The sequence below is a fragment of the Wolbachia endosymbiont of Anurida maritima genome, assembly GCF_042182995.1.
Taxonomy (GTDB): Bacteria; Pseudomonadota; Alphaproteobacteria; order Rickettsiales; family Anaplasmataceae; genus Wolbachia.
The window spans coordinates 346,029-403,699 of the sequence record NZ_CP102058.1 but is presented as its reverse complement, the minus strand read 5'-3'; the positions used below and the strand labels follow the sequence as shown (position 1 = coordinate 403,699).

Annotated in this window: 41 protein-coding genes, 1 other RNA gene and 6 pseudogenes (2 of these 48 cut by a window edge); 29 read left to right on the top strand and 19 right to left on the bottom strand. The window is 35.2% G+C overall.

The features are described from left to right. Positions 1-336 carry the 3' portion of a hypothetical protein gene (locus tag NOX90_RS02250; RefSeq protein WP_375604372.1) on the top strand. 33 nt of this gene lie to the left of the window's left edge, so only the last 336 of its 369 coding nucleotides appear in the window; its start codon lies beyond the left edge, outside the window; its stop codon occupies positions 334-336. Here the strand turns inward: NOX90_RS02250 and NOX90_RS02245 are convergent. Further along, positions 320-799 (bottom strand): DNA polymerase ligase N-terminal domain-containing protein, encoded by a 480-nt coding sequence (locus NOX90_RS02245; RefSeq protein ID WP_375604371.1) that lies wholly within the window; start codon positions 797-799, stop codon positions 320-322. The two genes, NOX90_RS02250 and NOX90_RS02245, sit on opposite strands and share 17 nt — an antisense overlap. A 64-nt stretch (positions 800-863) precedes the next feature. Between NOX90_RS02245 and NOX90_RS02240 the strand changes: the two are divergent. The 3 genes and pseudogenes from NOX90_RS02240 (at position 864) to NOX90_RS02230 (ending at position 2,561) form a co-directional block, all read left to right on the top strand. Then, a pseudogene (locus NOX90_RS02240) lies at positions 864-1,610 on the top strand (DNA polymerase domain-containing protein). Between the two features lie 185 nt (positions 1,611-1,795). Further along, positions 1,796-2,038: a transposase gene (locus NOX90_RS02235; protein ID WP_375603621.1), complete on the top strand. Its 243-nt coding sequence runs from the start codon at positions 1,796-1,798 to the stop codon at positions 2,036-2,038. Positions 2,039-2,102: 64 nt separating this feature from the next. Continuing rightward, complete coding sequence (locus NOX90_RS02230; protein ID WP_375604575.1) at positions 2,103-2,561, top strand: transposase; 459 nt, start codon at positions 2,103-2,105, stop codon at positions 2,559-2,561. A gap of 263 nt (positions 2,562-2,824) precedes the next feature. Here NOX90_RS02230 and NOX90_RS02225 read toward each other — a convergent pair whose 3' ends face one another. Further along, positions 2,825-3,166, bottom strand: a complete 342-nt coding sequence (locus NOX90_RS02225; protein WP_375604370.1) for an outer membrane protein assembly factor BamE — start codon at positions 3,164-3,166, stop codon at positions 2,825-2,827. Positions 3,167-3,297: 131 nt separating this feature from the next. Here NOX90_RS02225 and NOX90_RS02220 point away from each other — a divergent pair, with 131 nt between their 5' ends. The 3 genes from NOX90_RS02220 (at position 3,298) to NOX90_RS02210 (ending at position 5,603) form a co-directional block, all read left to right on the top strand. Beyond that, positions 3,298-4,287, top strand: coding sequence for a ribonucleotide-diphosphate reductase subunit beta (locus tag NOX90_RS02220; protein WP_375604369.1), 990 nt, complete (start codon positions 3,298-3,300; stop codon positions 4,285-4,287). Between the two features lie 157 nt (positions 4,288-4,444). Next, a complete protein-coding gene (locus NOX90_RS02215; RefSeq protein ID WP_375604368.1) occupies positions 4,445-5,221 on the top strand; it encodes an ankyrin repeat domain-containing protein in 777 nt (258 codons plus the stop codon). Positions 5,222-5,378: 157 nt separating this feature from the next. Beyond that, on the top strand, positions 5,379-5,603 hold the full coding sequence (locus NOX90_RS02210; protein ID WP_375604367.1) for a hypothetical protein: 225 nt from the start codon (positions 5,379-5,381) through the stop codon (positions 5,601-5,603). Here the strand turns inward: NOX90_RS02210 and secA are convergent. The 4 genes from secA to NOX90_RS02190 form a co-directional block, all read right to left on the bottom strand. Then, on the bottom strand, positions 5,587-8,247 hold the full coding sequence (secA, locus tag NOX90_RS02205; RefSeq protein WP_375604366.1) for a preprotein translocase subunit SecA: 2,661 nt from the start codon (positions 8,245-8,247) through the stop codon (positions 5,587-5,589). The genes NOX90_RS02210 and secA overlap by 17 nt on opposite strands. A 106-nt stretch (positions 8,248-8,353) precedes the next feature. After that, positions 8,354-8,653, bottom strand: a complete 300-nt coding sequence (locus NOX90_RS02200; RefSeq protein WP_375604365.1) for a hypothetical protein — start codon at positions 8,651-8,653, stop codon at positions 8,354-8,356. Between the two features lie 772 nt (positions 8,654-9,425). After that, positions 9,426-10,598 carry a 2-oxoglutarate dehydrogenase complex dihydrolipoyllysine-residue succinyltransferase gene (odhB, locus tag NOX90_RS02195; RefSeq protein WP_375604364.1) on the bottom strand — a complete coding sequence of 391 codons (1,173 nt, stop codon included), beginning with the start codon at positions 10,596-10,598 and terminating at the stop codon, positions 9,426-9,428. A gap of 478 nt (positions 10,599-11,076) precedes the next feature. Beyond that, a complete protein-coding gene (locus tag NOX90_RS02190) occupies positions 11,077-12,246 on the bottom strand; it encodes an IS4 family transposase (protein ID WP_253303197.1) in 1,170 nt (389 codons plus the stop codon). Between the two features lie 189 nt (positions 12,247-12,435). Here NOX90_RS02190 and NOX90_RS02185 point away from each other — a divergent pair, with 189 nt between their 5' ends. The 9 genes from NOX90_RS02185 to NOX90_RS02145 all read left to right on the top strand — a co-directional run bounded on the left by NOX90_RS02185 (position 12,436) and on the right by NOX90_RS02145 (position 24,192). Continuing rightward, the gene (locus NOX90_RS02185) at positions 12,436-13,203 is read left to right on the top strand and encodes an IS5 family transposase (protein WP_375603768.1); all 768 of its coding nucleotides are present in this window, start codon (positions 12,436-12,438) and stop codon (positions 13,201-13,203) included. Positions 13,204-13,205: 2 nt separating this feature from the next. Then, positions 13,206-13,592, top strand: a complete 387-nt coding sequence (locus tag NOX90_RS02180) for a transposase (protein ID WP_375604363.1) — start codon at positions 13,206-13,208, stop codon at positions 13,590-13,592. Positions 13,593-13,759: 167 nt separating this feature from the next. Beyond that, the gene (locus tag NOX90_RS02175; protein WP_375604362.1) at positions 13,760-13,930 is read left to right on the top strand and encodes a hypothetical protein; all 171 of its coding nucleotides are present in this window, start codon (positions 13,760-13,762) and stop codon (positions 13,928-13,930) included. Positions 13,931-14,008: 78 nt separating this feature from the next. Further along, positions 14,009-14,284, top strand: coding sequence for a YggT family protein (locus tag NOX90_RS02170; RefSeq protein ID WP_264719255.1), 276 nt, complete (start codon positions 14,009-14,011; stop codon positions 14,282-14,284). 4 nt (positions 14,285-14,288) lie between these two features. Next, positions 14,289-16,394, top strand: a complete 2,106-nt coding sequence (locus tag NOX90_RS02165; protein ID WP_375604361.1) for an FtsK/SpoIIIE family DNA translocase — start codon at positions 14,289-14,291, stop codon at positions 16,392-16,394. Between the two features lie 397 nt (positions 16,395-16,791). Continuing rightward, positions 16,792-16,938, top strand: a complete 147-nt coding sequence (locus NOX90_RS02160; RefSeq protein WP_375604360.1) for a hypothetical protein — start codon at positions 16,792-16,794, stop codon at positions 16,936-16,938. A 759-nt stretch (positions 16,939-17,697) separates the two neighbouring features. Then, the gene (locus tag NOX90_RS02155; protein WP_375604359.1) at positions 17,698-17,871 is read left to right on the top strand and encodes a hypothetical protein; all 174 of its coding nucleotides are present in this window, start codon (positions 17,698-17,700) and stop codon (positions 17,869-17,871) included. A 113-nt stretch (positions 17,872-17,984) separates the two neighbouring features. Then, a complete protein-coding gene (locus NOX90_RS02150) occupies positions 17,985-18,632 on the top strand; it encodes a hypothetical protein (protein ID WP_375604358.1) in 648 nt (215 codons plus the stop codon). A gap of 82 nt (positions 18,633-18,714) precedes the next feature. Next, positions 18,715-24,192, top strand: coding sequence for a DEAD/DEAH box helicase family protein (locus tag NOX90_RS02145; protein WP_375604357.1), 5,478 nt, complete (start codon positions 18,715-18,717; stop codon positions 24,190-24,192). Positions 24,193-24,213: 21 nt separating this feature from the next. Here NOX90_RS02145 and lysS read toward each other — a convergent pair whose 3' ends face one another. After that, entirely contained in the window at positions 24,214-25,899 is a 1,686-nt protein-coding gene (gene lysS, locus NOX90_RS02140) for a lysine--tRNA ligase (RefSeq protein ID WP_375604356.1), read from the bottom strand. 100 nt (positions 25,900-25,999) lie between these two features. Between lysS and NOX90_RS02135 the strand changes: the two genes are divergently transcribed. From NOX90_RS02135 to NOX90_RS02090, 10 genes and pseudogenes are all read left to right on the top strand, one after another. Then, entirely contained in the window at positions 26,000-26,296 is a 297-nt protein-coding gene (locus NOX90_RS02135) for a type IV secretion system protein VirB3 (RefSeq protein WP_250296927.1), read from the top strand. Between the two features lie 9 nt (positions 26,297-26,305). Continuing rightward, positions 26,306-28,711: a VirB4 family type IV secretion/conjugal transfer ATPase gene (locus NOX90_RS02130; protein WP_375604355.1), complete on the top strand. Its 2,406-nt coding sequence runs from the start codon at positions 26,306-26,308 to the stop codon at positions 28,709-28,711. Next, positions 28,704-31,187, top strand: a complete 2,484-nt coding sequence (locus NOX90_RS02125; RefSeq protein ID WP_375604354.1) for a type IV secretion system protein — start codon at positions 28,704-28,706, stop codon at positions 31,185-31,187. The genes NOX90_RS02130 and NOX90_RS02125 overlap by 8 nt, the downstream gene beginning before the upstream one ends. Before the next feature lie 33 nt (positions 31,188-31,220). Beyond that, the gene (locus NOX90_RS02120) at positions 31,221-33,656 is read left to right on the top strand and encodes a type IV secretion system protein (protein ID WP_375604353.1); all 2,436 of its coding nucleotides are present in this window, start codon (positions 31,221-31,223) and stop codon (positions 33,654-33,656) included. Then, the gene (locus NOX90_RS02115; protein ID WP_375604352.1) at positions 33,656-36,646 is read left to right on the top strand and encodes a type IV secretion system protein; all 2,991 of its coding nucleotides are present in this window, start codon (positions 33,656-33,658) and stop codon (positions 36,644-36,646) included. The genes NOX90_RS02120 and NOX90_RS02115 overlap by 1 nt, the downstream gene beginning before the upstream one ends. 89 nt (positions 36,647-36,735) lie before the next feature. Continuing rightward, positions 36,736-39,873, top strand: a pseudogene (locus tag NOX90_RS02110) (type IV secretion system protein); the annotation flags it as partial. A gap of 102 nt (positions 39,874-39,975) precedes the next feature. Then, the gene (locus NOX90_RS02105) at positions 39,976-40,563 is read left to right on the top strand and encodes a hypothetical protein (RefSeq protein ID WP_375604583.1); all 588 of its coding nucleotides are present in this window, start codon (positions 39,976-39,978) and stop codon (positions 40,561-40,563) included. A 123-nt stretch (positions 40,564-40,686) separates the two neighbouring features. Then, the gene (gene rsmD / locus NOX90_RS02100) at positions 40,687-41,235 is read left to right on the top strand and encodes a 16S rRNA (guanine(966)-N(2))-methyltransferase RsmD (RefSeq protein WP_375604351.1); all 549 of its coding nucleotides are present in this window, start codon (positions 40,687-40,689) and stop codon (positions 41,233-41,235) included. A 150-nt stretch (positions 41,236-41,385) separates the two neighbouring features. Then, positions 41,386-41,628, top strand: a complete 243-nt coding sequence (locus tag NOX90_RS02095) for a transposase (protein ID WP_375603621.1) — start codon at positions 41,386-41,388, stop codon at positions 41,626-41,628. 64 nt (positions 41,629-41,692) lie between these two features. Continuing rightward, complete coding sequence (locus tag NOX90_RS02090; RefSeq protein WP_375604575.1) at positions 41,693-42,151, top strand: transposase; 459 nt, start codon at positions 41,693-41,695, stop codon at positions 42,149-42,151. Between the two features lie 108 nt (positions 42,152-42,259). On the opposite strand, the pseudogene NOX90_RS02085 reads toward NOX90_RS02090, so the two are convergent. Next, positions 42,260-42,481 (bottom strand): annotated as a pseudogene (locus tag NOX90_RS02085) (transposase); the annotation flags it as partial. 64 nt (positions 42,482-42,545) lie between these two features. Beyond that, the gene (locus NOX90_RS02080; RefSeq protein WP_375603621.1) at positions 42,546-42,788 is read right to left on the bottom strand and encodes a transposase; all 243 of its coding nucleotides are present in this window, start codon (positions 42,786-42,788) and stop codon (positions 42,546-42,548) included. A 46-nt stretch (positions 42,789-42,834) separates the two neighbouring features. Between NOX90_RS02080 and NOX90_RS02075 the strand changes: the two genes are divergently transcribed. Both NOX90_RS02075 and tnpC read left to right on the top strand, forming a co-directional pair. Further along, positions 42,835-42,996: a transposase gene (locus NOX90_RS02075; RefSeq protein ID WP_375604350.1), complete on the top strand. Its 162-nt coding sequence runs from the start codon at positions 42,835-42,837 to the stop codon at positions 42,994-42,996. 10 nt (positions 42,997-43,006) lie between these two features. Further along, a pseudogene (tnpC, locus tag NOX90_RS02070) lies at positions 43,007-44,317 on the top strand (IS66 family transposase). A 1,456-nt stretch (positions 44,318-45,773) separates the two neighbouring features. Here the strand turns inward: tnpC and NOX90_RS02065 are convergent. The 4 genes from NOX90_RS02065 to ssrA all read right to left on the bottom strand — a co-directional run bounded on the left by NOX90_RS02065 (position 45,774) and on the right by ssrA (position 48,773). Next, on the bottom strand, positions 45,774-46,364 hold the full coding sequence (locus tag NOX90_RS02065; protein WP_375604349.1) for a COQ9 family protein: 591 nt from the start codon (positions 46,362-46,364) through the stop codon (positions 45,774-45,776). A gap of 6 nt (positions 46,365-46,370) precedes the next feature. Next, positions 46,371-47,750, bottom strand: coding sequence for a UDP-N-acetylmuramoyl-L-alanine--D-glutamate ligase (murD, locus tag NOX90_RS02060; RefSeq protein ID WP_375604348.1), 1,380 nt, complete (start codon positions 47,748-47,750; stop codon positions 46,371-46,373). Positions 47,751-47,983: 233 nt separating this feature from the next. Beyond that, positions 47,984-48,412: a ClpXP protease specificity-enhancing factor SspB gene (locus NOX90_RS02055; RefSeq protein ID WP_375604347.1), complete on the bottom strand. Its 429-nt coding sequence runs from the start codon at positions 48,410-48,412 to the stop codon at positions 47,984-47,986. Positions 48,413-48,433: 21 nt separating this feature from the next. Next, positions 48,434-48,773, bottom strand: a transfer-messenger RNA (tmRNA) gene (gene ssrA / locus NOX90_RS02050). A gap of 133 nt (positions 48,774-48,906) precedes the next feature. On the opposite strand from ssrA, the pseudogene NOX90_RS02045 reads away from it, so the two are divergent. Beyond that, positions 48,907-49,188: pseudogene (locus tag NOX90_RS02045) on the top strand (IS256 family transposase); the annotation flags it as partial. 41 nt (positions 49,189-49,229) lie between these two features. Here the strand turns inward: NOX90_RS02045 and NOX90_RS02040 are convergent. The 6 genes and pseudogenes from NOX90_RS02040 to NOX90_RS02015 all read right to left on the bottom strand — a co-directional run. Then, positions 49,230-50,541: pseudogene (locus NOX90_RS02040) on the bottom strand (IS4 family transposase). Between the two features lie 143 nt (positions 50,542-50,684). After that, on the bottom strand, positions 50,685-52,397 hold the full coding sequence (locus NOX90_RS02035; RefSeq protein ID WP_375604346.1) for an ankyrin repeat domain-containing protein: 1,713 nt from the start codon (positions 52,395-52,397) through the stop codon (positions 50,685-50,687). Positions 52,398-52,454: 57 nt separating this feature from the next. Continuing rightward, positions 52,455-53,630: a multidrug effflux MFS transporter gene (locus tag NOX90_RS02030; protein ID WP_375604345.1), complete on the bottom strand. Its 1,176-nt coding sequence runs from the start codon at positions 53,628-53,630 to the stop codon at positions 52,455-52,457. Positions 53,631-53,878: 248 nt separating this feature from the next. Next, positions 53,879-54,262 (bottom strand): transposase, encoded by a 384-nt coding sequence (locus tag NOX90_RS02025; protein ID WP_375604573.1) that lies wholly within the window; start codon positions 54,260-54,262, stop codon positions 53,879-53,881. A gap of 17 nt (positions 54,263-54,279) precedes the next feature. Then, positions 54,280-54,645, bottom strand: coding sequence for a transposase (locus NOX90_RS02020; protein ID WP_375603639.1), 366 nt, complete (start codon positions 54,643-54,645; stop codon positions 54,280-54,282). 279 nt (positions 54,646-54,924) lie between these two features. Next, on the bottom strand, positions 54,925-57,671 hold the 3' portion of the coding sequence (locus tag NOX90_RS02015) for a glycoside hydrolase TIM-barrel-like domain-containing protein (RefSeq protein WP_375604344.1). The gene runs 469 nt beyond the window's last position; only the last 2,747 of its 3,216 coding nucleotides appear in the window; its start codon lies off the right edge, out of view — the gene reads right to left on this strand; its stop codon occupies positions 54,925-54,927.

The window sequence follows — 57,671 nt, the reverse complement described above, 5'->3', positions numbered from 1 at the left end:
TCAGAACATGTTTACCAAGACATTATTAACCAACCATTTAACCAAGAATTGATGAATGGGACATTATCAAGAGAAAGATTTTGTTACTATGTAGAGCAGGATTCCTTTTATTTAACAAATTATGCAAATGCACTTGCTATGATTGCAGCGCGATTACAGAACATTAAACGTGTTAAGTATTTTTTAGAAGCTTCATTAAGCATGATTGATGAACAACAAAACCTACATTCACTACTTAAAAAGGAGTTTGATTTTAAAGAAACAGGTACTCTTACGTTAGCAACTTTAGCTTATACAAGTTACCTGCGCTACATATCTGCTACTGATATTTTTTAATAAGCAACCACTGTTTACTATTTTTTTCTTTTTTAAAAAATATCAAAGTAAAGCCTCCTTTTAATTTATGACCATCCAGCCAAATATCTATATGGCCATCTTTCAAAGCTTGATCTACTGGAACTATTTCACCATTTTTCTTAGTTATGTTATCAAACGTTCCTTTGTCCCAAATTTCTACAGTGCCTGCACCATATTCTCCCTTTGGAATGACTCCTTCGAAATTAGCATACTCAAGTGGATGATCTTCTGTTTCAATAGCTAGTCTTTTATCATGAGTATCGCTTGAAGGACCCTTTGGAATAACCCAAGATTTTAGTACGCCATTAATTTCTAATCTAAAATCATAATGTAAATGTGAAGCAGAATGTGTTTGAACAACAAATATAGGCTTAGTTAATGCTTGATTATCACCTTTAGGCTCTTTAGTTTTAGTGAAATCTTGCTTTTGTTGCAGTGACATTAAACTTGCTTTGCTCCTAAAATTAGATTAATTATAATCCATTTTAAAGTTTCATAAGTTTTATATGGAAGAGTCGAATAATACAATAAATATAACTCACCCTGAGAAAGTATTATTTCCAGAAAGTAATATAACTAAAGGTGAATTTGTGAAGTATTATACAGCTATTGCTGGTCGTTTACTACCATATATAAAAGATCGTCCCTTGACTGTTCATTGTTTTCCACATGGTATCGCGCAAGAAGGGTTCTACCGACAACATGCGCAGGAAGACTTACCTAAATGGTTTAAAACATGCGAATTGAAAAGGAAAATGGGAGGGACAGTAAAACATATTTTATGTAATGATAAAGAGAGCTTAATTTATCTGGTAAATCATAACACAATTGAGTTTCATAGGTGGCTGAGTACAATTGAAAATCCAGAAAATCCAGATATTTTGATCATAGATATAGATTCACCTAGTACTCGTTTTGACCTAGCATGTAAGGCAGCTAAGTTACTAAAGGTGCAATTAGAAGATAGAAAATTTAAACCATATGTGATGACTACAGGGTAAGTTGGGCTACACGTAGTTAGCTATATAAAACAAAAAATGAATTTTGATCAAGTGCGAGATATGTTACATAAAATTACTGCTGCAATTGCTCAGGAATATCCAAACGAGTTTTCAGTTGATATAAGAAAAAAATCACGTGAAGGTTTAATTTATCTTGATATTTCCCGTAATTCTTATGGCCAAACGGCAAAGGCTGCAAGTAATAACAAAAGAATAAAGACATTAAAGACGGCAAGAAAATGGAGGCAATAATGGATCAAATAGAAAAGAGTACTAAATTTAATAAAAGATTAGGATTTAGAAATGGCTAGGAAAATTAAGTGAAGTAGATAAATGTAATACTAAATTGTTGGGCAAGATTATATTTAAAGGTCTAAGAGCATGTCTTCAAACTAAGTAGAAAGGAGTTAAGAAGTGTGTTATAAGATATATTTTAAATGTACCCAAGCGATATAAGTGACAAAGAATGGAAGATGATAGAGCAATATTTTGAACCTAAAAAGACCGGCAGACCAAGAAAACACAGTATCAGAACGATTATCGATGCAATAAGGTATGTGATGAGAACAGGCTGTCAATGGAGACAACTACCTAAGAATTTTCCACCATGGAAAACCGTGTATAGTTGTAATTCGCGTTTAAAAAAAGTGGAATATGGCAAGAAATTCATGATTTTCTAGTTAAAAAACTAAGAAAGATAATTGGTAAGAATGAAACTCCATCAGTAGGAATAATTGACAGTCAATCAGTAAAAACCACTCAAAAAGGGGATCCAGAGGATATGATGCTGGCAAGAAAGTAAAGGGTAGAAAACGCCACATCGTTGTAGATACTCTAGGTCTTGTAATTGCTGCTGAAGTACACAGTGCAAGCATTCAAGATCGTGATGGTGCACTAAATCTTTTTGTTCAAGCCAAATGCAAAGCTCCAACATTACGTAAGTTTTTTGCTGATCAAGGATATACAGGTAAATTGCAAAACCGCTGTTTATTGGAAACTGGATGTTTGTTGACGATTACCAAGAAAGTAGTTGATACAGGATTTCAGGTTATTCCTAAACGTTGGATTGTTGAGAGAACCTTTGCTTGGCTCTCCAATTTTAGACGTATGAGTAAGGATTATGAGCATTCTCCTCTCACTTCAAAAAATAACATCTTTTTTAATATGATCACTATTATGCTTCACAAATTAGCTCATTCTTGAGTTTGAAGACATGCTCTAAGGTGCAGATAGTGCAAAAAATTGAACATAAGACGCCGATACATTAAGTAATCCTTACCTTTTAATCTACAGATTGGCGAAAGCAAATACAATAGCTTCAGTTTCATGATAAGGGCGCTGGCGAAGGAATTTTTATGGCCTAGCGTCACGCGCTACCGGCGGTTAACATCCTACATTCATTCTACTACAACGCAAGAAATTCGTACAGTTGTGATGGTATGACGTGAAGAGATCTGAGCAGATTTTCAATCAGAAAAAACAGCCAAAGATCTCTCTGAGATGTCAGTTTCTTTTATATCTGCAATTTTACCATCTTGATCAAATGAAATTTGCAGAGACTTACTGCTATACTTCCTTTTTCCTAAGAAGTTAGCTTGTTTAATTTTATATGAGACATAGTACCAAACATTGTCATCAAACTTTGATACTAATGTTGGTGATCCTAAAGTGTGAACCACTTTTTCTTTATCGTCACCTACTTTTATCTTGTTCCACAATTCAAAATTAATGCCAGGAGCTCCGTGATTATGAATAGTGTGAGTGCAGCTTATTAAAAATAATAAAACAAAGGATATTAATACTCGCATTTTTGTTGATAAATTACTTGAAGCTATAATACACTAAGAAATTACCTGCCGTCAAATTTCAAAAAAGTTAAATTGACTGATCCTAAATATCATTTAATATAATATTTACTTTAGAAAATAATAGGTGTCTTATGTCATTGTTAAAAGCAGATCCAATATACAAACCTTTTAATTATCCTTGGGCTTATGATGCGTGGCTACAGCAACAAAGGATACATTGGATACCTGAGGAAGTTCCGCTTGCTGATGACGTAAAGGATTGGAAAACTAAACTTTCAAACGTAGAGAAAAATCTACTAACTCAGATTTTTAGATTTTTTACTCAGGCAGACATTGAAGTAAATAACTGTTACATGAGGCATTATTCAAATATATTTAAGCCAACAGAAATATGCATGATGCTTGCAAGCTTTTCCAATATGGAAACCATACACATTGCAGCTTATTCTTATCTTTTAGACACAATTGGCATGCCAGAAAGCGAGTATCAAGCATTCTTAAAGTATGATGCTATGAGAAAGAAGTATGAATACATGTTAGAATTCGAGGAAAGCAAAAAACATGATAAAAAACATGTAGCTAAAACTCTAGCAGTGTTTGGTGCATTTACCGAGGGGCTGCAGTTATTTGCATCATTTGCAATTTTGCTCAATTTTCAACGCTTTGGAAAAATGAAAGGCATGGGACAAATAATTGCCTGGTCAGCCCGTGATGAAACTTTGCACACCAATTCAATTATCATGTTGTTTAATACATTTATTAAAGAGAATAATGAAATTTGGGACGACGAGTTTAAAGAGGAATTATATTCTGCATGTCGCACTATTGTTGAACTTGAGGATGAGTTTATAAAGCTTGCTTTTGATTTCGGAGACGTTGAAGGACTATCCGCAGAAGAAGTGCGCAATTACATACGCTACGTAGCAAACAGACGGTTAATGCAATTAGGTCTTGAATCCATATATGATGTCAATGATAATCCTATTCCATGGCTTGATGAAATACTAAATGGCGTGGAACATACGAATTTCTTCGAAAATAGAGTAACAGAATATAGCCGCGCAGCAACTCAAGGTACGTGGGAGGAAGCTTTTGCTGAAAACGACACAAACAATAAATAAGTGCTAATTTCACTCTTCTTTGTCATTCCAGCACTCCTTTCTTGTCATTCCAGCGCGTGACGCTGGAACCTGAAAAAAAAGAACCAGTTTCTTAGTTCTTCATTGACATGATCCACTTCATATGCCATAATAAAGCTTTAAGATTTGGAGAGAAAAAATGCAGGAGTTAAGTAAAATACTAATGGCAGTCAATTTTAGCCAAGATCTGAATAAGGAAAATATAGCTGATAAAATAAAAGCTAAAATAGAGACTAAGCTCAATGAAGAAAATTTAGATGAGTGGATTAAGAAAGATTGGGAAGAACTTCTTAAGAGGTGGGAAAAAGATAATTTTGATTTAAAGAAATTTCCATATGGTAATTTACTACAATTAGCAGCTGAGTTTAATTGTGAAAAACTAGCAAAGCATTTGGTGGCAAATGGTTTTGATGTTAATGATGGCTTTCCTTTGCATTGTGCTGCTAGAAAGAAAAGTCAAGAAGTATTGGTATTTCTGATACAAGAAGGAGCAAAGGTTAATCTACAAGGTAAAGATGGAAAAACTCCTTTGCATTATGCTGCTGAGAACGGGTATACACAAATAGTGAAAATCTTACTTGCAGCAAAAGCAAACGTTAGTATGCAAGATGACAGGGGATTTACTCCTTTGGACTATGCTGTTTGTCATGGAGATAGAGAGATAGAAATGGTGAAATCTCTGTTAAGAGCAGGAGCTACTAATGTACAAAGTAAATGTGGATTCACTCCTTTGCATTATGTTGCTCAGCGTGGATATGTGCAAATAGTAGAAACTCTACTAAAAGAAGGACATGCAGACGTTAATGTGCAAGATAAAAATGGAAAAACTCCTTTGCATTATGCTGCTGAGAATGAGTACACACAAATAGCAGAGGCTCTATTAAAAGGAGGGGCAGGTGTTGATGTAACAAGATAAAGACGGAAGGACTCCTTTATATTATGCTGTTTATTACACTCATGGTGAATATCCAAGACTAAATTATCAACATCCAAAAGTAGCAAAACTTCTACTAAATTATGGTGCAGATCCATCATTTATTCATAGACCTAAAGCTATAACAGCAGGAATTACTGTGGGTATATTAGCTGCCATTGTTGCTCCATTAGCACTCGTTTACGCTACTGCATTACCTGCACTAGCAATAATTGGAATTACTGTAGCATCTGCACTGATAGTTGGTGGTATTGCCTATGGAGTTGCATATAAGGTATCAGAGCATTCGTTAAATAGCAAGTTAAGTGAGGTTAGCTGGAGTAATATAGGTGAGCAGACCACAGCTGCTAATTTACCACAGTAACCACGCCGTGGCAGTGTTTGTACTTCTTCCCAGAGTTGCAAGGACATTTGTCGTTTCTTGAGACTTTGGGAAGTCTGCTATTTCTAGCAGAGTGTAACCTATTGCCTATTTCTTGGTTATCTACCAACTTAAAGTGTGCTAAGCGGTGAATGGTAAGTTCTTTCCACTTTTCAAGCATTGACTCAAACATCAAGAAAGCTTCGCGTTTAAATTCATTCAGTGGATCTTTCTGCCCCATAGCACGTAAGCTTATGCTTTGTCTTAGGCTCTCTAGAACTGAAAGGTGTTCCCTCCATAAATGATCAAGTGTCATTATCATCATTTGCTTCACTATCGTATTCCACAAATCTGTAGTTTGCTGACTATTGAAATATTTTTCTTTTTCAGCAAAGAATTCCTGTATCTTACCATTTATATAACCCAAAGCTTCCTGTTTGTTCAAAAACTTTGCTAAATCTTCTTTATCAAGCGTTATTCCATACCTTGTATGGAATTCTTTGATTATATCTTCAATATAATCCTCATAATAGCCACTTTGGATTATACCTTCTACTATGCTCTCATTTACTTCGCTATATACTTCAAGTAAACCATTAATCTCATTGCCTAAGATATTGTTTCTCTGCTTAAAAATAACTTTACGTTGGTTGTTGATTACGTCATCAAACTTAAGCAAAGACTTCCGCATATCATAATTTCTAGCTTCAACTTTCTTTTGTGCCTTCTCAAGTGCCTTATTGATCCATGGATGATGAATAGCTTCGTTATTCTTTAATCCTACTTTTTGTAAAAAACTTCTCATTCTATCAGAGCCAAATATTCTCATTAGGTCATCTTCAAGTGATAAAAAGAACTTAGAAAGTCCAGGATCACCTTGACGGCCAGAACGGCCACGTAATTGATCATCTATTCTCCTGCTTTCATGTCTTTCGGTTCCAACCACACATAAACCACCAGCTTTTATAGCAACTTCCTTATCTTTTTTTACTCTTTCGACTATTTCTTGATATTTTTTNTCTCTTTCATCATCATTTTTTATCTTCTTCAGCTCTACCTTTGCAATCATTTCAGCATTTCCACCAAGCTGAATATCAGTTCCACGCCCTGCCATGTTAGTTGCTATAGTAATGCTGCCTGGCACCCCAGCTTGCGCTATTATGTACGCCTCTTGTTCGTGATAACGAGCATTCAATACTGAATGTTTAAGAGAATGACTTTGCAAAAGCGCAGAAAGCTTCTCAGAGTTTTCGATGCTTACCGTGCCAACTAGAACTGGTTGAAGGCGCTTGTGGCATTCTTCTATAAAGTTTAATACAGCATTAAACTTTTCCTTTTCTGTACCGTAAATCTCATCATCGATGTCTATTCTTTTTACAGGTACATTAGTTGGAATTTTTACTACATTTATTCTGTATATATCACGAAACTCTTCTGCTTCTGTTGCTGCTGTTCCAGTCATTCCGGAAAGTTTATTGTACATACGAAAGTAATTCTGAAATGTGACTGAAGCTAAAGTTTGGTTCTCATGCTGAATTTCAAGATTTTCCTTCGCTTCAAGTGCCTGATGAAGACCATCGGAATATCTCCTGCCCTCCATCATACGCCCAGTAAACTCATCAATAATCACTACCTTGCCATCCTTTGCTATATAATCTTTGTCAGCAGTGAACAGCTTATGTGCACGCAATGCTTGGTCTATGTAGTGGGTCATTATCATATTGTTGGTATCATAAAGCGAAGAATTTTCAGGAATGAGATTATATGACCTGAGTAGTTCCTCCACTCGTGAAATACCATCTTCAGTAAGGAACACTGCCCTACCCTTTTCGTCTACCTCATAATCAGAGTCAACTAATTTGGTTACTATTTTATTGATATGCTTATATATCTGATTATTTTCCTCAACCGGGCCAGAAATAATAAGCGGAGTGCGAGCTTCATCAATCAATATGGAGTCCACTTCATCAACTATTCCGTAGTGAAAGCCTCTCTGAACCATGTCTTCTTGAGAGAATTTCATATTGTCCCGCAAGTAATCAAAGGCAAGCTCGTTATTTGTGGAATACACGATATCTGCACTGTAAGCCTCTTTTCTCTCTTCATCTGTCAAGTTATTCGTAATAAACGCAACAGAAACCCCAAGAGAATTATATAATTTGCTCATCCATTCTGTGTCTCGTTTTACAAGGTAGTCGTTAACAGTTACGACGTGCACGCCTTTCCCTTCTAAGGAATTTAGATATGCTGCTAAAGTTGCAACGAGTGTCTTTCCCTCCCCTGTTTTCATTTCTGATATCATGCCACTGTGGAGTACCATTCCACCAATTAGCTGAACATCAAAATGTCTCATGCTAAGAAATCTTCGCGATGCTTCGCGCACAACCGCAAATGCGGGTACAAGAATGTCATTTAGTGTTTTGCCATTTTTCAATTCTTGTTTGAATTCTTCAGTTTTACCAGCAAGCTCCTCATCAGATAAACTCTGCATATCAGATTCCAATGCATTGATTTTCTCAACAATTTTTCTGAAGGATTTTACGATCTTCTTATTTGTTGACCCAAATGTCTTTTTTATAAAAAGAAACGACAATATAAAAATGAAAAATATAAGAATGGCTGTCAAAATTAGCGGAGAATCTAACATAAACTTAAGTAAAGTCTTATTTAATATGAGATTATATTACTAAATGCAGCCTACAGCAATGATATATAATAGCAAAGGAGTGCACAGAGCATTCCTTAGTGCTTAGTTAAATATGCTGCTCTGTCTTTTCTTGATTTTGCGTACTAACTCCGTTCATGTCAGTATTAGGTTCAGAAGCTTTCATTTCATTCAACTTATGAAACGAATCAAGAAATTTCACTCCTCCTATAATTCCTAAACACAGTGCTATCAATGCTCCTGCAGTAGCTAATAAAGCTGGTATAGCAGGTGCATTGGGCGACACCTGCGAAACTGATATTACATTAAGAGATATAAAAGGAAATACACCGTATTCAATTTCTAACCAAACAGTGCCAGCAGTAATACCTACTGCAGTAGCTATCATTGCAACACTAATAGCACATGATAAATGTAATTGTCTTTTCCGAATTGTATTTATTACTTCTTTACATTGACCTTTATCAATTTTCTCAGTTAATTTACCTAGCTCCTTTTCAGTAAATCTATATTTAAATGGACCAGATTTAAGAATTGAGCAAGCAATGTTAGGATGCTTGCTGAAAAGATAAATCCATTTATCAGTATGACTACTTTCAATATCTCCACCAAGATCTCCTGCCGTATTACTTAAGATTAATCCCTCAATACCATTCCTCTGAGATTTTTCTAGGATACTCTTAATAGCCTGATCATTGTGTTCACATATAGCATAATAAAAAGGTAAACCNNAGTATTGTGCTTTAACAAAGAAGTTAGTTGGTCAGTCGCTCTCAATCCAAGAATTTGTTCAAGAATACCATTTTCTTCAGCTATTTGTAGAATATCTTTAATAGCCTGATCATTGTGTTCACATATAGCATAAGTAAGTAACGTATAAGTCACTGACAAAAGTTTCTTACTATTTACTTTATGTGTATAATTTAAAAGAACGTCTTGTATTTCTTGTTTACTCCTATCTTTTAATATACTCGCAACACCTCTCTCATTATATATTGCATTTATTAAGTTACTACCCAACATACCTATATCCTAATATTATTATATACACTTTAGTAAAATTTGTCAACTTTTCAAACCTTCTCCTTGTTCAGTGATCCCAGTGTACACGACCTACTGATAGCCGCTCTACCAACTGAGCTATGGGATCATGTTTAAAATTATACTTCCAAAACCAACCTATTTGGATCTTCTATATAATTTTTTATTTTAACAAGGAAAGTCACTGCTCCTTTGCCATCAACTATTCTGTGGTCGTAAGAGAGAGCGATATACATCATAGGTCTAATTTCAATTGAGTTGCCCACGGCAACTGGCCTATTTTGTATTGAATGCATTCCAAGTATTCCAGATTGCGGAGGGTTTATTATCGGAGTAGAAAGAAGCGAACCGTATACTCCGCCGTTTGAGATAGTGAATGTTGCACCTTCCATTTCTGACACTTGTAACTTACCTTCTCGTGCTTTTTTACCAAGAGCAACTAAAGTCAACTCTATTTCAGCAAATGACATCTGATCAGCATTTCGAATAACTGGCACAACAAGACCTTTATCGGTGCCAACAGCAACACCTATGTCATAGTAATGTTTATATATGATCTCATCGCCTGAGATCTCAGCGTTAATTTCAGGGATCTCTTTCAGTGCTTGCACCGCTGCCTTTATAAAAAACGACATAAAACCAAGTTTTATTCCATATTTTTTTTCAAAAGTGTCCTTATATTTTGCTCTTAGATCCATGACATTTTTCATGTCAATTTCATTGAACGTGGTCAGTATTGCAGCAGTATTTTGCGACGCTTTCAAACGAGCGGCAATTACTTGCCTTATTTTGCTCATTTTTACTCGTTCCTCTCTTTGCTCTCCACTTACTATACTTTTTGGCAATTCATATTGTTTTATTGCAGGCTGTTCAGCTTTGTTTATATGGCCTATCACATCTGCTTTTGTTATTCTATCTCCCATACCAGTTCCTTTAACACTTTCTGCATTGATTGAATTTTCCTCCATAATTTTGCGAGCTGATGGAGCATCTTTTTTAGCAGCACTTTCGCTTTTATCTTCTTTTCTCGCTTCCTCTTTTACTTCCCCCACAGAAAGCTTCGCTAACAATTGATCAGGACTTATCACATCATCTTCCTTTACAAGAAATTCAGTTATTTGCCCTGAAGCTTCTGCAGTTAATTCGAGTGCTGTTTTGTCAGTCTCAATTTCAAAGAGCAAGTCATCTACTTTTACTGCCTCGCCAATATTTTTCTTTATTTTTACTATACCTTCTGTGACTGATTCACCACCAAGAGTTTTTGGTGCTCTGATTTCTATAATTTTGCTCATAAAACAACTTCCGTATAAAACTTTTTATAGATTTATACATGAAAAGAGACATGTAATAAACTAATAAATTCATTGAGGCTCTTATCATTTAGAAGTGGACCACAACTCCCAAATGTCATTCCAGCGCAGCCATAAAGATTCCTTCGCCAGCTCCCTTATTATGAAACTGAAGGTATTCAGTTATCTTCATCTGTGCAGATTAAACAGCAAGAAAACAACTTAGTTGGCGTCTTATTTTTAATTTTTTGCACTATGTGCACCTTATGTCTTCACAACATTTCTAGCTATATAAGCTGAAACGCAGACAGTATAGAACGCCGATTTGCAGGATTAGAGAGTGGCAACTAGTTAACACGGGATTTCTTTTGCCTTTTTTTCGTTTGGTAAATTTCTTAACATTTATAGCTAACATATTTGAGAGTAACTTCCGCTAGTAGGGTGTTATCCCAGTGCCCAGACCCCATAAGTGTTGAAAGTATCAAAAATAACGTGATATGAGATGATCAACGGCATGTAAATTACCTCCCGACAGTAAAACAATCGAACGTATAAAAGAGTCATTTAGATCCAATGTGAATTGCAGTAATGCTATTTTGAACCCATGTAGATTATTTTTGATTTTATAAACAAGAAATAACAAAGCCGTAATAATAATCATGTAAATATACACCTTCATGCCATTCATAGTATGGCTTAAAAAGTGCTTATATCCAAGATTTTGCTTTATAAATTTAAAGAACACTTCTATATCCCATCTGCGCCTATATAGCTCTGTTACTTCATAAGCTGGCATTTCAAACAAGTTTGTCAAAAACCATATTTCATCTCCAATTTTATTTCTGATTTTTATTAGCCGTAGATCATGCTTTTCTGCCACTTTACCTCGTGCACGATAAAGATTAACTATTATATCTTCTAAAATCTCTGATCCATCCGATTTTTGTTCTCTTATAACTTTGTTCCTGCTTATAACATCATGTTTTCTTCCCACTTTAACTCTTGTGATAAATTTGTACTCCTTTTCATCAAATTCGGCAAAAGTTCCAACTTTTCTGATTCCTCTATCAAATAATAAAATATCCTCTTTTTCAACTTTAGCTTCATTAATTGCTCTCACTAATGCTATATCTTCACTACTTTCTTCTTGTCCTTTACAAAATCTTATACTTGTCGGCAATTGATCCTTTAATCCTACACTCACTTTAACTTGACTGTCGTTACTTTTACCGCCTATTTTTAGCCCATCTTTTATGAGATATCCCGATAAATTTATGATCGTCGAATCAAACTTATGTAAGTTATTTGATGTTTTTTGGGGTAATAGCTTTTTAATCTTGCTCATCAAATCAATATATACTCCCTTAAAATATTCTGGATTTATAACTTTTAACCTTTTTGACAAACCACTGTATGTTACTGTACTTTTATCGCTATTCTTATCCATTATACACCTGTTTATTACCATTTCTAGCGCTCTTAGGCTTGTTTTTTGCCCCATTAATATTAACTTCATTAGACCTTTAAATATAATCTTGCCCAACAATTTAGTATTACATTTATCTACTTCACTTAATTTTCCTAGCCTTTCTAAATCCTCATCTTTTATTAAATTTAGTACTCTTTCTATTTGATCCATTATTGCCTCCATTTTCTTGCAATAATAGTTCTTTATGTCTTTTTTGTGTTACTTTCAACACTTATGCCCAGACCCCTTAGACAATGTGCCATCTTTTGATTTTGTCCATTCTGGGCAGGGTTTTTAAGTTCTTTGATCTTAGAGCATGTCTTCAAACTAAGTAGAAAGGAGTTAAGAAGTGTGTTATAAGATATATTTTAAATGTACCCAAGCGATATAAGTGACAAAGAATGGAAGATGATAGAGCAATATTTTGAACCTAAAAAGACCGGCAGACCAAGAAAACACAGTATCAGAACGATTATCGATGCAATAAGGTATGTGATGAGAACAGGCTGTCAATGGAGACAACTACCTAAGAATTTTCCACCATGGAAAACCGTGTATAGTTGTAATTCGCGTTTAAAAAAAAGTGGAATATGGCAAGAAATTCATGATTTTCTAGTTAAAAAACTAAGAAAGATAATTGGTAAGAATGAAACTCCATCAGTAGGAATAATTGACAGTCAATCAGTAAAAACCACTCAAAAAGGGNGATCCAGAGGATATGATGCTGGCAAGAAAGTAAAGGGTAGAAAACGCCACATCGTTGTAGATACTCTAGGTCTTGTAATTGCTGCTGAAGTACACAGTGCAAGCATTCAAGATCGTGATGGTGCACTAAATCTTTTTGTTCAAGCCAAATGCAAAGCTCCAACATTACGTAAGTTTTTTGCTGATCAAGGATATACAGGTAAATTGCAAAACCGCTGTTTATTGGAAACTGGATGTTTGTTGACGATTACCAAGAAAGTAGTTGATACAGGATTTCAGGTTATTCCTAAACGTTGGATTGTTGAGAGAACCTTTGCTTGGCTCTCCAATTTTAGACGTATGAGTAAGGATTATGAGCATTCTCCTCTCACTTCAAAAAATAACATCTTTTTTAATATGATCACTATTATGCTTCACAAATTAGCTCATTCTTGAGTTTGAAGACATGCTCTAAGATTAAGTCTCTTCGTGCAGATGGAGCTTATGATACAGCAAATTTATATAAGTTATGCAATAAGTATAATTTAAAACCCATAATAAAGCCGAGAAAAAATGCAAAAATCTACAATGATATAGATCATTTATCGGAACGAAATAAGAACATCAATATAAGAAAAGCATACAATTTAAGTCAGTGGAAAAAGAAGACAAGGTATGGAACACGATCACGTATTGAGAGTTTTTTCTTTAGGGTTAAAAAAACATTTGGATTTAGTTTTAAGAATAAATCCAAAATAAATCGTTCTCAAGAGATGATCTTAAAATGCTACTTGATTAACAAATTTACTGATATCGGTATGCCTATTTTCGAATTTGCCTCGTAAATCCCTTACATCACACCTTCTCATTGGTAGCCATGCAACAAAGCCGAGTAAGGGCAGTTTCTTTTGCCCCGATACAGGAGTTGCTAATTTAACCTCTGAAGAAATTTGTAAGACACTAGAGTTGGCTGTAAACCTTTATTCATACGATCAAATATATTGAAGATTTTTTGATTGTTCCAGACAGTTTTTACACTTATGTTATGCTTGTAGATGCAACATTAATGTTAAAAAAAGCTGAACAATTTTACGAAACAGCAAAAGATCCAAGCTCAAAAACTGTAGATATATCTATTAATAAAAATACTGGTAATTTATCATTTATACCTGTAACACCATAAAAGTGTATAATTGCTACAAGACTTGATTTTTAACCTTTCATGTAATACAAGTGCAATATAGTCAATTAAAGCAAAGCTATGCATCCAATCATATATCTACTCAACACGTTACTTGATCTTTATAGCTTCATTCTAATATGTTGGGTTATCCTAAACTGGCTGATTAAACTTAATATGGTGAACATATATAATGAAACTGTCAGCAGCATAATGCACATCTTGAACCAATTGACATATCCACCACTAAAAATTATCAGAAGATACATACCACCGTTCAACGGATTAGATTTATCTATAATGATATTGCTAATAGCAATTCGCTTTGTACAATATACAATGAATTACTACTTTTAAGTAGATGCTAAAAAGATATCTAAAAGCAGCAGTATATCTATCACTCTTAATATATGTATATATATCAGTTTTTAGCTACAACTATAAAGATCCTTCCTTAAACACAGCTACAAATGAGAAAGTGACAAATTTAGGTGGAATAGTAGGTTCATATTTAGCTGATATATTGGTTCAATTTCTTGGATTAACTAGTGTTACAATAGCTACAACCATAGTTTACTTGTTGATATCAAAAAGGTCGCTGAAAATTCTCTATTTAATATTAATCAATTTAGGGATATGTGCTATACTACCACAACTTTCGCTAGGCATCACTGCAAGGTACAGACACAGTGGAATAATAGGGAATACACTAATTAATAACTGCCCGTTTTATATATTTGTGATAGTAACATCAATAGGTCTTGTAGGATTGGTTGGTTGGAAGAAAATAACTTACTTTCTATTCTTCTTATGTAAAAAAATAGTTTGCTTATTTGTAAATGTTCCATTCCTCAGATCACATAAAACTGCTGAATATTCAGTTGCACCATTAGTAGTAGAAGAAAAACATAAAACTAAAATCACTACTAAACAACAACCAAAAGAAAGACAGAAAAAAGCCACCGAAGAAATTTTCAGTGAGTTCGAGTTTCCAAGTATTCATTTACTTTCTAAAGCAGAGGAGTCTTTGCAGAGAAAGCAGCTGAATGAAATGGAGAGCAATAAAAATTTATCTCTGCTGGAACAAGTCCTGAGTGATTTTGGCGTGCAAGGAAAAATTATCAGTGTATGCTATGGGCCGGTTGTGACTTTATACAAACTTGAACCACAAGCTGGCACGAAATCTGCAAGAGTAATTGGCCTTGCAGATGACATTGCACGTTCAATGAGTGCACTCTCTGCACGTATTTCAATAATTCGTGGGCAAAATGCTATGGGAATAGAGTTGCCGAACAAGGAACGAGAAATTGTAATGCTGCGTGATTTGCTTGAATCACCAGAATACCAAAATGCAAACTTAAATCTCCCAATTGCGCTTGGCAAAGAAATAAGTGGAAAACCAGTTATTGCAGATCTAACCAAAATGCCTCACTTGCTTGTTGCTGGAACCACAGGGTCAGGTAAGTCAGTTGCGATTAACACTATGATTCTTTCACTCGTTTATCGATTAAGTCCTGATGAATGTAAGATGATAATGATTGACCCCAAAATGCTTGAGCTTTCAATATATGATGCAATACCACATCTCATAACGCCAGTGGTAACAGAGCCAAAAAAGGCTATAGTCGCTCTTAAGTGGATAGTGAAAGAAATGGAAAACCGCTATCGCATGATGTCATACTTAAATGTGCGCAATGTTATAAACTATAATCAAAAAATCACAGAAGCGATGAATAGTGGAATAGAATTGGAGCGCGTTGTGCAGATTGGCTTTAACTCAACAACAGGTAAGCCTTTGTTTGAAAAAATACCAATCAAGATGGAGACATTTCCGTATATTGTAGTGATCGTGGATGAAATGGCAGATTTGATGCTTGTTGCCGGCAAAGAGATAGAGTGCTCTATTCAGCGTTTGGCGCAAATGGCCAGAGCTGCAGGAATACATATCATAATGGCAACACAACGTCCATCCGTGGATGTGATAACAGGTGTGATAAAAGCAAACTTTCCAACAAGAATCAGTTTTGCTGTTACTTCTAAGATAGATAGCCGCACAATACTTGGCGAACAAGGGGCTGAACAATTGCTTGGTATGGGTGATATGCTCTATATGGCCTCTGGTGGTAAGATTATTCGAATTCACGGCCCATTTGTGAGCGATGATGAGGTACAAGATATAGTTGATCATTTGAAAATGCAAGGTGAGCCAAATTACATGGAGGAAATTACCAAAGAAGATGAAAATTCTTCTACGGAATTGGGTGATGAAATAGAGGATGAAGAAAATAACCTCTACAATCAAGCAGTGGCCATTATTCAAAGGGATCAAAAAGTTTCAACCAGTTACATTCAAAGGCAGCTTAGAGTAGGCTATAACAGAGCTGCAAACATCGTTGAAAGAATGGAAAAGGAAGGTATTGTCAGTGCTCCAAATTATTCAGGAAAGAGAGAGATATTAGTAGAATAATAGGGCTTCTGAAAACGTTCATGCGCGTTAAGTTAGGCCATAGATGGGTATCTTAAAATTTACTGCAAATGCAATTTTCCTGGCTATCTTTTACAAAGTTAAAAGTTGTCTTCCTTAAAAATATGATTGAATAATTGTGTGTATAATTATTAATAGACCTCTTTCAAAATTGGCAAAGAGCAAAAATTAGTATAAAATCATACATTTAAAAGTATGAGATATGAACAAAACAAAGCTCAATCAGTTGTTCGGAGCTATTCAGTATATAAACAGAGAAGAGAACCTTGCTCCAATACGGTCCTTATGACCAAGATCTATGACGGCTCCTCTTCTCTATACATCTTTATATTACTATTGCTTAATACTTATAAAGACTTGTTTTTAACATATAAGTTCTATGAAGCATGAGAAAGAATCAGACAATATTGAGAAGGCTGAAGAAGCAGTAAGGAATTATGGATCACCTCCTCCAAACGCTCCTCCTTATAGTGAACTTAATAATTCTAATGTGGGAGGGGTGTTTGGAAATTGTAAGGGGTGCTAAACCCACAACTGTACGAACATTGTGATTTGGGCCCATCAGATCCCAGTCTGGGATCCAGCTTTTCGGTAATTTTATCGAAAATGTTTGCTCGTTTACAATCAATTTTCCTGGATCCCAGACTGGGATGACATTATANGGAGCACTGGGATGACACCATTTGTTGTGTTTAACAAAGTTCGTACTTAGCTTCATGTTAGCTACAAATATTNNTAAGAAATTTACCAATCTAAAAAAAAGGCAAAAGAAGCCCTGGTCATTGTTTATTTTCAGTATTTGGCGTTTTTTAAGTCTTAAACACTGTAATTTAGCTGCGTTTAAATGCAACTCACCTTAGTTTAAATGTTTAAGAAATTTACTAAGCAGAAAAAAAGGCAAAAGAAACCCCGTGGTAATTAGTGTTCACTCTCTAATCCTGCAAATTGGCGTACTATACTGTCTGCGTTTCAGCTTATATAGGTAAAAACCCAGAAATGTTGTGAAGACATAAGGTGCACATAGTGCAAAAAATTAAAAATAAGACGCCAACTACGTTGTTTTCTTGCTGTTTAATCTGCACAGATGAAGATAACTGAATACCTTCAGTTTCATGATAAGGAGGCTGGCGAAGTAAGTTTTTCGTTTCTTACGGCTATGCGCTACCAAAAACTGGTTTTTTTATATGGTTATGCAAGAAGTCTACTATAATGCTAAGATAACTTTGCAAATCGAAGTAATAACGTTATAATATCACATCGTTAACAAATATTTAAGTAAAGCAGTGTGGTAAAAGATACTAGGGATAAGGTTATAGCTCTTGGAGCAATTGGTGCTATAATTGGAGGCATTGTCAGTCTTGTGCTAAATTTAATAAAATTGATAGGGATGGTTATTGGTTTTGCACTAAGTCTTGTAGGAATTCCTGTTAATTTCGTATTAAGTTTAATAGAGGCCTAAAGGTAGCTCTTGCTTGTCTTACGCTAGGCTTAATTGGAGCTATTATCATTATTAGGCAAGTAAAATCACCTTTAATCAAAAAGATAATTGTTCCGCCTATTGTTATTTGTGGAATGATTTTAATAGGATACGTTGCTGGCTTTGTGTTGAACTTTATTAGCTCTTCACCTTTGATTATGGGAGGAATGATTGGTTTTATATATCCGGCGCTGTTTATATTGCTTTCAGTACTTTTGTCGCGTAATCCTGATAAGGAAAATGGAGTTTTCGGTGAAATCCTTAAAGATAGTAAAGCATTTTTTATAAAGTTAGGCATTGTAACAGTAATCGGTACAGCAGTTGGAGTTGGTCTTGGCGTTGCTGTCAGTGCTGTTTTTCCTAATGTAATGCTTGGAATGTGGTCGATAGCTTTAGCAAGTGCAGTAATAGGAGCAATAGTGTTCCCAATAGAAATTTTTATTGGTAACCTGTCTGCAATTAACAAATTGGGAACTTTTACTGCTAAGCTTATTACTCCTTCTTCAAAAGAAAACGAACCAAGCAAGTCATTGGGTGAAATACTTGCTAATCTAGCTGAAGAAAACAAACCAATGAGTGAAGTACTTGCTAGTCTAACATCTAGTTCGTCAAAAGAAAATAAACCAATGAATGAAGTACTTGCTAGTCTAGATGAAGGAAACAAACCAAGCAACTCATTGGATGAAATACTTGCTAATCTAACATCTAGTTCGTCTGCTGCATTTTCAACTCGACAGTTATAACATGCGGAACTAAGAATTTTTAGTTGTGAAGAAGTATAATATTATGTATAATGCTTTAAAATAGTGTTAATTTCGGGGTAATATGACTGAAATACAGACGGCAACGGCAATACCAAATGAGTTTTTAGGAGAAGATCCAAAGGTAGAGACTGTAGGGCAGGAAATAGTAAGAGATACAACACAAATAAAACACTCTGTCGAATTTCTAGATGGCGTGAGTAGTAATAGCGTTATTAAAGAGATTGTAAAGAAGATTGAAGAAAAAATAAAGGAATCTCAGCCTCTGGGTGAGGTCGATGTTGGCACTGATGGAGTGAATGCTAAAATTAAGATAGAATCTAGTGAAAAAGATGATGTATACAACATTAAATTTACAGATATCAAAGTTGAACCAGTTCAAATTCAAGATAAGAAACGGATTGAAGAACTGAAAGAATTAGATGCACTGTCAAATACACTTAAGGAAGTGCGGTTGTTTGCGTGCAAGGTGAAGGTGGATGGCAAAGAAGAATATAAATTTGGAGCAAAGTTTGGTAAAGGTGGAGAAGAATTCACCATAGGTGGAGATAATGAAAAGTTACCATATAAATCACAAGTAAGTGCATTAGAAGATGGTTTTGATAAGCATTTAGGATTAATTGCAACAGCAACAGGGTCTGGTAAGACCATAACAAAGCTCATGTTTGCTCTTGTAGCAAAATTACGTGGAATGGATGTTGTATCGGTTACTCCCCGTGCTGATTTGGTAGGGCAAGAATATGAAGAGCAAAAAGGAGCTGTATCTAAGCTAAGTGGTGTTAACCATAATGGTGGTTACGTCAAAGAATACAAGCACAATGTTGTGGGTCTAGAGACTTTCTTTAATAACTCAAATGAAATATTAGATTTTAGTAAATTTTCCAAGCTGCTAAAAGATGAAGGAGCGGAAGATAAGGAATTTAAGGTGGATTTGAAGAGCAAGAACAAGAAAATAACAATTGGTGAAAATATCAAGATCTATGAAGATCGCTATACGATTGGGGGCGAGGAACATAAGGAAAGTATTTTTAGTGACCGCAAGTTACTCTTGATGCTTGATGAAGTGCAGGATATGGTTGACAAGGGGGAAGTATATTATAAAACAACCCAGCTTTTGCTATTGCTTGCACATTGGAAAAAAATAAACCTGGTAATAACAACAGCAACTCCTCCTGTTTGGATGAAGGACTATATAAAAGAGGAAGAANAAAAGAAACCACAAGATGGAAGAGCGCATATTGAAGCTCAATCGTTGCAGCAAAAAATTATGTTGGGTATTGGCGCGAGAATTGATGTTGAAGTTTGCAAGAATGTAAAAGATGGAAATTTTGTTAGTAATTATGTAAAATATCATAATAAGGAATTATTGGAAAGATCTGAAGGTGATAAATGTTATTATTATAATCCCAAGAAGGACAGTTCTAATATAGAGGAAGAGATAAGGAAGTACATCATATGGAATATGCAGAGTGTACGTAATAGAATGACTCTTGCGTGCATGGATTCTGATCAAGCTAAAAAGCAGTTGAAGGAGTGTTTGTGGAGAGAGAAAAAAAGTTCAGAGATAGGGAAATTTCTTTATAATAGTGACTCATATGATTCAACCAGTGAAGTAAAGGGGAAACTTTTAGGTCAGTTTGGTCAAGAGAATGAAGAAGCAATTAATAAAGTTCTCAAAGGCTTTGACTATATGGGCAGCATTGTTGATAGTGGTACATTTGCTGTTGAGCACGGGATTATTAACAATGTCATATCGTGCATAACTATTACACCAGATGAACTAAATAAAGGTAAATTGGAAGATAAGCTAAGTGAGCTTGATAATCAACGGTTCTCAAATATAGAATCATTCAGAAAGAAGGTTAAAGATAAACTTAACGATTCGGAAGCTCACACAAAGATAGAGAAATATGTTAAAGGTTTAAATATTAACAATGGTGTGCATGAAGATAAGATAAAATCAGCAATGAAAGCTGTATGGAAAGTATTGAAAGAAAGCGATGATAAAAGGTTAAATGAGTTGCTAGATAATCATAATCTCAGCAAAGAAATTCACAGAATGATGCCACCTGATTTGGGTTCCATGTTTCCATCTGATTCTACAGAAGATATTCTAAAAATTATTGAGGAAAATAGAAGTACTTTCTTCAGATACCTCAAAGAGCACTATGAAACAGATGGAGCATTGGCAAAAATAGAAGAAGAGTGTAATACGCTATATCTAGTGTATAAAGAAGAAAAGGATGATGCAGATAACTATGAGAGAACAGAACTGGAGCCAGCTCGTGCGAAGTTTGATGCAGCAAAGGGAAAACATAGCGCATGTAAAGGAAGAATAGAAGAATTAAAAAATGGGATAAAAAAAGCGACAGGTGCGGATCGAAACAAAATCGAGGAGATGAGGAAAGAGTTAGAAAAAGCTATAAAAGAACAGCCGCGTTTACAGCAAGATGAAACGGAAGCCACAGGCAATATGACTGCCTGTAAAGCTATATATAATGGTAAAGTAGACAAGGTAAAAGAAAAGGGGAAAGAGTTAATTACTACGTTTAGAAAAATTAAAACAGAGTTTGAAAGTAAAGAAAAGTATCCATTAAGGGAATTACGAAAAATTTGTGAAGAGTTATCTGTCTACGAGGCTAATGGCAAAGATAAATGCATTGGTGATAAATTATCAAAGGCGGGTCTTGTTGGGTATTATTTCAATTGGGAAAGGAAATCAGGTTATAATAACCAAGTACTGCATAACGTTCTTATGAGAGAGACGATGGAAGATAATGCAGAAAATAAGAAGCAGTGCGTGGGTAGGGGAGGTAGGAAGAAAGGTCCTATTATATCATTATCTTATGTTGATTCTGCAAAGATCAATAGTCCTGGTACAGTAAAGAATCAGTTAACAAAGGGTGATCCTTTTGACTCTCTTAAGGAGGTAAAGCATAAAATTGATACGAAGAAGTATGCTGAAAGGATGATTAAGGGGATTGAGGGACTTGTTAACTCTAAATATGAAAAGAATGAACAAGAACCTAAGTTTATTGATGAGGAAGCATACAATGGGCTGATTGGAGAGACTTTCCAGCACATTTTGAATGTGCGTCATGAGATTTATAATCGCAGTGGATACAGCAACGGGCACGTTGAAGCAAATAAATGCTTTTATCAGGTTTTAAAGTCTGCAACTTCTACCTTGAAAAAACAACTTGATCAAAAAGGAATAGTAGTAGGAGATTGTGAAATTGAGCTTGGAATTAAAATTCTTGAGAAAAAAATAGGTGAGCTGTTCGAAGAATATGAGAATTCTTCACGTAACATTAAAGGTAAACAAGAAGAAAAAGATAAAGTTAGTAACAAACTGAAGATAGAAGGTAATTTTTTAAAGGTTATTATCATCAAATTTTGTACTTTGGTGCTACGTTTGTGGTATTGGAGATTTACTCTTAACCAGTTACAAGTAGAAGAAGTTTTAAAGAAAGAAGATAAGCTTACTTTCAAAGAAAGAGTTGGCCTTGTCAGGCAAGAGAAGAAGATTAAACAAGAAGAGTCAGCTTTGCAGAAGATACAGGATAGACAGAAGAGCGAAATGAAAGATTTTAAGAAAGAAAAGATAAATCTTCAAGAGCAGTATAATAAAATGCATCAATTTATAGGGATAAAGGAAATCAAAGGTAATGTGAAACAAAAAGAAATAACGGATAAGTACAAAAAGAAGGTAGAAAAAGAACAACTTAGATACATTGAATCAGAGTTAAAAGAAGTGCAAAGTCCTTTGGACAAAAACAAGAAGGATGTGTTTAATGAGCTCAATAGTAATACAACCTCAGAAAAGAGTAATGATAGGGATGTAACAATCTTAGAAGGCCGTATGGAAGCTCTCAGGGGGGAATTAGAAAAGATTGTTGATTTAGCTAAAACTAAGGATACCTTAGTACTTATAAGATGTAAAATCATAGAAGAGCCATTAGTGAATAATCTGGAATCATTCGCAAAAGGGATGGAGGTGATAGCAATAAAGCTGCACAGTCATGAGTTAATGAATGATGATGATAAGAAAAAAATAATAGATCAAATTAATGATCTGCGCAATGCAAACAACAGTGAGAAACAAGAAGAACAGGCCAAGAAAATAGTTGAACAGCTATTAGATTGCATGAATGTGAAAGAGGAAGGTAGAACTTCAGTGGGCCTGAAAGATATAGCTTCAGTGGGCCTGAAAGATATAGAAGGAGGTAGAACTAAATTTGAGAAGTTATACAATACAATAAATCATAAAATTGATGGTCTAAAAAATACAGATCTTGCCAATGAAGGGCTGAAGTGCAATCTTGGTGATGCTAAAGGGTTGCTCACGTATTTTGATGAATTTGCAGATGAGAAGAAAAAGATAGAAGAATGGCAGAAGAAAGAAAGGCAGTTAGAAACTGAGAAAAAAGAACTAGGCACTGATGCAAAACAAATGGATATTTGCAGAAGATTGAAAGTATCTGAGAGTATCAATAAGAATTACGATGTAAGAAGGGTTGTGTGGATGGGTGCAGTACTTATTGAAANNTTCTTGCCAAAGCTAGAGGAAAAGAATGTGGAGCTCAGGATGAAGTATTTCAGCTCCCCTATTTTCTTAGAGCTCTTTACTAATATCGTGGCACCACTTGCTAATGAAGGAAATCTCAAAATAGCACTCGATATATTTGATCAAAGTGGCAATGGTTCAAAAGAAGGTGCAGACAGAATCTGTAAATTTTATCAAAGTTTGTTAAATAAGGATTTTAATAAGAATTTAGATGAAGGTTTTATAAGGGACAACATGGATAGTGTGTTAATAAAGGATACAGCGCAATTGTGTGTGTTAATTGTACTTACAAAGTTCAATCATCACGCTAATGCTCTTAGCAAAGATCTTGGGCTTATAAAACCTTTAACGTTTGAAAAGATTGATCTTCTGGCGCGGAAATTCCCTAACAATAACACTGATAATGAGCAAAAATATATATTACAAGATATTGTGGGAAAATTCTTCCCAAGTAACAAAACTACAAAAGAAGCATTTAACGATCTAAAGAATTATAATCCTATAAACACAGGAATTCGTGGTAATCACTGCAACACTGGAACAATTATGTTTTCAACGCTTAATGCAATAATGAGAGGGGCAGCTGTTGTGGCAGATTACACAGCTCATAGTGGAGATAATCAAGATAGCATGTTAAACAAAGTACTTGGGTTTCTTGGCGATAGTAGTATTAGAAGAGCGAAAGAAGAAATTGCAAGATTAGGTAAAGATGTACATAAAGAGGTTGCAGAGAAGTTTATCTATGAATATTTGGAGATGTTGAGAGCAGGATTAAATGGTCGTAATTACTATCCACCTCAGCAGCTTGGTGATTTGCCGGAAACTTCGCTTAATACTTGCCATGTTCAAAAGTTATCGGAAGATTATAAGAAAGCATCACAAGGTTCACTCCCTGCAAGCTTAATAGCTTCTCCAGATGCTGAAAAGTTGGATAGAGTTCAGGAAAAAGTTAAATTGGGTGGAATTGGCAAATAGTTGGATTGATGAACTGGCCTTCTAAAGTATGCGCTTAGTAGCGCTTTCTATGAGAAAAATCGTATTATCTATTCCATAAAGCTTTATGAAAGATCCCATTCTTGGGCCGGTTTTTTGGCCAAGTAATGTTTCATATAATAGCTGAAACCAATCACGTAAGTTGGTGTAATCATATTTTTTTCCAATAAAAAATACCTGAGATTGAATTTCTTCAGCAGTAGCAGTTATAGATAGAGAATGTAAAGTGTCCTTCAAATCTAGTAACGCTTCTTTCTCTTTTTCATTTGGAGTTTTATACGATTTTGTTGGTTTGATAAAATCGTGGTAATACTTTACTGCAAAGTCTGAAAGTCTATCGAGCATTTTATTATTTTCTGATGTAACATTCGGTGCATAAGAGGATATAAAACCCCATAGGATCTCTTTGTTTTCGGCGTTACAAGCTGCTGCTAGGTTTAAAAGTAGTGAGAAATTTATGCCTGAAGTTTCTATATTTGGAACTTTGCCCTGGTGGATATGCCATGCAGGATTGTCTAATCGTTGTTCTAGTGAAAAATTAGCACCTTGGTCAGGTGTCATGAAAGTAGCGGACACTGGAATCCATATTTTTTCTTCCTGGATCCCAGTGTCCGCTACTTGGATGACAGTAGAGGAGTCTGGGATAACAGAAGAGGATTCTGTATCGAGCACGTTATCCTTATTTTTATGATAACGCTTAACAAACTCTAGATACTCATCAGTTGATTTTGGTATCACATCAAAATAGAAACGTTTAGCTTTTTTAGGACTCTGAAAAATGTACAATGCTAAGCTCTCTGTTGGTGCGTAAGTTAACCACTCTTCAATTGAAATACCATTTCCTTTTGATTTTGATATTTTCTTTCCTTCTTTATCAAGGAAAAGCTCGTAGCAAAACAGAAGTGGTGGCTTTTCTCCAAGTATTTCACATATTTGACTTGAAAGCACAGCAGATGGAGTTAAATCTTTTCCATGAGCTTCGTAATTTACTCCAAATGCGGCCCACCTCATTCCCCAATCAGGTTTCCATTGCAGTTTACATTTTCCTTTTGTTACCGGAACTTCTATTTTTTCCCCGTTTGGATCTTCATACGTGATTGTTCCTTTATCTGTATTTGTTTCAATTACTGGAACTTGTAAAACTTGAGAAGTTTTTGGGCATATTGGCAAGAACGGACTATAAGTATGCTGCCTTTCTTCCCGAAATGATGGAAGCATTACGTCCATTACTTTATCATAATTTTTCAGCAAGAGTAAAAGTTTTTCATCGTAAATGCCAGATTTATAACACTCTGTTGCACTCCTAAATTCGTATTCAAATTCAAACATATCAAGAAATTTACACAACAATGAATTCATATGATGACCATAACTCTGATGAGTGCCAAATGGATCAGGTATCATAGTTAGTGGTTTATTTAAGTGCTCTCTTAGCATCTCTTGATTTGGCACATTATCTGGTATTTTTCGCAAACCATCCATATCATCTGAAACTGCAATGATTTTGGTTTTTATACCAGGAGCTATTTTTTTTAATGCATTTACAATAACTGTAGTGCGGAAAACCTCTCCAAAGGTTCCTATGTGTGGTAAACCAGAGGGTCCATAACCAGTTTCAAATATTATTTCTTTTTTATTAGGAAACTCTTGCAATATTTTTTCTGCTTCTTGAAATGGCCAACTTGTCATTATCTGGGTTAAATAACGTATCTTAACTTAAAGTGCTACTAGTTTCAATGGATTTTTAATATAATGATATAGTATTAGTTATTATTAGAAGGTTAAAGATATGTCCACAGGTAGTATACAAACAGATCAATTATTTAAAGGTCTTACAAGACCTGCAATGCTCTTTGGTGTGAGTTATATGTTTGCAATATTAAACGTCCTGATTTGCATGCTAATTTTCATTAATTCAAATGATTTAAGAGTGATTCTCTTAATGTTACCAGGTATACATGGACTTGGTTATATAGCTTCTGCAAAAGAACCGTTGTTTATTGAATTATTTATGGTAAAGTTAGGAAAATGCTCAAGGTGTTTAAATCGTTTTTACCACGGAGCTAATTCTTATGATATTGCTTAACGTTATGTGATGCTGAGGTTTAGGGCTATTCAATCAAAGAATAAATCTACTCTGAACAGGGAAGTTCACGCTGCTGAGTTTATTCCTTATTCTTGCTATTGGGATAGCACAACCTTGATGACAAAAGAAAATTGGTTGGTTAAGGTTATAAAATTAAGTGGTTTTGCATTTGAAACCGCCGATGACGAGGATTTAGTCATACAGAACAATATCAGGAATCAGATGCTAAGAAGCATTTCATCTCCAGCATTTAGTTTGTATTTTCATACTATCAGACGTAAGAAAAATATTTTTTCTGATGAATTTGCAAATCAAGATTTGCCGAATTTTTTCGCTAATCACGTAAATCTAAAATGGAGAGAAAAGCACGCAGCAAGGCAATCATTTATTAATGACCTATACATTACGATTATCCGTAGAGCGGACACAAAAGGAGTAGAGTTTTTATCACATCTACTAAAAAAATTCGGGCATGTAACTTCAAAACATGCTTGGGAAAGTGATATGCGTGCTACGTATGAAGATTTAGAGGAAACGACAAATCGTATAGTGACAAGCCTTAGGAATTATTCGCCTAAAATCCTTGGAGTAAAAGAAACTCCAGATGGTTTGTTCTGTGAAATAATGGAATTTCTATCTAGAATTGTAAATTGTGGCTTCGTTACAAATACGCTTTTTCCGCTCAGAACTGAAATATCAAGATACTTACCAGTACATAGGTTATTCTTTGGCCGTAAGATGATACAGGTTGTGACTCATAATGAGAGTAAATATGCTGGAATAGTTAGTATCAAAGAATATGGAAATAATACTTCTGCAGGAATGCTTGATTCATTCTTACAACTTCCTTACGAGTTTATAATTACGCAATCTTTTCAATTTACAAATAGGCAAATGGCGATTGGAAAAATGCAGATACAGCAAAATCGAATGATACAGTCTGCAGATAAAGCTATTTCTCAAATAGCAGAAATTTCTCAAGCACTTGATGACGCAATGAGTGGTAAGATTGCGTTTGGTCACCATCACCTGACTATTTCATGTATAGCAAAAAGTCCTAAATCATTGGATAACGCTCTGTCATTGGTAGAATCCGAGCTTTCTAATTGCGGTGTTTACCCTATTCGCGAAAGAGTTAACCTTGAACCAGCATTTTGGGCGCAAATTCCTGGTAATTTCGATTATATAGTGAGAAAAGCTACAATAAGTAGTCTTAATTTGGCTGGATTTGCATCTCAACATAATTATCCTACTGGCAATAAATTCAATAACCACTGGGGAGATGCAGTTACAGTTTTTGACACGACATCTGGTACTCCATTTTTTTTTAACTTTCATATAAGGGATGTTGGACACACTATGATAATTGGCCCAACCGGCGCTGGTAAAACTGTTTTAATGAATTTCTTGTGTGCCCAAGCGATGAAGTTTTCTCCAAGGATATTCTTTTTTGATAAAGATCGCGGTGCAGAGATTTTTTTGAGAGCACTTAGTGGTATTTATACTGTAATAGAACCAAGAACTAAAACAAATTTTAATCCTTTGCAACTTGATGACACCTCTGATAATAGAACGTTTTTAATGGAGTGGATAAAGTCTTTAATTTCGGTATATAATGATAAATTTACTTCAGAAGATATTGCACGGATTAATGATGCAATTGAAGGAAATTTTAAATTAAGAAAAGAAGACAGGTTCTTGAGAAACCTCGTACCGTTCTTAGGGCTTGCAGGTCCTGACACTCTAGCTGGGGCAATATCTATGTGGCATGATAATGGTTCTCATGCTGCAATATTTGATAATGAAGAAGATTTACTAGATTTTTCACGAGCAAGAGTATTTGGTTTTGAGATGGCTAGCTTGCTCAAAGATCCTGTTGCCCTTGGACCAGTATTGATTTATTTATTCCATAGAATTAGCATATCTCTTGATGGCACTCCATCTATTATTGTTCTGGATGAGGCATGGGCATTAATAGATAATCCAGTTTTTGCACCCAAGATAAAAGACTGGTTGAAGGTACTGAGAAAACTAAATGCTTTTGTAATTTTTGCTACTCAGAGTGTTGAGGATGCAAGTAAAAGTGCTATTAGCGATACGCTTGTACAACAAACAGCGACACAGATTTTTTTACCAAATCTGAAAGCTACTAGTGTCTATCGAGATGTTTTTATGTTAACTGAACGTGAGTATATATTAATTAAGCACACAGATCCAAGTACTAGATTCTTTTTGGTGAAACAAGGAGTTACTGCTGTGGTAGCTAGAATAGACTTAAAAGACTTAGATGATATAATCAACGTATTATCTGGACGTGCAGAAAGTGTCATACTGTTACATGATATATTAAAAGAAGTTGGGGACAACCCAAAAGTATGGTTGCCTATATTTTATCAGAAGGTAAAAAATGTTTAAGACTAAACTGTCATTGCTATTAATTGCGATATTTTTACTAAATATAGACTTTTTACTCTCATATCCAGTGCTTGCAGATGGAGTAAGTGGTACTGACAAGACAGAATTTGTTAGCAGATTTAATTCCACTGGCAGCTTCAGTCGTGCCTCTAATCCTGATTGTGGGGCGTTTGAAACAGCTGCAGCATTTGCTGGAATAGCGATTGCTGTTGGCGCAATATTTACTGGCATTGTCTTAATCGTCTCTTCTGCTGGTTTGTTTACCGCTCTTGTTATTGTTGGAATGATAGCTGCAATTGTTGGAGTCTGGAAAGCTATAGGAGGACTTGTTGTTTGTGAACATAGTTTTGTTAGACACCCAGTTGCACGTGACCATGATGGAAAATATAAAAACTTTAAATTAAAAGATACAGGTTATAGTGTCTACACAGATAAAAATTATCAAAAAGAAGACGAATATTTTTCTGCATTACAAGGAAAATCAGGAAAAGATGGAAAACAAACAGAAAAAGAGATTTTAGACTCTAACAACTCGGATACTATGAATAACGAATATAAGAATTATTTTTGGCCAAAAAACAGCGTGCAATACAGTGAATATATAGAAGTATGTCATCGAAATCCTTTAACATTTGGTCATATTTTTAGTGATGTAGACTTTGATGTAAGAGAGAAAGATACTGGATATGAAGGTGGGTCATGGTCACCAAAAGTTGATGGCGCCCTAGAATGTAGAGTTCTTAAAGCTGGGCAAAGCAAAACCATACATGGAGCTACATTCAAAGCAGTGAGAAAAACGGGCAGATTATGTGTGGAGTTAGCCAGTGTTAGCATGCTTGGTATCGAAATGACTCCTTGGCCGCAATGGGTTGATATGGGGTGCACGGAATTGCCACCTGACCCACTTGCTCCTATGTGTGAAAAATCTGTGATGATATTCAAAAATAAAGATGGTACAGGAGAGGAAAAAGTTCCTATTGGTAATAATGATGACTATAAAACTAATATAAGAGATAGGGAAAAAGAAGGAAAAATTTTTGTAGGTTACGACAATAAAGGCTGTTTTAGCTCGTATGTCTCTGAAGCTTGCTATAATCAGGCAGGGAGTAAATCATTAGCTCCTATTCCCATCACTTCTATGATAGTGCAATGCATTAAGGAATCGTTAGATAATTTAGTTGCAGGTATTGATTCAAGTGGCAGCCCACTTAAGGATGAAAATGGACATAACAAGGGCAGTTTCTTATCTGTAGCACAGAAAAAGCTAAAAAACACCGTAACTGCTGTTTTGGTTCTAGCTTTAGTATTGTTCTCTATAAAAGCTATGTCTGGTGGAGTTCAGAGGCCTCAAGAAATGTATATGTTGATTATTAAATTTGCTTTAGTGATGTATTTTACAACTGGTGATGCCATGCAGAAGCACTATGGGTATTTGACGAAGCTTTCAAATGGTTTGTCAGAAATAGTATTGAAGGCATCATCTGAAAGCAAAGGTCTATGTAACTACAAAGCAGAGGATTATGAATACGATCGTGCAGGAAATAAGGTATCTTACAGTTATCTTGCTCCTTGGGACAGGCTTGATTGTAGAATTCTATTTTATTTAGGCGCCCCGTTAGATGGAATTGGTGGCAAAATTGGTACTGGAGGTGTTGTAACGTTAGCAATCTTGCTTGGTGCTGCTCCTGTCTTGTTAGTTGCAGGTTCGATAATCGGTATTATTTTTGCTGGTGGACAGATTTTAGTAGCTATTGTCTGTATATTTATGGCCGTTTTGATGATGATGGTTATTTTGTGGCTGTGCTATGTATTTATTTTATCTCTAGTTGCTTTAAGTGTAATCGTCATTTTATCACCTTTGTTCATTCCTATGGTTTTATTTCAACACACCAAAGGATATTTTGACGGCTGGGTGAAAGAGTTGATTACCTATAGCTTATACCCGGTTATCCTTTTTGCGTTTTTGTCTTTTATGTTTATAGCATGTGATAAAATCTTTTATAGAGGTTTGAATTTTGAGAAAGAACAAGTTAAAATATTAGGCAAGAAAACATATTGGTTTAAGTTGAAAAAAGGAGAATGTGCTAGCAATCCAAATACTTTAGCGTGCATGCTGCAAAATTACAAATGGGAAAAGAGCATGCTACTTGGTCTGGTTGATTTTGCATATGTTGAATTTAGTGACTCTGTGCTTGGAGAGCTAATGAAGTTATGTTTAGTACTATTTCTATTTTATCACTTTTTAAACATTCTTCCTGGAATGGCTGCCGAACTTGCTGGTAACCATAGAGCAGCGCTCGGTTCTGGTAGTACACCTCCACAAATGGTGAACAAAGCTTTATCTGCTGCTAAAGCTGCTGCTGGGGATGTTGGTGAAGTTGCTAAAGCTGTTGCTGAGAAGGCAAGAGGTGCTATTGGAGGAGGTGGTGGTGGAGATGGAGATAGTGGTAAAGGTTCCAGCGAAACTGTTAAATAAGGTGGCGGCGATGCTAGTTAAGGTAAGTAACAGATGCTTAAACGTTTAAGTAACCAAAACTTGGGTAAGCTATGCATGAGTTTTGTGGTGCTCTTTTTATTGTCTGGGTGCGGGGAACATCACTGTATTAAGCCAGAAAATTTATCAGGTTTGCGTGAAAAACTAGATATAGTGTCAACAGAGCAGAAGTGGGTTGATTCTGGTGTCCATATCTCAGATGGGGTAAGAGTAACAGAAATTAATATAGTGCCTAGCAAGATTAATTTTTGTCCTAAGCAGTACGCAGATTTTGCAATTGGGCCTGGGAGAAATGACGTTACATTACCATTTGCACTTGAAGCTGGTGATACGATAAGCTTTAGTGTGATTGGAAGTAAAGTGTGTAAAGATAAAGAGAGTGAGACAAAAATCAGGTATTTGAAAATCGACGAAAAGTGTAGCGAGCAAGAAACGGAACATTTTGCACATGTTTTAAATCAAGAGAAATGCCAAGGTGGCAAGGATGGGATATGTCCTAATAAATATATAATAGGCGATGCGCAATGGTTGAGTGGAAAAGAGTACTGGGATTCAGATTTTTCGAAGTTAGATCAAGATGAGAGGAAAAAGAAGATTAATGATATTATTGAGTCTGTAAAACAGGGAGAAAGTATATGTAGCAAATTTTCAAGCAATAAGAAAAAGGAAGGCAAGAAAGGTGAGATAGATACATACATTTTAAATCTTGCATGTCAAAACATGTGTTATTATCATAACCAAAATTGCGTTCAGATAGAGTCTAATACTGTAGATGATGGCCGTGTGGCTAGAGAACTTGCTAACGCTTTAGCTGTTGGTAACGATGAAGCAAGTAAAGGAAAAGCTATCAAGATGGCTGTGGATCGTATAAGAGAAAAGGGGGTAAGTACTTACATTCCATCATTAGTAGTGTCAATGCAGGAAGAAGATTTTGAACGTGTGAGAAACGATGGTATACGCACTAACTATGATCATGAAGTGAAGGGCAATCATCACCAAGGTGAGAATTTAACTTTCACCCTTGGTACTGGAGGCAAGGGTGGTTTCAACATAAGAGTAACGAAGAACCACAGTCTGGAGAATAGCTTGTATATAAGCGTCTCTGACAAACTTCCTGAGCGTGAGCCTGACGAAACTCAGGGAGATATATCCGTAGATATCAGCAAAGTTCATGACACCCAATATATGGAAAACTTGAAAGGAAAATTAAAAAACAAAAGCGGTACCATATATTACGGAATAAGAGACCATGGCTGCGATTATAAAAATGAAGGTCAGTTTAGCATTAGCCTCACAACTAAAGAGCCACCTACAAGAACTTTTAGTGCGATATATAACTTCTTTGATGAAAAAGTGAAAACTGCATTTTTCGGCTCTAATTATAAAGACCCTAACGCAATTCACTCTGATACTAGTCCTGTAAAGTCTCTTTACGAAAGTTTTATAAAATCAAGCAGAACAAATACCATTAGATCCACGATAATATCGCTGTTAGTATTATACATAACCTTATATACCCTTTACTACTTTTTTGGTTTAACTCATATTTCTATATATGAGTTTTTAATTGTATGCGTAAAGATAGGAATCATCGTCCAGCTATTGCAGGATAATAGCTGGAACTTTTTTTATAACAATGCATTCTCTATGCTTATTAACACTCCAAAACAACTAATAGAAATAGCAAATTTTAGAGGTACGACATCAAATGTTTTTGAATTCCTTGATTTGCCGCTCAATAGGTTCTTGTCATCGCATTCAGTATTGTTAATAGTATCTCTTATATTTTCTGGCCCTTTGGGCATTGTATCTTTTTGCTTGGTGATTTGGGGTTTAATCACAGTGAGCTTATCTATTTTTAATGCCTTATTTTCTTTTATTACATCTATAGCAATAGTTGCGTTATTGCTTTCTTTAACACCTATTTTTATTATTTGTCTTTTATTTTCATATACTAGGCAGATGTTTCAAAACTGGGTTAAAAATTTAGCAAGATTTGCAATTCATCCAGTGGTGCTTTTAATTTTTATATCACTGATAAGTCAGGTTATGGATTATATTGTGTATTCAGTGTTTAATTTTGAGGTCTGTACTACATGTATACTTAATATTAATCTAAAGATTTTTAACCCTTGTATTTTTTATGGTTATGCCTCCAAATATACACCCAATATTACCTCTATGATGGCTTTTGTTATCTTAGGTCATGCTATGAAAGCTTTAGTTGAAGCTTCTTCGACAATATCTGACTCGTTGTTTGGTGTTTATGTAGCAAGCGAACCTGGAAGACAGTATCAACAAAGCTTAATGGGAACAGTAGGGTTAGATGAACAAAGCGTTCAAAGAAGAGCAGGAAGTGCTTCTCAACAATCAGGTACGCCAAGTCAAAGGCCTCAAATACCGCAAAGGGCTCAAGGACCTCAAGGGCCTAAGATACCAGGGGGCTCATAATGATAAGTAAAAGATCGTTATTATTTATACTATGTTTCGCAATCACTGGTTGTAACATGGATTGTGTCGAACCTGGATTGCAGAGCAGAAACACTAGTGTTAACGTGGATGTTCCAGTTCATAAAGCCGATAAAATTCATTGGGTTGATTCTGGTCAAGTAATTAGTAAGGGTGAGAAAATCAAATTTACCCTCAATGGATCAGTAAATTTTTGCCCTCCTAAAGAAGGCAAAAATCCAAGGAAAGTACTGGTGCCGGCTAGCTTTTGTACTGATGGCTCAGAACCAAATTATAGTAAAGCTGCAAATATTAACGATGTGCCTAATAATTATGGCGTTGATGAAAAAGGCGTAAGTGAAAACGAATTGTGCGGCAGTAAAGGATTTGGCAGCAATAGACGTTATGTGGATACTGGAATTAAAGTAAATCCAGGTGACAGGTTAAGTTTCAGCTTAGTTCCAAGAGAGATAACAATTGATTATGACAATCCACAAGGAAAGGGCATCAGCTTTGATGACAATTGTTATAAAGCTATGAAAAATAGTCATGGGGAAACTGTATATAAGAAAGCTACAGTGAGTGAAGTACATCAGGGGGGAGAGTTTTTTTGTGATGGTAAAGATGGTACAAAAAATAAAATACAATTTTTACCTCTTGATAAAACAAAAGCAAAGGAAAGCAAAGTGCTGGTTGGCAATGGATACACTCCATATGATAATAAGGTACATTTTAATAAAGGTTACATTAAAGACAACGAACCATGGGTATATGGTTCGCTACTTGATTTACGCCGCGCTAAAATAGGATTGAACGAATTATGTGATGGAAAAAGCTGCGATTTTAACGAGGTGAAAAAGTATAGCTCTTATGAGCTTAACTGTTACTATCAGAACATATGTTACAACAAAGAAGGTATATGGAATGCTACTTTTCCTAAAGAGAAGAATTGCGTCTCTTCTATAAGGTATAGCAAATATGATAAAGGAGATAAATGTGATATGTATTCTCACCTTAAAGAGGTTGAAGATAAGCTTAAGGAGATAGAAAGAAATAAAGGGCAGATTAACATTATTGATTTTACATCAGACACTGGAGAAGATATTTCCTGGGCTGAAGCTCTTGTTGCAAAGATTGGCAATCTTGATTATCAGGATACTGCTCAAGGTATTCAATGTCTTCCAGAGGATAAGGGTGCAAAAAGGAATAATGTGTGTTCACAAATTAAAGATGATTTTGAGGATTTTTCTTTAAGGTTGAACCATGATTATGAAGTAAATCAAGGTATAAAGTCCGGTAGTGATGTAATGCTTGCTATAGCAAGTAATGGCGAATACTACCTTCATAGAGGTGGGTACCATGTTAAGGTAACTAGATCATGTGAATATATTAATGGCGAGAAACTGTATGTATATTTGGGTGATAACCCACCTAAAGATTTGCATGGTGTAGGAACTAATGATTTTAAAGTGGTAGGAGTGAGAGAAAGAGTAGACGAAAAAGATAAGTACACCATATTAGATGTAATAAAAGGAGAACACTTTCAGGACGGAGAATCTAAGAAGATATATTTTGGTATTGATGTAAGCAACGTAAAGAAAGATGACATTACAGACAAGGAGGGCAAATATTATGAAAACAATAAGTACACAGTAAATTTATTTCTAAAAAGAAAAATAAACGATTTTATTTCATCGAATATAAACAAGATATTTGGTGTTATAACAGAAGGAGGTGGAGACACTGTTAAAGATTTATATGAAGGATATAGAAAGGGGCTTATACAAGGAGTAAGAGCCTTACTTACTCTATACGTTATATTTACTGTCGTTGGCTATATGCTTGGAACAATACAGCTAAGTAAATTTGATTTCATTGTAAGAATGTTCAAGATAGCATTTATAGCTTTTGCCTTTAGCGATAGAAGCTGGGAACTTTTTGGTACAACTTTGTCCAAACTTTTCGTAGGTGGTAGCATTTATTTAGTTGATAGCTTTTCTGGCTATGTAGGAGAAGGGGGGAGAAAATTTGCATTCTTAGACTTAACAGTAGGAGTATTATTCACAGCAGAAACATGGCTGAAGTTTTTATCGTTAATGCTCTCTGGTCCTTTTGGCTTTATTGCATTTTTGGCAATACTCTACGCTACTTTTATGTTCTTACAATGCATTATTAGCGCTACGTTTAAATATGTAATATCTACTGTTCTAGTGGCGTTTTTGCTGTCATTAACACCTTTGTTTATCGTATTTATTTTATTTCAACAGACTAAATCCTTGTTTGATAATTGGATAAAAACGCTGGCTCACGTTGCAGTACAACCAGTTATTTTATTTTCATCTTTATCTCTTTTAAATCAGTTGATGTATTCAGTTCTATACAATCTCACAAATTTTTCTGCATGCTATCAATGTTTAATTAGCGTAAATTTCTTATCGTATGATCTGTGCTTGATGAAATCAATACTGCCTCTTGGATACAGTCCTGGCACTAGCGTTGATGTTGCACTCAGTACCGGAGAAAGGGCTGGTGGGCACTTTGCAGCATTACCTATAGACCTAATCCAGGCGTTTATATACCTCATTATTGCTGGTGCAATGGAAGCTTTTGTTTCTATATCGGAAGCTATGGCACAGGCACTATTTAGCTCTGGTTATGGAGTTGCTGGTAGTGTTGGTCATGTTGCTAGGAGCGCATCACAAGCTATGCTGTCAACTGTTGGCCTTGATGATAAGACCCAAGGTATTATACAGAACATTAGGCAACAAGTGGGTAAAGATCGGACGGAAGTTGACGTGAAGGATAATTCCATGAGCCCTAAATCTGAAATACCAGAACAATCAGGTAAGCAAGAAGGTCCTGATAAAAAGGAGAGGGGGAGCTCTAAACCTGAAGCACCAAAACAATCAGGTCAGCAAAAAAATCCTGATGAAACAATAAGAAGTGACCCTAGTGCTAAAGCTAAAAACAAGGAAGAAAATGGAGAGAAGTAAGATATGAATGATGTTATGGAGTAACTAATTAAAAAGATATTTTAAGTAAAGTTTTAGAAATTTATTCTGTATTTGGAAAAAGTTTAGATATGCAATCACGTTTAGGCAAATGTTGGTTTAGGGTATTACTTCTTGCAGCTTATGTGCTGATCACAGGTTGTAGTAAAAACGATATGCCTTTTCCAAGGTGTATATCTGCTGACTATTTTGGTCCTGAACCTATTGCAGTAAGCGCTCATTTTCCAAGCGGCCACGATGCATTTATTCCAGGAGATGGAGAAGTTATTGATCCTGAAACTGGCGAAATTAATTATGGTTTTCACCATAACCAAGTGGTGAAGTGGAAGGATACCGGACTTGAAACTAATGGAGATAGTTTAAAAGTGCGAGTTAATGGTGCATGGACATCTTGGAGTAATAATAACAAGAAGGAATCTAAAAAAGGCAGTTATACCTTACAAAGCTTGGAGCAGTTAAAATATGCAACTAAATTTGAAGGTAAACAAAGTGATAATAGTTTACCTAATTTTCACTTTGTTTGTAACGATTACCAACTTAGCATAGAAAAATTTTCAAGTAATCCGAATGCAAGTTGCACTGTAAATTGCAAGTGCATTAATGAAGATGATGGAGCAAAACGTGGTGCCCCATGTTGGTTTACTAATGGTCATGGTGCTTATCTTTTGTTTCAAAGGCCAGGTGACATTAATCCTAACGACAATCTAAAGTTAATGCGTAATCCTTCATCTCCTACTGTACATCTAGGTTATAACTCTACAGCAGAAGGCGAAAGCGGACTTTTTACTTTAGACAAAGATAGCACTAAATTAAAGGACAGAAATTGTAACCCAGTGAAATTAGAAAAGGGATGGAAAATATATGTAAAAATATTAGATAGATATTACTTAGATAATGCAGGTGGCTACTCTTTTGAGTTCTTAAGTGGAGTGCAGCAGCCAAGTAGTTTTGGGTTTTTTGATTACATTTATCACTATCTAAAATGTGTATTATTGATTAACAAAAATTGTGAAAGGCATTTTAACAGTAACGAACCTGCAGCTGCACAAGCTATGTTTCAAAATATAGCTGAGCATAGCACGAGCTTTCATAATTTTGTTCTTTCCTTGCTTGTTCTATTTGTAATGATTTCATCGCTTCTTTATCTTTTTGGCATGATACGAGAAACTAAGCATGATATGCTCATCAGAATGATGAAAATCACTCTAGTAATAGTGCTTATATCTCCTGGAAGTTTTAGATTTTTCTATGATCATTTTCTTGTTTTATTCGTCAAAGGCCTTGAACAATTGATAAGCATAATTACTAATTTTGCTCCCAACATGAACAACGGAAGTATTGCTCAAGGAGATGAAGCTAAGTTGTTTAGATTCATGGAGGGCATGTTCAATAAGTTTTTTGCTTATTCTGTTTGGAAAAAATTTGCAGCGTTTTTACATTATCAGATGTGGGCAAGCCTACTTATGATACCGGCAATTTTCATAGGGATTGTGCTATACTTCTTGCTGTGCTTATATGCTTACATAATATTTCTCTCTGGCTTCATGGGTATAGCTTTTCTTATAGCTATCATGCCACTGTTCCTGATCTCTATTTTATTTTCACCGCTGAAAAGTCTATTTGAAGGTTGGATAAAATTCTGCATCAGTTTTTGTTTACAATCGATTATGATATTTGCTCTCTTGTCATTACTGGCTTCCATTATAATGAATACCTTTTATAGGCAGTTAGGTTTTACTGTATGCTACAATAAATGGTTTGAGGTAAGGTTGTGCATTCCAAAATTGTTTTGCATCATTGATAAGCAGTACTTTGGTTGGACTCCAGGGCAAATTTTTGTACCTTACACTATCGGAGAAGCTTCCCCACTGAATGTGGATAAAAGTATAGAAGGTATAGAAAAGATAAGCAGAGAAGGTGGTACAATAAAATTTACTGGCGGTGCTGGGTATATCCCTCTTCCACCGGATTACATAAAAGGTTTTCGTTATATAGATTACCCTTTCTTTAATCCAATTCCTGAAACTAAAGATAATCCAGCAGACCACTATATTGCAGAAAGTGATATGGTAGTTAGTAATGGCTGCAGTGCAAAAGATCTAGTACGCTTAACAAATAGTTTATCCCATGCATCAGAGAGGGCTGACATTATATTACTGATCAACAATATAGAGAAAAGGATAGGTGATGTTAGTGAAATAATAAAACGCTACTGTCAAGATATAAACAAATGCAATAGTTATAGGGAAATAATTAATGAAATAAGATCTTTAGTGCGGAGTGCGGTAGAAAAACAAGGTTGTAGAATACTGAAACTTCATGATTTATATAAGGATCCCAACAGTAAATACTGCCAGAAATGTAAAGATTGTGAGAATTGCAAAAATTATCAAGATAATAGCGATTACCAAAGGGTACAAGACATACAGAGAGGTTATTTAATCAATGCAGGGGAAATCTTTGTGTTATTCTTGCTTTCATTTTTAATGTTCTGCTTACGCACGTTCGTACAACAAATGGGCTCAAGTATCGCTGGTGGTGGATACAGCGTCTACAATATATCTAGTATGTATCAGGCATCGCCTTTGACTGGCATAATGGAAGGATTCAAACAGCAGTGGCAAAAGTTTGCCGGTGGAAAACTAGAGTCTTTAGGCAGTTGGGCTACTCATTTACCGGATAGATTAGCCGGAGGTGCAGCTAATTTATTAGGCAGGATACCAAGAGTTGGAGGAGTGCTAAAATACGCTATTGATGTGCCACGTAAATTTGTAGGTGCTACTATTGAAGCAACAAAATTTGTGACATCGCCTGAAAATGACGTCGATAAGCTTGAGAAAAAAATTTACAAGGCGTTTGGAGTTGATGAAGAAGATATTACACACAGAAGAATTGGTAAATATTTGGATTATTATAAAGGGTATGTAGGATCACATTTGGGTTATACAATAGAAGATGCTATGAAGTTTACTTGGGAGCATGGCCTTGACTCTATAGGAAAGGATGGCTATAACCATAACCTACTCTATAGAGCAAAATCACATAGACGGGAATTCTTGGAGAAGCTTCATGATTACACTATCGGTCGCAAAAGGACGCCAGAAAAGCATAAGGATGAAGGTAGTGATAGCCAATCTAGTGCGCCAGATTCGAAAACCTCAAGTGAATCAGCAAGGAATTTATCAAAAGACAAAGACCAGCCAAATGAATCAATAAAAAGAGGGGTACCGGATGAGCCAAGAGAAAGAGATAGGAATGAGGATGACAATGGCGAGTNNAATCATAACTTTAAAGGACTAAAATATTATGGTTTGCAGCAAGACGAAGACGGTAACATAAAGTTAAATGACTACGACGACATTTTAAATGCGCGTAGGGCGAGAGTAGATCTACTATTAGACAACACACCAGACAACAATATCGACCTCACTAGGTTAAATAAAGCTTTGAGTGAGAAATTTGTAGATAATCATAGTTTATCGTCTGAATTTGATAAGGAAGATCAAGAAATTGCGCAGGAAGAGCTTAAGGCGTTTAACATTTTAGATAACCTTAATAATCTTGCAAATATTAAAAGTGAAGATCTACTCGAGGTTAGTTTATTACTATCTGATCTTAGCTTCATAGAGAGAAATGTTGTGCTAAATACCGATCAGAATTCAGATTTAGCAGAGTTTAAAAGCCTATTTATTGAAAAAAAGGCATCTGGTGAGGAATATAGTAATGAAGAATGTAAAGGCTTTCTAGATGATATAGATAAAATCAATACTATAATTAAGTTAGAATTAGAAAGCAGAATTGAAGGGATAAATCGTGATGAAAGAAATGATTATGATGGTTTACAAGATGAGATTGGTCAAGCAATAAATGCAGCAGGCAAATCAAAGAAAAACAACTGATGGTCTTGTATTTGTATTCTTCTTGTAAGTAACTCTGGTAGCTTCTTTCTATTAAACTGCTAAAAGCCATATTGACATTAATCTTATAGTATAAATAATTAATTATTTTGGAGCTCATTTAGTATGCTACGCATTATTGCAGGCAAATATCGCGGAAGAAAAATAACTACAGGCAAGCACTTAGCTGCACGACCAACTATGAGTATTGTTCGAGAAGCAATATTTAGCATGCTTTCCTCAAGAAAACCTATTTATAATTTGAATGTACTTGATTTGTTCTGTGGTAGTGGCTCTTTTTCATTTGAAGCGCTTTCTCGCGGTGCTAAACATGCGTTCATGGTGGATTCAGATTATTACAATTTGCAACTGCCTAAAAAAACAGCAGAAGATTTTGGAATTACGGACAATGTTACGCTAATTTGTTGCAGTGCTAACTGCTTACCAAAACCTATTTCAAAGTGCAACATAGTTTTTATAGACCCACCTTATAATAGTAATTTAGTTGAATCAACGTTGAATGGATTAGCTCACTCAGGCTGGTTAAGCAATGATGCATTGATAATTCTAGAGATTAGGAAAAACGAAGGTTTTGAGTGCAATAAAAATTTTGGTGTAATTCTGGAACGTACTTACGGTATAGCAAGAATAATTTTTCTTTCTCTATTAACTTAAACTGTATCCGTTCAGCGGAGTGGCAGAATAAGGTAGACAAGGTGATCTAAAAAGATAATCATAGAGTAAAAATGTGGTAAACCTTTTAGAGCATGTCTTCAAACTAAGTAGAAAGGAGTTAAGTTAAGTGTGTTATAAGATATATTTTAAATGTACCCAAGCGATATAAGTGACAAAGAATGGAAGATGATAGAGCAATATTTTGAACCTAAAAAGACCGGCAGACCAAGAAAACACAGTATCAGAACGATTATCGATGCAATAAGGTATGTGATGAGAACAGGCTGTCAATGGAGACAACTACCTAAGAATTTTCCACCATGGAAAACCGTGTATAGTTGTAATTCGCGTTTAAAAAAAGTGGAATATGGCAAGAAATTCATGATTTTCTAGTTAAAAAACTAAGAAAGATAATTGGTAAGAATGAAACTCCATCAGTAGGAATAATTGACAGTCAATCAGTAAAAACCACTCAAAAAGGGGATCCAGAGGATATGATGCTGGCAAGAAAGTAAAGGGTAGAAAACGCCACATCGTTGTAGATACTCTAGGTCTTGTAATTGCTGCTGAAGTACACAGTGCAAGCATTCAAGATCGTGATGGTGCACTAAATCTTTTTGTTCAAGCCAAATGCAAAGCTCCAACATTACGTAAGTTTTTTGCTGATCAAGGATATACAGGTAAATTGCAAAACCGCTGTTTATTGGAAACTGGATGTTTGTTGACGATTACCAAGAAAGTAGTTGATACAGGATTTCAGGTTATTCCTAAACGTTGGATTGTTGAGAGAACCTTTGCTTGGCTCTCCAATTTTAGACGTATGAGTAAGGATTATGAGCATTCTCCTCTCACTTCAAAAAATAACATCTTTTTTAATATGATCACTATTATGCTTCACAAATTAGCTCATTCTTGAGTTTGAAGACATGCTCTTAGGAATAACCTGAAATCCTGTATCAACTACTTTCTTGGTAATCGTCAACAAACATCCAGTTTCCAATAAACAGCGGTTTTGCAATTTACCTGTATATCCTTGATCAGCAAAAAACTTACGTAATGTTGGAGCTTTGCATTTGGCTTGAACAAAAAGATTTAGTGCACCATCACGATCTTGAATGCTTGCACTGTGTACTTCAGCAGCAATTACAAGACCTAGAGTATCTACAACGATGTGGCGTTTTCTACCCTTTACTTTCTTGCCAGCATCATATCCTCTGGATCCCCTTTTTGAGTGGTTTTTACTGATTGACTGTCAATTATTCCTACTGATGGAGTTTCATTCTTACCAATTATCTTTCTTAGTTTTTTAACTAGAAAATCATGAATTTCTTGCCATATTCCACTTTTTTTAAACGCGAATTACAACTATACACGGTTTTCCATGGTGGAAAATTCTTAGGTAGTTGTCTCCATTGACAGCCTGTTCTCATCACATACCTTATTGCATCGATAATCGTTCTGATACTGTGTTTTCTTGGTCTGCCGGTCTTTTTAGGTTCAAAATATTGCTCTATCATCTTCCATTCTTTGTCACTTATATCGCTTGGGTACATTTAAAATATATCTTATAACACACTTCTTAACTCCTTTCTACTTAGTTTGAAGACATGCTCTAAACGTTGGATTGTTGAGAGAACCTTTGCTTGGCTCTCCAATTTTAGACGTATGAGTAAGGATTATGAGCATTCTCCTCTCACTTCAAAAAATAACATCTTTTTTAATATGATCACTATTATGCTTCACAAATTAGCTCATTCTTGAGTTTGAAGACATGCTCTTAGAACTTTGCAAAAATTTACAGCAAAAAATAGAAAAGTTAGAAGCAAAAATAGAAAGGCTGGAAAGAGAGAATGAAAGTTTAAAAGCAGAGAACAAGGCTTTAAAGATAGAGAACGCTGAATTAAAGGAAANNGTAAACTCGAAAAATTCATCTCTACCAAGCTCTAGAGAGTTGTACAAAATAAAAAAGGACAAGCCAAAGAGCGACAGAAACGTTGGTGGTCAGGTTGGTCATAAAGGGAGTTTTCGCGCCAAAATGGATGCAGATGAGGTGATAAAAGTAAAGTTGTCATCTACTTGTGAATGCGGAGGAGAGATTGCAATATGCAAGGGACCATACATTCATCAAAAAGTTGATTTGCCAGCTTATGTTGTGGAATACCAATNNGGCCGCTGTTGCAAGTGTGGAAAAAGAAAAAGTAGCAGGCTACCAGAAGGTGNNGATACATTTGGTTCAAAAGTTAAGTCAACAATCGCGGCGCTGAGCGGATTTTACAAGAACTCGAAAAGAGAAGTAGAAAATATTATAAAAAATATTTTCAACCTGGACATCAGTGTTGGTAGCGTGTCAAATAGCGAGGCTAGAGTTGCAGAANAATGCCAAGAAGCGTATGAGCAAATCGAGCAAGAAGTAAGTAAAAGTGAAGTTCTGCATATCGATGNNCATTATAACAAAGGTAAACTTGGTTGGTGCTGGATGTTTACGACTAATAGAGCAAGTTTTATAAAATTGACAGAGTCAAGAGGAATGAAGGTTTTACAAAATAGTAAGTTCTGCAATCGCAATANNGTAACTGACAGGTACGCAGCATACAACTACTTTGCCGATAAAAACAGGCAAATCTGTTGGGCACATTTATCAAGAGATTTTGAAAGGTTAGCGCATAGTTGGAACATTGAAGTTAAAGTTCTGGNNTTAAGAAACGTAGCCACTGAATTATTTGCACTGAAAAAAGCTTTACTAAAAAGTGAAATAGATGTTTTAAGATTTACTAGACGTGCCAGAAAGTTGCGAAAACGTACAAGGTATTACTTGAAGCNNCACTTACCTGAAGTAATTGGAGCTTCTCGAGTTGCAAAAAATATTTTGAAATCTGAAAGAATGATGTGGAATTTTTAGATGACCCAGCCGCTGACAAACAACCATGCTGAACGGCAAATTCGGCATTATGTCGTTTACCGCAAAAATTCGTATTTTACACAATCAGAACTAGGAAACACATTCCTCGAACGGATAATTTCATTATACTTAACTTGGAAACAAAAGGNNCCTTTCCAAAACCTCTTATCTATTGTCTCTTAAACCACTCTGCTGAACGGATACCTTAAACTTGTATATGCTTTTCATTGATGGGTTTCAGTTCTATTTTCGTCAAGCTTTCGGAGATACTACTTTTTGGGTAGTCTTCTAGATTAAAATTGCTATTAAATTCACCTTCCAACAAATATTTATGTGCTTTTTCGATAAACTGCTTCTCCTTTTCTTCGTATCTTGTTGCATTACCGTTATCCTGACGGTGAATCAAATGTTCTTTGTAATCAGCATGAATATTTTTGCTCTTACACTCCGTGTTTTGAGGATCGTGTTCAAGTACTATATTTTGTCTGAACAGTTTTCCGTTAGTTAATTGATCGCAAAGTTTGTTAACAAGTTGCATGTCTTCTGGGATTACTTTATCTCCTTTCCTGCCAACAATCAGCACAGGACATTTTGTATTCTTTACAATTTCCAGTGAATTAAAATCTAATCCACAATGTCTAAACCAGAAATTTAAAAGCATTGAGGGAAGCCATTTCACTAAACTCTCAGGAGAATCTCTGACTGTGTCCTTAAGTGAGCTATAAGAATTGCTGTGAATTAGTGTCAAATAAATCCCTTGCTTTTCAAACCTTTTTAAAACTTCTGCTGCAATTCCTCCTCCAAGAGAATTAGTATCCAAAATTACATCGTTTGGATGCACACCTTTTACAAGTAACATGTTTACCATTGCCATTCCAGCCTGAACTAACTTTTCACCGTTTGTTAGAAATTTATATAGTGCTACAACCTTTTCTCTTTTCAAAAAGAATTCAATAATATCTTCTATATCTTTGTTTTTTTTCTGANNCTCCTGATCATGAGCTTCTGCACTTGTTTCTGATTTTTCGCCTACAAGTTTATTTTTAAAGCATTTTATCCACTCAGGACCGAATTCATTTTCCAAAAAGCTTTTTATTTTATGTATGATAAACCTTTCCTTAACAAAATTAAAAAATACCCATAAGCAAAGTACGACAAAACATATGGTAGCCAAAATTGATAGCACTACCGACGTAAAAACTAATCCCGTAAGCACCTTTTTTGATTTTTGATTCTGGTGTGCCAAGTATAACAACACAATAAAAGCAGTAGACGATATAGCAAAACATAAATATATTGATACTATTCTCCTATTGAATTTTTTNTCTTCAGAATTTAATTCTTTTTGAAAGAATTCTGAATTAACAATACTAGAGAAATAGGGATAGTCAAAATAATGCTTAACTAACTTACTTTCTTGCCCCTTAAGTGCATTTTTACCAAGAGCGTTAACTTTAATACACCCCAATACTCCAAAAAAGTTTATCACGTGTTTTGCATTTTCCTCTGGCTTGATATTACCATCAGTGTAATAAATAACTCTCATTTTATCGTTAATGAATATTTAGTTACTTTAACATAAAAATTAAAAAAAAATCAAGAGAATATGAGTTATCAAAAAACTAGTATAATAAAAGACCTATAAGAAATTTCCTATGATTCCTTGTAAGCGAGTTTTGAATTTTTGAAATGTCATGACATTGTTGATACGTTTGTCAAGAAACGATAAAGTATCTGCAAAATCTTCTGAATAATCATTAATAAAAAAGAGTATTGTACTTAAGTATACTCCAGCTAATATTGCTCTTTTTGTATAGTAGTTAAAATCTGTTGATTGATCATGAATGCCATACCAAATTGCGCTAATAGTTCTGTATAAAAGTTTACTAGAAAAATATGTATTTTTTGGTGATACAGAGAATAATAAAACATTTTTTAAAAGTTCTTTATAATTCGGTAGCTTAGCGTAGTTTGAAAGGCGTATTTGAATAGCTAACTTTACTCGCTCTCGCACTTTCATATCTTCTAAATTAGAATTTCTTAGTTCAGCTTCCATTGAGCTATTTAAGTCCTCTGCTATGTACTCCAAAGCGCTATATATTCCATTCTGAAATTTGCAAAAGCTATTAGCTAGATTAAGGTCTGTGCACACCTTTAATAGGGTTTCATCGCTTATTCCTTCAAATGGAATAACCCTAATTAGCTTATCTATTATTAACTTTTGTTCCACGTAGCATTATACTAAACAGCATGTGTGATTGTACCTGAGATTTTCAAACATTCTACAAAATGCCTCACCACGTTCCTCAAAATTTTTCCATTGATCAAAAGAAGCACACGCGGGAGAAAGTAATATAGTTACTTCTTCTTTGCTATTTAAGGCCTCTTCAAAAGCTAGTTTAAGTGCGTTTTTCAAATTGCAACATTTCACAAAATCTACTTTATTCTCCATAGTGTTTGCAAAGGCTTCGGTTGATTCCCCAATAAGAAAAGCTTTTCTAATCCTTGTAAAATGCTTGCTTAATGATTCTATTCCACCCTCTTTACTTTTTCCACCAACAATCCAATATATGTTTTCATAAGATAAGATCGCCTTTTCGCTCGACTTGGCATTAGTTGCTTTGCTATCGTTCACGAAAAACACATTTCTTATTTTGCCAAGTAGTTCATTTCTGTGCTCCAGTCCTGAAAAGGATTTGATTCCATTGATAATAGTGTTGCTATTTATTTTAAGCAGCTTACATACGGCATATGCGGCTGCTATGTTCTCTGCGTTGGATATTAGGTTTATTTTCACGTTGCTTAATGATAAGCTATGATTCTCTAGTTTTCCAGTGTCCCGGCACTGGGATGACAGAAAAAGTGGCTGGAAGGGTGACACCGAAGCTGAGATTGGAATTTTGTTTCCAGTGAATTTGTTGAATATATCAGCAGTAATCTCATTGTCACATCCTATCACGGCAATCTCACTACCGTTTATCAGTTTTAATTTAGTTGCTATGTAGTTCTCCATACTTCCATGCCTATCTATGTGATCTGGTGTAATATTGAGCAATACTGCGATATCCACATTGATTTCATTCATCAGCTCCAATTGAAAAGAGGAAAACTCAATTACATAAATTTCTGCATCTCTTTCTAGATTCAAAACAGGAACGCCTAAATTTCCACCAATAGCTACTTTTTTCCCTGCAGATTTTAATATGTGTCCTATTAGTGATGTAGTGGTTGATTTACCATTTGTTCCTGTGACGCCTATTACCTTCTGGTTTGTAGTTTTAGCTTCAAGAAATAGCTCAATGTCTGATTTTATTTTGCAATCAAAGCTTCTTGCAAGTTTTACTATCCAATGCGTCTCTGTTGGCACTCCAGGGCTTAAAACCAATGCATTGATCTCATACCAATTATATTCCTTGGGATGAATAAAATTACATTTTTTATACATCATTTTTGCATTTGCTATTTGCTCTTCATGATCATCCCATGCATATATTCTTGCACCACTATTTATTAGGGCGTTAATGTTGGATAAACCAGTTTTACCAAGACCAAAAACCGCGACGTCTTGATTTTTGTATTTGTTTAGTTGCACTGTTAGATAACTTATGCGAACCATTTTATAAAGATATCGTACAAACTACAACAGAATTCTTGCATAGGTCTCAACTGACCTTACCCAGAAAAAGTAGAACCTTTGAAGTGGTTGACTAAAATAGACTATTCGCCAGACTCTGTGGACAAAATTTTAGAGAAGCCAAATGAGAGTCTACACGAAATTTAAAAAGCCCATAAAAACTTCAGAGGTTTTGTCAAAGCGAGAGAAAAGACTTTTAAGCCTCTTATGAGTAACTATTTATCACGCAGTTGATCTATGGATATAATACTACCATTTGATAATTTTTCAGTACATTTTTCACTTTTGTATTCTTTATCAGAATCGATACTAAATATTAAAACATCTCCTGAAATTTTATCACGAAACTCACTAATAGCAAAAAACGGTATAGTAATTCGCTCTTGTTTTCCTTGAAAACTCAAACTAACGCTAAATTTATCCTCAGAAACTTTTAAATCATAGAATTGATGCTGTAATATGATAAGCATTTGAGTAGGGTATGACTTTTTCAAATAATCTGGTATGGTCACACCATTAAAATATGTGAAAAATAATATTTCTAAGTGAGGGGTAAAACCATTACCTGATATAACATCTAAAGCCTTTTTGATAATTTGAAACTTAACAGAATTAAGCAATTTTTTGTAATCTGTTTGTTCCATATAACTTTTACATACGTAAATTTTGGGGAACTTCTGTTACCCGGCGTTCCCTGAACCGTGCTTATAGCAATGAAGTTATAGTGCTTAAATTAAGCAGCTATTGCATCGACATTGTCTTCAGCAGCAAAATTATCGTTTGCATTTAAATTATGAACTCTTAGCGGTGGTGTCTAACCGAGCAAAGCTACCATCTTTACTATGCATGTCGATCCTTATTCGCCCCCATATAAATTAAAAAACATGGTGGAGGCGCCGAGTACTGCCCTCGGGTCCAATACACCTATTACAAGGTAATTTTATTGCTATAGTACACAAAACATACATAGCTATTATATAGCAACATTAAATAAATGTCAAGATATTTGAGCTTCGGTTGATTGATAGCTAAAACAAAATTCAGTAAAAAATTACTTCGCCTGTTTATCCTAAGGTTCACTGCCATTCAGTTGAGGAAAGAATGGTTAAAAACTGAACTAAAAAGTCAGAAATAATTATGGAGAGAAAAGTATCCATTGGTTGTAAAATCGTGGCAGAATAATTGGATCCGGCTATTTTAAGTATTCTGAGGAGGCTAATTTAATCCTATTGAGGGGTTGCATATACAGATTAGAAAATTCACTAAAACTAAGGGCTCATTTACTAGCTTGTATAAACAGGTATATTGTGCTATAAAGAAGGCAGAGGAAAAGTGGACGATGCCTATATCTGATTGGGCATTAACTATCTCTCAACTTGATATTTTCTTTCCAGATAGATTGAAAATTGAGTTGAACTAAAAATGCGGTTTGACACACTTTTTTGAACCATACGCGTCAAGTTAAGAGATTGTGAGCAAATTTAGGGAAGTTAAGGTGGACACTCTAGTTCTCCTATACTTGTCTTTCAATGAAAATTGAGACCAAGTTTTGGTAAGCTTTTTAAGGAAAATTTTCAAGTTATTAATTTTATTATTTAGTGCCAAAAGTAACCCTCTAACCCGCCTTTTGAACTCAATAAATGCCTTTGTTAAGCTAAGTTCTGTATTTTTTTCCAGTTCTGTACAACTAACCATTCCATGGAATATAAGAATTGCACACAATTTAGCATATAATTCACATAGTACCCTGTATGGCTTTCCTTTTAGCTCATCAAGCTTTATATGGCTCTTATATAATTTAAATAATTTGCCACCTTACCCTGTAAATTGTTAATACTTGCTCAGCACTCATTTTTCTATCTGGAGCATTAGTTATGAATATTGACCAACTCAGTAACTTTTGGTTCTTTCTGGAAGATGTGTATCCATGTGATTTCGCTAATCTAGTAGCCTTCCTTCTTCTAGCCATAGACTGTTCTTCAGTTAGCTTTTGACATATAATTCTTACTCTAATCTTTGCCTCTTTTCCCAATAATACTTCACTTTCTAGAAACAATTTATCCTCTAAACATTCCAATAACTCTATTTTTTGACCTGTTTCTATATCATATATGTTGGTATCAACGACTTATAAAATAAGCCCCTATTTCATCAATTTGTTTGAAAGAACTTGGTACAAAATAACCTAGATCAGATATTATCAAATCATTGTTCGATATATTGCTTAAATGTTTTCTATATCCTTGATCTGACCTTATTCCCTCTGTTATGTTAAGTTGGTCTAACGTTTGATTTAGGTAATCAAAAACCAATTGCAACTTTATTCCAGATCTAGTATTACTTTCATAACCACTGTAACTAGTGCCATACCCTTTATACATGTTTTCCATACTGTTAGGCAGGCTAATATAGCTACATCCAATAACTTGACGCTTTTGAATTGCTGCAATATTCTGCAATCAACTTGCAAGGTATTGTTAAATAAAACCATAGATTCATTATACATTCTTTTCATAAACTCCACTGCTTCTTTAGTAAACCTAAAATCTAAACCCTGTTTCGTTATTACTACAGATTCTTCATTTAATAATTGGCACATTGCATCTATGCTGCAATTTTCAATTCCTATATTGCCAAAAATTATAGCTTTTATGAATGATGAACCGCTCAGTTTTCTCTTCCTTTTTATAAATCCTGTTTCAATTGATACCTCATCTGCCCTTTTATTAAAAAATTTGTTGAGGTTATTTGATAGGCAAGTTATCTTATTCATCATTGGTTCTCTCACTAAAAACATATTTGGGAGAACTTATACCTTATTATTCTGTCTTTTTTTATACCTTCTTTCCTTAACTTGACGCGTATGGTTCATTTAACACTCCCTTTTGCGCTGACTGGAATCTAGTAAACCTTTAGCTATATTATGTTATTGTCTCCTGGATCACTTGATAATTCTAATACAACTGTTTGGTCAGATTCAGATGATGATTGTATTGGCTCATCAGACCCAAACAAACATGAAAAAAACCCACCAAAAAATGATGCAATTAATGAAAAAGGCTTCATAAGTATACTAAACAAACTACCAAAAAAAGAGCTAGGCTGTTCTTCTGTTTGTGCAGGTTCTGTAGAAACAGGCTGTGCAGGTTCTGTGGAAACAGGCTGTGCAGGTTCTTTGGGAACAACAGGCTGTGCAGATTCTTTGGGAGCAACAGGCTGTGCAGGTTCTGTGGAAACAGGCTGTGCAGGTTCTTTGGGAGCAACATCTTCTTCTTCCTCCTTCTCCTTTTGAACCCCTTCACTATCCTTCAGTGATTCATCCACTGGATTAGATTTTTCTGTGGGTTGCAATAGAGTTTTTATTTCGTCATCAGTGGCCAAATTGAAAGCAGTCTTTCCATCTTCATCTACTGCATTAACGTTGATTCCATCTTTTCCCAATAGGGCTTCTACTACCTCTTTATGGCCATTTGCAGCAGCCAAATGTAGAGGAGTCCTACCACGATTATCTACTACATCAACCTTCGCCTCTTTATTTAATAGCATTTCTATCATGTCTTTTCTGCCATATTTGGCAGCTAAATGTAAAGGAGTCCTGCCACTGTTATCTGCTATATCAACCTTCGCCTCTTTATTTAATAGCATTTCTACCATGTCTTTTCTGCCATATTTGGCAGCTAAATGTAAAGGGGTTCTACCATTTGTGTTTACTGCATTAACATCATAAGATGGATTTCCTAATAACCCTTTTAAAAGAGGTTCATCGTTCATGTAAACAGCGTTATGTAACATACTCCCTGCTTTGTAAAGCTCTTCTTCTTTAATAAATGCTTCTTTTATCGGGTTATTGTCAATACCGTCGGATCCGTTTGTGTAGGATACATCAGTAAAATTCTTTACATTGTTTTCACCGATACCAGCTTTTATCTCTATATAACCTTTGTTAATTTCAGCAAAACTTTTTTTTAATGATTGGTAACGATCAATAATTTTCTTTTCTATTGATTGATGAGATTCTTTGATATCTTCTATAATCTTATTTACTTCTGTTGGTGAGAAGTTATAAACTTGGGGGTTGTTAAGGAAAGATTCCTCATCATCCGAAGAAACAAAGAGTGGAGGATATACACGATAATTAAAGTCTTTATATTTAAATGTAAGTGGTCCAGTTCCTATTAAATCTATTGTATAATCTCTATCAAGTTGTGATAAGAGATTATTCCATTTATCTTGGTTAAACTGATCGATATCAAGCCATGAGTAAACTAACACTTTACCTTGAACGCCTCCAAATCTTACATGAATACTGTTCTTCCAGTGCTTCTCTTGACCGCCTTCTATTTCTCTTTTTTTGAACTTGTCAGTATCAAGATTTGTAATATCAAAAATATCGATCCACACACTCTTGATATTATTGTCAGTGTGTTCCGAGAAGATTTTTCTAACCTGATCAATATTTTCAGCTAAATTCGTTCTTTCACCCCCATTTAGATAGCAATGAGAGTTTATCACAATGCTAGTTAGTTTATCTTGGTAATCATGGTTTAATATTTGGCTATCAGAAAAATATTTACTTTTAGCATAGGATTTTCCTTCTTCTCTAATACTTACACTTAAATTATTACTCATTCTACACCTCCTATAAAATTATATTATCACGGCAAAATCATTAATAACCCATAAACTCTATGTTCCTGGATCACGCAAATAATGCCCGTGTTTTTCAGTATATTTGAGCCGGCTGTACATAAGAATCGCAATTGTAGAGCATATTATTGTTAATAGTAAATTTGGTAAAATACCATAGCGAAAAAATTTTCCTACTATATATATTCCAATGGCCCCAAACATCATATTGCAGAATGAGAGGACTGCACTACCAAGCCCTATACCTTTGATCGTTTCTAAAGCAGAAGTTACGTTATTGCTTATTATTAATGCAAGTCCGATATTGGCTGGAATCCAGGCAACTTGAAGAATGAATATATTCAACTTGTCCACGAAATAAAAATATACCAATAAACTATCGGATATTATCGGTAACACCAAACCTATTATTAGCATTTTGCTCACCCCTATTTTCGGCACATATCTTCTATTAATTAAAGTTCCAATTATGTAAAATATGACTATGATCGATATGAGGTAGCCAAAATACTGTACTTCAATGCCCATCGATTCAAATATGAAAGGGTAGTTAGCAATGTATGCCCAAAGCCACATGAAAGTTAATCCATGAATGGCTGAAAACCCAAGAAAACGATAATTTCTAAATATTGATATATATTGCTTGAAGATATTAACAATCACATTAGTTGTACTTTTATTCACAGTGAGTGTTTCTTGTAACTTAAAGTAAATAAAAATAAGCATAGCAATTGCCGCAAGTGATATAATAAAAAACAAAAATTTCCAACTATATCCATGTGAAATTATATAACTGCCCACCACTGGAGCTATTCCAGGTGAGAGTGCCACTACCATATTTAACTTTGAAATTACTCTCGAGTATTCACTACCCGAGTACATATCCCTTATTGCTGCATACCCAACAACACCTGCAACACCAGCCCCTGCTCCTTGTATGAAGCGAATTAGTATCAAGAGCATAATACTGTCGGCTATATAACACATGACACTTGCCAAAGTAAAAATTGTCATACCAATCAGCATCATTGGACGCCTACCATAATGGTCCGATAATGGACCATAAATTAATCCAGACACTGCAAATCCAACTAGATTTAAGCTAATTGTAAGCTGCACTACACTGCCCTCTACTTTGAAATAATTGGCAATGCTTGGTAGTGCAACTGAGTATAGGTCAGTTGCCATATCGACAATTGCTACAGACAATATCATAATAAGAGAGATGATATTTTGCGAAAGAGCTGTTTTCACTTAATGATTTATTGGATTAAATACGCTTAATTATAGTGTATTTTTTTCATTAGTATATTAATTTAACTACTGAAATTAAGGGTAGCTATTCGAGAAAAAGCCTGTGAAGGCTCTATCCAGTAGAGTCAGTGCCATGACTACTTGGATCTAGTTTTTAATTTAACGTAATCAAGAACGTTGTGTTTTACTTTTAGAGCATGTCTTCAAACTCAAGAATGAGCTAATTTGTGAAGCATAATAGTGATCATATTAAAAAAGATGTTATTTTTTGAAGTGAGAGGAGAATGCTCATAATCCTTACTCATACGTCTAAAATTGGAGAGCCAAGCAAAGGTTCTCTCAACAATCCAACGTTTAGGAATAACCTGAAATCCTGTATCAACTACTTTCTTGGTAATCGTCAACAAACATCCAGTTTCCAATAAACAGCGGTTTTGCAATTTACCTGTATATCCTTGATCAGCAAAAAACTTACGTAATGTTGGAGCTTTGCATTTGGCTTGAACAAAAAGATTTAGTGCACCATCACGATCTTGAATGCTTGCACTGTGTACTTCAGCAGCAATTACAAGACCTAGAGTATCTACAACGATGTGGCGTTTTCTACCCTTTACTTTCTTGCCAGCATCATATCCTCTGGATCCCCTTTTTGAGTGGTTTTTACTGATTGACTGTCAATTATTCCTACTGATGGAGTTTCATTCTTACCAATTATCTTTCTTAGTTTTTTAACTAGAAAATCATGAATTTCTTGCCATATTCCACTTTTTTTTAAACGCGAATTACAACTATACACGGTTTTCCATGGTGGAAAATTCTTAGGTAGTTGTCTCCATTGACAGCCTGTTCTCATCACATACCTTATTGCATCGATAATCGTTCTGATACTGTGTTTTCTTGGTCTGCCGGTCTTTTTAGGTTCAAAATATTGCTCTATCATCTTCCATTCTTTGTCACTTATATCGCTTGGGTACATTTAAAATATATCTTATAACACACTTCTTAACTCCTTTCTACTTAGTTTGAAGACATGCTCTTATGCTTACCAAATTAGTTTACAATCAAAGTTTCCTTGATCCCAGACTGGGATGACAGGAGAAGGAGGCTACTTAGATGACACCCTCCTAGTGGATTCAAATCACAATGTTCGTACAGTTATGTGCTTTGACACTGGAATCTTAAGCTCAAATCATAAAAAGCACGAATTTCAATACCTTATCTTGAATTATTCAAGTTTAAGTTTAAACACTGATCATCAATTGTTCAGGACCTTCGCTTCCGTGTTATCCAATGAATCACCGTAAGTCACTGCTTTAAGGAAAAGTCGTTTTCCTGGTTGCACTTCAAAAGATATTATTGAATCATCAAGTAAGGTAAATTTCTCACCTCCTATATGCTCATGCTCTTTAGTGCCTTCTTGCCCTCTGATTAGGTTGCTAAGCTTATATTTATTTTTATCTATAAGTTCAGCACTCTGGAATTTCACTATCTCTTTTCCGATTAATGCTGAATTTGAATCGATAATTCCCAGCAGCTTACCAAAACGTAACACTACTATAAGCCCCTCGTCGGTAGATTCCATTACATATCCGTAAGTAGACTGTTTATTTGTGCTTGCGATAGGCTTATAATCCTTATCGTTGTACGAAATAAAGAGTGTTGCTCCTTTCCAATTCTTTTCCTCATTAATTAAAGTAAAGCTTGCGCTATTACCTTTAACATGCGGTAAATCTATCATTTCTATGATGGTTTTGCTGATGTGAGAAGGAGGGTATTCCTTCAGCATAAGTGACCTTGTTGAAGGAAAAGAAAGCTTATATATAGAGTGATCATAACCAACGCCAATTACTTGAATGGACATGCTTTCAAATTTTGTTTTTATAATTCTCACCGTATGCTTTTTCTCACCGTCTAAAATCGTTATTACATCACTTGGCACAATCCACGCATATTTTATCGGTAGCTTGAAATTGTATATATTTCTCTCTTGCCACGAAGAATAAAGTAAAACTTCAGCTATATTTTGTGCCTCCCCCTCCTCGATAATGAGTGGCATTTCAACTGTTATAGCAGTGCCTTGCTTTGGCAACTCAGCATATTTAACATCAATTGGATAGCCAAAATTGCGATTAAAATAAACGACGTTAACTTTATTGTTTAAATCCAGCTGACTAATATTAACAAGTTGCATCGACTTTGAACTGTTATTGAAAACCATTTCACCAATTGGCATTACAGTTGTAACTCCCCTGCCCTTTTGAACAAATTTTAGTTTAGAGTCCTGTTCAACCACATCAAAAAAATAGCAACTTTGCAGCATTTTAATAATTGAACGTACGGGTTGCTGATCGTTTATCACATACCCAGACAATAACCCTTTGACATTGCTTGTATCGAACTGATCGCTTTTTAAACCTGCTCTTTGTAATAGATCCGATAAAACATCGGAAATATTAAGCTGTGAAAGCTTTCCCTGAATCCAATGGCCTGTCTGCCAGTTATGGCAGTCAGCCCACACATCACACAAATTGGGGAAATAAGGAAATGGCCTTGCATCCCATGCCCAGAGAAACATTTTTTCTATCATCTCTGAATTTTGCCACTTCTTGAGTGTTCCTTCAATTGCAATTTTTTGCGAAAGAAAGCTCACCTCTCCGTTTGAATATCGTGGATATTTGCTCTCTATGCTGCCTTTATCAACAAACACATTTGGCTCATTAGTGCAGCCCTTCATACTGGGAAATCCATACTCAGTAAACCATATTTTTTTCATCTTTGGTTGCCATTTTGTTTTACTACCACCTGGATTTATGTGAGTTTCACTCCACCATTTCTCTATATTTTTCCACGCATACCTGCTGTCGTTATACTTTACTTTTTCAGGTTCACTCTTTGAGTAATCATAGAAATAATCATACCCTACCCCACTACTCCAACCACCCATTACATCCTCCGCGGAATAACCAAAAGGAGGCTCTGGACCATCATTCAGTGGAAAATAAGCATCTATGCCAACAACGTCGATATACTCTGAAGACCAAAGCTCATCCATATTATACCAACCATCATATGAATGATATTCGCTCCAATCCGCAGCGTAAGTTACTGTTACTTCTTTTCCAAGATCAAGTTTTATTCGCTTTGCAAGCTTAACTAGCTCTATAACGGCAGGATAATTACCTTGTTCATCTCGAATTTTGGTAAGCTGCACAAATTCAGAACCGATGATAAACCCTTCCACTTTAGTTTGTTTGGCAATGCTTACATAATGTTCTATGAATTTGTTGTACTGACTCTTAAAAAAATCACTTATATCCCCAGGGGTCCCGCTCAATTTTCCTCGCCATTCTTTATTTTCTGTTTCAAGCAACGGCATTGGATAGAGTATTACCTTATAACCTCTGCTGCGTAACTCTTCTATATATCTTATCAGCGCTGCATCACTAACTGTGCCACCATACCTTGGGTTTCCACTCGCATCTTTTGAAATTAGCTGAGCATTATCTCTGGTTACACCCCCTACTTGCCAATCATCAGGTAATATTGCAGAATCATCTTGAAATTCAACTGCAGGGTATATTTTACAATCTTTAATGTTCAGATCATTCACAAACCAATTGACTACTACCGATACCCACTCAACATGTGGTAAATCTCCCTTTAATTGATCCAAAGAAAGCATTGCATCGCTCTTTTTAGTGTGGTTGTTATGATTTACCCTTTGTGCCAGTCCATATGGGATATATTGGTTGCTGCTTATTTTCTCTTGCGCGATTTTCTTCTGTATTTTTGTATCATATACAAACTCTCCTGAGCCTGGTATTATATTGATATTCCGAATATTTTTCGCTACTGAAAATTCATTTGACTTTACTGCAGTCCGCACTTCAAATGTAAATACCGGAACACGATTATTATAGTCTGCTAAAGGAAAATTCTTGATGACTATGTAAGATATTCCCCTATAAGCCGGCACATTTCCCTCTCCTTCAATTGATGATA

What these genes read in the sequence shown, in the direction of transcription:
- NOX90_RS02245 (WP_375604371.1), bottom strand. Translation starts at nt 799, where the DNA reads ATGTCACTGCAACAAAAGCAAGATTTCACTAAAACTAAAGAGCCTAAA.
- NOX90_RS02235 (WP_375603621.1), top strand. Translation starts at nt 1,796, where the DNA reads ATGTACCCAAGCGATATAAGTGACAAAGAATGGAAGATGATAGAGCAA.
- NOX90_RS02225 (WP_375604370.1), bottom strand. Translation starts at nt 3,166, where the DNA reads ATGCGAGTATTAATATCCTTTGTTTTATTATTTTTAATAAGCTGCACT.
- NOX90_RS02220 (WP_375604369.1), top strand. Translation starts at nt 3,298, where the DNA reads ATGTCATTGTTAAAAGCAGATCCAATATACAAACCTTTTAATTATCCT.
- NOX90_RS02215 (WP_375604368.1), top strand. Translation starts at nt 4,445, where the DNA reads ATGCAGGAGTTAAGTAAAATACTAATGGCAGTCAATTTTAGCCAAGAT.
- NOX90_RS02200 (WP_375604365.1), bottom strand. Translation starts at nt 8,653, where the DNA reads ATGATAGCTACTGCAGTAGGTATTACTGCTGGCACTGTTTGGTTAGAA.
- odhB (WP_375604364.1), bottom strand. Translation starts at nt 10,598, where the DNA reads ATGAGCAAAATTATAGAAATCAGAGCACCAAAAACTCTTGGTGGTGAA.
- NOX90_RS02190 (WP_253303197.1), bottom strand. Translation starts at nt 12,246, where the DNA reads ATGGAGGCAATAATGGATCAAATAGAAAGAGTACTAAATTTAATAAAA.
- NOX90_RS02170 (WP_264719255.1), top strand. Translation starts at nt 14,009, where the DNA reads ATGCATCCAATCATATATCTACTCAACACGTTACTTGATCTTTATAGC.
- NOX90_RS02165 (WP_375604361.1), top strand. Translation starts at nt 14,289, where the DNA reads ATGCTAAAAAGATATCTAAAAGCAGCAGTATATCTATCACTCTTAATA.
- NOX90_RS02160 (WP_375604360.1), top strand. Translation starts at nt 16,792, where the DNA reads ATGAAGCATGAGAAAGAATCAGACAATATTGAGAAGGCTGAAGAAGCA.
- NOX90_RS02150 (WP_375604358.1), top strand. Translation starts at nt 17,985, where the DNA reads ATGATTTTAATAGGATACGTTGCTGGCTTTGTGTTGAACTTTATTAGC.
- lysS (WP_375604356.1), bottom strand. Translation starts at nt 25,899, where the DNA reads ATGACAAGTTGGCCATTTCAAGAAGCAGAAAAAATATTGCAAGAGTTT.
- NOX90_RS02135 (WP_250296927.1), top strand. Translation starts at nt 26,000, where the DNA reads ATGTCCACAGGTAGTATACAAACAGATCAATTATTTAAAGGTCTTACA.
- NOX90_RS02130 (WP_375604355.1), top strand. Translation starts at nt 26,306, where the DNA reads ATGCTGAGGTTTAGGGCTATTCAATCAAAGAATAAATCTACTCTGAAC.
- NOX90_RS02125 (WP_375604354.1), top strand. Translation starts at nt 28,704, where the DNA reads ATGTTTAAGACTAAACTGTCATTGCTATTAATTGCGATATTTTTACTA.
- NOX90_RS02120 (WP_375604353.1), top strand. Translation starts at nt 31,221, where the DNA reads ATGCTTAAACGTTTAAGTAACCAAAACTTGGGTAAGCTATGCATGAGT.
- NOX90_RS02115 (WP_375604352.1), top strand. Translation starts at nt 33,656, where the DNA reads ATGATAAGTAAAAGATCGTTATTATTTATACTATGTTTCGCAATCACT.
- rsmD (WP_375604351.1), top strand. Translation starts at nt 40,687, where the DNA reads ATGCTACGCATTATTGCAGGCAAATATCGCGGAAGAAAAATAACTACA.
- NOX90_RS02095 (WP_375603621.1), top strand. Translation starts at nt 41,386, where the DNA reads ATGTACCCAAGCGATATAAGTGACAAAGAATGGAAGATGATAGAGCAA.
- NOX90_RS02080 (WP_375603621.1), bottom strand. Translation starts at nt 42,788, where the DNA reads ATGTACCCAAGCGATATAAGTGACAAAGAATGGAAGATGATAGAGCAA.
- murD (WP_375604348.1), bottom strand. Translation starts at nt 47,750, where the DNA reads ATGGTTCGCATAAGTTATCTAACAGTGCAACTAAACAAATACAAAAAT.
- NOX90_RS02055 (WP_375604347.1), bottom strand. Translation starts at nt 48,412, where the DNA reads ATGGAACAAACAGATTACAAAAAATTGCTTAATTCTGTTAAGTTTCAA.
- NOX90_RS02035 (WP_375604346.1), bottom strand. Translation starts at nt 52,397, where the DNA reads ATGAGTAATAATTTAAGTGTAAGTATTAGAGAAGAAGGAAAATCCTAT.
- NOX90_RS02030 (WP_375604345.1), bottom strand. Translation starts at nt 53,630, where the DNA reads ATGATATTGTCTGTAGCAATTGTCGATATGGCAACTGACCTATACTCA.
- NOX90_RS02020 (WP_375603639.1), bottom strand. Translation starts at nt 54,645, where the DNA reads ATGTACCCAAGCGATATAAGTGACAAAGAATGGAAGATGATAGAGCAA.